Below are 57,671 nucleotides of genomic sequence, written 5' to 3'. Positions count from 1 at the left end.
GCGGCGTCTTCGCGCCTCACCCGCTCGATAAGGGCCAGGCCCGCGTCGAGCGCACGCTCACGATGATCGGGTTGATCTAGCGGTGCGTTCCAGAAGGCCAGCACCGCATCGCCCATGAACTTGTCGATGGTGCCGTCGCGCTTGAGGATCTCATCGGTCGCAATGCCGAGGAAATGGTTGACCACCTTGGCGATGTCTTGGGTGTCGAGCTGTTCGCTCATGGTCGTGAAGCCACGTATGTCGCTGATCAAAATTGTGATCTCGCGCTTCTCGCCGGACAGGATTGCCTCGGTGTCCGAGCTTGCGAGGCGCTGCACCACGGAGGGCGACAGATATTGGGAGAACTGTCGCGTCAGGGTGGACCGGCGCTGCTCGCTGCGCCTGTAGAGGACATAGCCTTCGAAGCCCGCAACCATGATGGTTGCAAGCGCCGGCTGCAGCGGGTCATAGAGTGCACCCTGCAGGCTGTACTCGAGAGCGCCGAACACGAACGGCGTGAGGGCCAGCAGCGCCAGGGAGATGGCGCCAAGCACGACACGCCCGGCGAGCACTCCAGAAAGCCCGATGAAAACGACGGCACTGAGGAGAAACCAGAGCCGCTCGAGCATACGCGCGTGCGCTGGCTCTGCCAGGAAGCGCCCGGCAAGCATCTGGCCGATCGCATCGGCGTGGATCTCCGCTCCTGGTCGCGCTGGACTCGTCGGCGTGGGCAGGTACTGCGTCAGGCCCACAGCCGACAAATCGACAATGGCGATGGCGTCCCGCAGCCGCGGATCGCCATGGCCCGAAAGGATAGTGCTGGCAGACAGGCGAGGCGTGTCCGTGGCGGTTTCCCAGAGGCGGATGCTCCCCTCCGGCTCGAGCGGCACAATGGCGCCTGCCATCCTGAGTGCGTCGAACCCGGCTGCATTCATCCGGGCTGTGTAACCGTCCTGTCCAGCGTAAAGGCGCAGGAGCTCGAGTGCGAAAGACGGCCACAGCTGCGCGCGTTGAGGGGTATTGCGAAGCCAGAGCAGCGGCACATGGCGCAGTACGCCGTCGGGATCGGGCAAGGAGCGAATCACGCCGAGGCCTGCGGCGGCGTTCGAGAATTCGGCAAGCGAGCCGGTAAGACCGGTGAAGCCGGGAAGTGTATCGGGTACTTGCCCGACGATCGACCAGCCGGCTTTGGGTTCTGCTTCTGAAACCGTCGCTTCATTGCCCAGGCTAACGGCAAGCGCCGTTCGATTTTTGGACAGCGCCGCTGCCAGGCGCTTGTCTCCGGCGATGCCCTCAGGCGAGGTGTCAGCCTCGGGGAGTACCAGCGCAAGCCCGACCACCGCCGCACCGGATTGCGTGATGCCATCGACCAGATCGGCCAAGAGGCCACGGTTCCAGGGCCATCGCCCATGTGCCTTGAGGCTGGCGTCGTCTATCGAGACGATCACGACAGGATTGCTCGTCGCCTGACGTGGGGCGAGAAACTGATAGAAGTCGTACGTCCGCTCACGCAGGCGCGACAACGGCCCGTCAAAAGCCAAATGGCAAGCGAGCAGCAGGAGCACGACCACAAGGCCGGATATTTTGCGCCTGCCGGCTTGCCGCCAATCAGCCCAGCGCCTACCGACCGAGTGGCTCATCTCGTGCAGCCAGGCCTAATCGCAGTTGTAGTAGTAGCAGCAACCCTCACCCTCACACTCGCCCCGCCGCCCCCCGCTGCCCGCAGGTGGCGTTGGGCTGTCAGGGAATTCCATGACCACTCCTGGCAGTGCGCCGTCCCTGGACCCGCAGACTTTGAGCGAGGAACCTAGAGCCGACGCACAAATTGCGCTTACGTCCAACCCAGGACCCGGTGCGCCCGGCAGGCCGGTTCCCGCTATCCGGTCGATACTGTCCAAGATTGGGAAGGCGTCGATGCCGCCGTAGCCGGCCAGAAGCTTGCCATCGTCCGACGTGCAGGCGTAGCCCGGGTTCGTGATGACCAGCCGTTTGCCATTGATCGTGCAGGTCATGCGGCCGGCGCGCAATATGCCGACGGTCTGGCCGGCTGCCACCAGCACTTCGATGATGCCGCCTCTCGCTCCGAGCACCATGTGCGGCGTCGCAACCTGCATGACGCCCCCTTTCGAAACCTGGCCGCCATAAAAACGGGCCAGGCCGCTGTTCATCTCGATGTCGATCTTTCCCGACCCGGAGCCCGGATTGTAGACGAACTCGTCGATCGTCAGGCTGGTGTTCGGACCAATCTTGGCGCTCGATTCGTCCCGGAACACCAGCATTCCGAGACCGGTGGGATTGCTTCGCAACTGGTCGCCGAGTTCGACGCCGGCGCCAACGTTCATGGTCCCGCCGTTATTGCGGACGATGATGGTCTGGTAGGCCGTCATCGACCCGACCGTCTCAGCAGCAGATGGTCCCGCGAAGGCGAGGCAGGCGATAAAAATGACGATCTGATGGTACCTCATCGCGGCCTCCTTCAATTGAGCGTCAACGTATAGCTCATGAGCATTTCGAACGATTTTCGGTCGCGGTTGGCGAGGGCGAAGTTGGTTTTGCGATAGGCGAAATCGACGCTGATCTTCTGCGCTTCCGTCAGCTGAAAATCGCTTTCCGAGGCAATGCGCCAGAAGTCGCTCTTGATATTTGTGCCGATGCCGACGGACAGATCGGGAGTGTCGCTGTGGCCGGCCGATAAGGCGATCTGGTGCGACCATGCGAAAAGATCCGGTACGTTCATCAACAGTCCGCCATAGCGGACCTCGCCCGTATAACTGCGGCTGATTTCGCCGGATCCGGAAGCGAAGTCATTCGAGCCGACAAAGCGCAAGCCGAGCGCCTGGCCATTGCGGAAGCGGTAGCTGCCGCCTGCTTCATAGAAGACCCTGCTATCGGCGAAAATGCCCTGCGAGGCGCTTAGATCGATGTAGCCGCCACCGGCGAAGAGCGTCGTCTCGACGGTCGGGCGAACGACGAAACGTCCACTGAGGCCGATGCCGGTTTCGTAAATGTCGCTGTCGAAACGATCCGTAACGGTAAACGCGGAAAGCAGCAGGCGCAGCGAATCGATCCCGCTGTTGGGCAGTCCCTTGTCCCAGGTAATCGCTGCGTTGCCGTGGATAAAAGTCTTCTCGCCACCCGGAACCGACAGGTCTTCCGTGAAAAGACGCTCAGTCGCGGTCAACGACCCCGAAAGAACGAGCGCGTCGGCACTTGGCGTGCCGAGGTCCCACCGCACAAAACCTTCCGCCTGCCCGTAAGGCGAGACGAAGCTGTCGTCGTCTTGCGCCCCGCCTGGCTCAAAATCGGTGAATGCGCTGAATACGCCGCCGGTCAGGGCGAGTTCCCAGGTGACGCCACGCAACGCGCGCTCGATGCGGGCGAGCAGGCGAACAGCTTCCTGTTGCTCACTTGCGGTCAGACCCCCGACTTCGATGCCGTACTGCACCTGCCGCCGGGCCAATTCATAGGACCCGACATGGTAATACAACCGGCTGGCCGCAAGCCGGGCGCGCGCATCGCGGGGGTACTGGATCAGATACTGCTCGATCGAGGAGATCGCCTGATCGTATTGCCCAGCGTTGACCGCAACCGTGACGAATTGGGCGAGCGTTCCATTGTCGGCCGGACTGGCGATGCGGGCCGCAAACGCATCGTCATAGGCCCCAAAAAGACCTTGTGCGCCGGCCGGCAACACGCCGGCACAAAGCAGCGCTGCGGCGAAGCCGAAGATCGTTCGAAACGAAGATTGCACGCCGAGAACCCACCCCAAACCCGACTAGTGCGAGGGATTTAGCACGACTGCAGGAAAAAGGCGACTGAACGGTCGCCGGACTTATGCGAGTCCTCAGCAGCTGTTGCAACTGCGCAACAAGATATCGGGTTTATTCCTATTTCGGCTGCGCTGATTGTCAAAAACTCTTCTCAACATTGCTGCACGTGATTGAAGTATTTGGCCCAAGGCTTAACAAAATCAAATCTCATCAGTAGTGGATCGCACAGCCGACAAGATTAATATTGGGTGGGCGATCCTGCGTATCTGGTCACCAGGCTTCAAGGTCACCCACGGCTTCTCCAAAGGCCTTCCGTCGCGTTTCGCAAGGGACGGAGAGCTGCCGGAGGTGCTTCTCACGAGGCGTGTGCGATTCGCCCGGGTCTTGCAATTTCTTTGAACGCGAGGTCAGCTCATTGCCTCAACGCCCAGGGACGCGTCACCGCACGCAGCTTGCTACAGCACGAGCATGGTGGCCAGCCCCAGCATCAGGCCCATGCCTACAATATCGGTCACGGTGGTGAGGAAGATCGCCGAGGCGACCGCCGGATCGGCGCCTACCCGGCGCAGGCCCAACGGGATCAGCACGCCGGAGATGCCGGACATGAGGCACGATCCGGACATGGCAAGCAGGATCACAAGTGCCAGCATCGGCGCCTGCGCCGCCGACGCCGGTTGCCTCGAGGCATAGAACCACATCGCCGCAGCCGCAACAACGCCGACGAGCACGCCGTTGGCGGCCGCGAGCGCGCCCTCTCTCATCACCAAGTGCAGCTTCGGTCGTTTGTCCACATCCCCCAGGGCAAGGCCACGCAGCGTCATAGCCAGTGCCTGGCAGCCGGTGTTTCCGCTCTGCCCGGCCAAGACCGGGAGAAACGCCGCCAGAGCGACGATCTTCTCGATCGTGCCTGTGAACGAACTGACCACGAATGCGGCCATGAAGGCCGTCAGGAGATTCAACTGCAGCCACGGATGACGCTTCAGGAAGGCTGAAAACAGCGGCGTAAAAGAGCGCTCCTCCTTCTGGAGGCCTACCATCTGGCCAGACTGGGCGGAAATCTCGATGATTTGCTGCTCGAACAATCGCCAGCCGCGAACCTGCCCGAGCAGCCGGTTCTCCGCATCCACCACCGGATAGACAGGATAGTGACGCCGTACCGCCGCCTTGCATGCGTTACTCAAAGAGAGACCGACATCAAGAGCGAACGGCCTGGGCAGCATGATGTGATCGACAATCGCGTCGGGTTCGCTCAGCATCAGATCGCGCAGGACCGCTAGGCCAACCAGTCTATTGCCCTCGTCCGTGACGTAGAGATAAGTGAGCTCGGTCGGCACCTGGGCGCCTCTGACAGCTTCCACCGCGGCAGCAACCGTCGTCCCGACAGGAACGCTGGCGGGGATCGGGTCCATCACGTCGACGAGCGACTCGGGGATCGCGAAACCCATCTCACCGTCATGAGAGCTGATGGGCCGCATATGCAGTGGCAAATGCTCGGCCACCTTACGGGCGTGCCCGTCAGGCAACAGCTTTAGTGTGTCGCGGATGAACTCGGGAGACTCTCTAGCGAGCAATTCAGCTGCGTCATCAGGTGCTCGAGCACGCAGCGTGCGCACCAACTTCTGAACGCCGGTCTCTTCGTTCATATGATATGGCCCCCCAATTGAAAGTGAAAAAGTTGTGAAGTATCGGATCGCACCGGGGCGGAAATACGACAGCTTCTTCCGGCCCCAGCAGTCCGCCTTGTGGTTCTCGCAAGCGCCGCCTGCACGCTCCTAGCTTGAGAAGACAAAGCAGACGTCTACATTTGGGCGTGCCCTCGTCAGGTCAGCATGCGAGTGTCCGCGCTATTTCCCTCGCTTTTCAACCTTTAGGTTTGGGAGGTCGGGTCGCTTGGATACCACACCGGCCTCCTTCAAGGCGGTGTATCCAACCTTTTTGAGGAGCTTCTCTGTTTTGGCGCGCTCCTTGTCCAGAGCGGTATCACCTTTGACCTTGGGCATCCGTCCTCCATTTGGTCGTTGAGATTGCCGGAAATGTCCCGCAGTGTCGTGCTTTGACCCCCGGCAGAGGACTGAATTGAGGCGCTTTGCCGCCCGGCAGCCTTTGGCGGGAAGCGGACGGGCGGGCTATTCCTGCTGGAATTGACAGGGCCAATTTTCTGGCCTCGTCATGCCAGAAGGCAACTCGGTCCGGGCGTCCCCGCAAGCCATGTTGAGCTGCCACTGGGACAGACCCGCCGAATTGGATAGATCGAGGCCCTCGATACGGGTCAGAAAGAAAAAAGCGCCCTCAAAGTCTATCGGTGCGGTGAACTTCGCTCCTCGGAAGTCCGCCCGCGCGAGATTGGCAAACGAAAAGTGGCTGCCGCTGATATCGGCGTCATGGAACTGCGCACGCCCCAATTCCGCCTTTGTGAAGTCAACATTGACCAGATTGGCGTCCTGGAAATTCGAGCGCTGCACTTCCGCGCCCGCAAACACGGCGCCCTGCGCGTCCATATGGCTGAAGTCGGTCCTGTAAGCCTCGATTTTGTCGAACCGGGCGCCTTTGGCGGTCGAGCCGGCCAGGGAAGCGCGCACAAGCGTTGCCTTCTCAAAATTTGCCGCAAGGAGATTGCTGTTCCTGAGGTCGGTCGAAGTGAAATCAACACCGAACAGGTTTGCCCCGCTCAGGTCCTGTCCTTCTAGGATGAGAAGCTTTTTGTCACACTCCTGCCAATTGACGCCAGGCGTCGCGGCTGCGTAGCAATCTTGAGCGGCGGTGGCGTTTTGCCAAGCCAATACAGTGCAAACCGCCAGACCCAAGCCGGATCCGCCGTAAGCTCTGGTTCGTCTCAAAGTCATTGTTGCTGGACCCCTCTGCTACTCGTCGACAATCAGCCTTACCACATCTGCTGACACTCGAGCCACGGTAACGACCGCCGTCACAGTTGCGCATCAACGATCCGCCGATAGCCAGCAGCAGCTTGCGAAATTATCGAGAGGTGGGGAAAGGCTTTGACGGTAGAGTGCTTTTTCGCGGATGCGCATGAGCGCCTCAAGTGCACGAACGAGGAGCGTGAGCAGCGCCTGGAGGAGCGTCTGACGCTCGCGAAGGAAATGACGGGGAGCGTAGATCCGTTGGATTTCATAGAAACCTGGATATCCCCCGGCCAGAGACACCATCCAAAGTTCGGTGGTGACCCTCCCAGCGCCGGCGGGGCGGAGAGCGACAGCTGAAGCGTGAGGCCGTGACAACCATAGTGACTGTCAACGAGCGCCTTCCCGTGGTTTGAGCCATCGGTCGTGTGAACCCATCCTGTTGCACGTCGTAGCCGCCGATTGCCGCACGAATCGCTGGAAGTCTTTCGAAGCTGAAATTCTTGGGTTACGTGTGACAGGTGGCATCCCAGAAGGTGAATCGACGAACGGACTGACGACTATGTCGATCCAAAGGCACATACTTTCGGGAAAGCGCTCAATTCACAAAACAAAGAGTTCGGCGTAAGCCGTGAGTTATTGGTGAGCCCGGAGGGCGAACGGAAACTGTTGATTTTGCTGAATTTTGGTGGGCCAAAATCTGAAAGGTCCCGTATCATTCCGTATGCTCCCGCGACCCCAAACTGCCGACCATAGCTGACCTCGTTTTGCAAACGTTGGGAGACAGGGTCCAGAACGGCGGAAATGGGGACGGTTGCAGATCGGCAGCTGCGGCAACAGCGCGCGACCAGCCGACGGTCTAGCGCCTCGATATGCCGATGAGACTTGGGAAGTAACAAACAAGCGGCAGCTTGCAGGCAGTTGTAATCGGTGGAATGGACTTACGAGTCGAGGCGCCGGACCAGGACGGGCTCACTTGCCTCGAAGTTCAGCCTGTTGGAATGGCGCGGAGGAACGAGTAGTGGTATCTAACGAGCCGGCGGCCCCTCGATGTTTGACCGCTCGTCCTGCAACTCTCGTATGTCGTCCCGCAAAGTGGTGGCGCTACCGACCTCTTCGTTCCGCATTGTTTAAACAGCGTATGACTCGTTACAGTCAAATTTTTTTCTGAGCTGCGAAAGGCCGACACTAGAACCGTCAAAAAAATTACGCTTTTGATTTTAACGGAAAATCGCCAGAAGAAATATTTTGAGGTTTCACCAGCTATCGGGATCAATCGAGGGATTTTTGGACCTTGCGGCATTCGATGGCCTACCGAACCGCCTCAAAAAGTACCGTCACCTCTTCGGTTGACCCAGTCGTTGATCGGCCGTCATACGAGCCCCTATTCTGGCACGCTGGCCAGTGAAGCAGTCGTCGGCGTTTATTCGCCGGCTCAGGGATTTTTGCCCACGCTTCAGGTCGAAGAAAGGCCGGGGTGTCCGTTCCAGGCTCTTGGCAAACGGGCTAAGATTATCCTGCCGATTGTAGCCGCCAACCAAGATGTTGTCGGTCACCTCGCTGAAAAAGTACACCCAGAAATAGTCAAGCCATCAGGAGAAAATAGGTCATAAGGTGGCCTTGCGGTCCTCCTTCCCGGAGCGGTTTCGCTTGCCTGTTCAAACTCGGACGGCTGTTACCCAAAAACCGCAGTGGGTATTTTATGTGCCATTTTTGCGACATTCTATAGAATTTTGCTTGAATTTAGCGTTTTAGCGGTCACTAAATCAATAAGTGCTCCCATATTTTGCAAATTTGTGAACAATCACGGTTGAGTTGTAACGCCTGGCAATAATGGCGCAGGGGAACGTTGGGGTGGGGTGAAATGAATACGACATCTATGTCGGCGATAGGCAAGCGCCTCGGCCTGCTGACGACGGTCGCCATATTGAGTTGTGGGAATGCTCACGCGCTCACTCTCCAGGAGGCGATGGCGGTTGCGGTGGAGTCCAACCCCGAAATTGGCCAAGCGATCGAAAACCGCGAAGCAATCGAATTCGAGCTACGCCAAGCGAAGGGACTTTATCTTCCCAGCGTCGATGTCGAGGCGTCGGCGGGGGTTCGTCGTCTCGACAATTCCTCCCGGCGTTCGCTGTCCATAGAGGATGACGCGCTCTATCCGGCGGAAGCCGATGTCGTTGTCACGCAGACGCTTTATGACAGCGGCGCAAGGCGGGCGGAACTGAACCGTCAGGCGTCGCGGGTCGACGGCGCATCGTTCCGGGTGCTGGAACGGTCTGAATTCATTGGACTGTCTGTCGTCCAGGACTATCTCGAATACATGCTGCAGGCTTCGATCGTTTCAGAAGCGAAGAAGAATCTGGGCTTTCACCAGGCAATCCTCGGCGACATCCGGCAAGGTATTGCAGGCGGCGCGTTGAACGAGGCTGATCGCCAGCAGGCCGAGGAGCGGCTGTTCGCTGCCAAGGCACGTATGCAGGAGGCGACCGAAGAACTGGAGGCTTCCAAGATACGGTTCTTCAAGACGGTCGGTAAGCCGCTGACCAACGCGTCAAGGCCAGGCGATGTCTCGAGCGCGCTGCCAAGGTCGCTCGACGACGCGCTAGGGCTGGCGCGACAGAACAATCCGCGCGTCCACATGGCCAACAGCGATATCGACGCCGCCGCCTCCCTGGTGGATGCGGCGCGGGCGAAATTCGGGCCCTCCGTCATCGCCGAAGGCCGCGCCCGCGGCGGCTATGACATCGACGGCGACGATGGCGACGCTAGCGACCTGCAGGCGCGGCTGGTGCTGCGCTGGAACCTCTATCGCGGCGGCATCGACAAAGCCAACGAGCAAGAGCAGGTCCGCCGCACCAGCGAGCAGCGCCTTGTGCTGCACCAGGTTCTGCGCGAGATCGAGGAAGCCGTCCGTACGTCATGGGATCGCCGCTTCCGGCAGGCCGATCTGGCAAAGACATTGAAGCTTCAGGCTGCCGCCAACGAAAGGCTGGTGGCGTCCTATCGCGAGCAGTTCAAGGTCGGACAGCGCTCGCTGCTCGACGTGCTCGACGCGCAGAACACGCGGTTCAACACAGCTACGCTTGCCGACACCGCATCCTACGCGTCGCTTTTCGCGCAGTACCGGCTGCTGGCGGCAACCGGGCAGTTGCTGAAGACCATGAATCTTCAGCCGGCAAAACAGGCCACCGCCTATGCCAAGGCCGAGTTCAATGCGCCTGAAACGGCCGACACCGAAACGTATGCGCGCACGCCGTCGGAGCAGACGAACGATCTGCCTTTCGACATCCTCGCACCGGTAAGAAAGAAGTAGGAAGGTCAAGGACGAACGATAGTCCTGCGGGCCGATCGTGAACCCACAACCCAAAATCCTCTCCCCAAAAGAGGCGTTCAAGGCCTGCTTCTCCGCTGTTGCCGGGTACCTCGGCAGGCCGAGTTCCGAGACCGTGCTGTTTGCCGGCGTGCCGCTGTCAGACACCCGCATCGATATCGACGCCATCCGGCATCTTGCCGAACGCATCGGTCTTGAAATCACGGAATTCAGCCATCGCGACTTTCTTCGCGGACGCATCGACCTTCCCGCCATTCTGTTTCGCGTCAGCCAGTTGCCGGTTGCGCTGCTTGCCCAGACCGAGGACGGTGGATTTACGACCGCTCCCCAGGAAGACGGGCGCACCACAATCAGCAAATCCGAGTTTTCCGGAAGTTATATTAGTGGCGGCGTTTCCTTCTCGATAACCTATGCCAACGCAGTAGAGGCGATGAGCGTCGGTTCGGCGGCCAAGATCGAGCGGCGACATTGGCTGACCGGCACGATGGGGCCGTTCTGGCGCACCTATTCGAAGGTCATCCTGTCGGCGGTATTCATCAATCTGCTTGCTCTTGCCTCACCGATCTTCACCATGAACGTCTACGACAGGATCTTGCCGAACAAGGCGATATCGACGCTCTGGGTGCTGTCGATCGGGATCGGCGCGGTCATTCTGTTCGACCTGCTCTTGAAGACCGCCAGAGCGTCACTGATCGACTATGCCGGGCGCAAGGCCGATCTTCGCATCTCCTATATGCTTTTCGAGAAGGTGCTGAACTCGTCCTTGTCGGCAAGGCCCGGCTCAACCGGCGAATATGCAAATCGGGTGACCCAGTACGAGTTCGTGCGCGAGTTTTTCACGTCGAACACCATCAGCGTCTTCATCGACACAGCCTTCGTCTTCGTCTTTCTTCTTGTCATCTATGCGATAGGCGGTTGGCTGGTCGTCATACCGGCCATTGCCTTTGTCGCCTCGGTGATCGTCGGGCTGATCACGCAACGGCGCATCGGCAAACGCGTTGCCGCTTCCATGAACGAGGCTTCGCAGCGCCAGGCCCTGCTGGTGGAATCCATCTCCACGCTGGAAACGATCAAATCGCTGCGGGCAGAGGCGTACCTTCTGCGAAAATGGGCGGAGCATTCCAAGAACGCATCCAACACGTCCGAGAAGATCAAACAGCTTTCGGCTGCCGCCGGCAACATAACGCAAGCCATCCAGCAGATGGTCACCGTCGCTTTGATCGTGGCCGGCGCCTATGCCTTTTCGGAAGGGCATGTCTCGACCGGCGCCATCATCGGCACCGTCATGCTGGCGGGCCGGGCGGTGGCCCCGCTTGGGCAGATTGCTATCACCTTGTCCAGACTTCGCCAGGCGATGCTGTCCCTGCGAATGGTGAATTCGATCATGGCGCAGCCTGAGGATCGGCCGGACACGGTTGGTTTCGTCAACCGCCCCATTCGCAACGGTGCAATGGCATTCAGGAATGTCGGCTTTGTCTACCCGGGTTCCGAAAACGAAGTGCTGACCGGCCTGAATTTCTCGGTGAAGCCCGGTGAGCGGATTGGCATCATCGGCCGCATAGGCTCGGGAAAGACGACCATGGGGCGGCTGATCGGCAGGCTGTTCCTGCCGACCTCCGGCGAGCTGCTGCTGGACGGGATCGACATCCGTCAATACCACCCGTCGGAGGTTCGCGCCGCGGTCGGGATCGTCGCGCAAGCCAACGATCTGTTTTCGGGCACCATCAAGGAAAATCTCCTGATGGCGTGCCCGGAGGCGACCGATGAGCAGATCGTCGACGCGGCCAAGGCTGCCGGCGTCGACGACTTCGTCTCCCGCCATCCGCGAGGCTACGACATGAATGTCGGCGAGCGCGGCACCAATCTTTCGGGCGGTCAGAGGCAGACAATGGCAATTGCCCGCCTGTTGCTGACCAAACCGAAAATCGTGTTCCTGGACGAGCCGTCCGGCTCGATGGATCTGGCTTCCGAGCGCCAGCTGATCAAGCAGCTCAAAGTGGCTTTCGATCGCAACACGACCCTGATCGTATCGACGCACCGCTTCAGCATGCTCGAGCTGGCCGACCGCCTCATTGTCATCGAGCAGGGCAAGATCGTTGCCGATGGACCGAAAGACCAGGTGATACAGGCGTTGCAGAAAACAAGCGCCTGACCGAACAGAATTATTGAGTTAATTCAACACATTGGGCGTTGGAAATGCTAGCCAGGGAAGACCGTCCGCCGCTTTTTGCGTCGGCTTCGATATTCATCATCGGAGCGCTCTTTGCGAGTTCGGTAGCCTGGGCGTCCTTTGCCGAGGTCGATGAAATCGCACGCGGCGACGGCAAGATCATACCGGCGTCGAAGACCCAGATCATCCAGGCCAGCGAGCCGGGCGTGGTTCAGGAAATCGCCGTGACGATCGGTCAGGTCGTCAAGAAGAATGACCTCATCATTCGTCTCGACAACACCTTCAACACTTCCAGCCTTGGCGAGCAGCAGGCCAAGGCGCGGGCGCTGCAGACGCGCATTGCACGGCTCCAATTCGAACAGACCGGCAGCCTCGAGGGCGCGTTTCCCTGTCCGTCCGAGATCCAGAAGGTGGCGCCGGAAATCTGCGACAACGAGCAGAAGCTGCTAATCGCGCGGCGCGACAACTTCGAAGTCAAACTGTCGGTTCTAAAGTCGCGGCTCGATCAGCGTGAGAAGGAACTCGACGAAGCCAACGCCAATGCCGATCGCCTCACCAAGAACCTGGCCGTCAGCGACCAGGAGGCGAAGCTGGTCGAAGCGATGGTCAAGAAAGGCCTGATGGCGCGAACCGAGCAGCTCCGCGTCGAGCGCGAGCAGACCGAGCTCAATGGTCAGCTGACGCTTGCCGGAGAGACCATCAAGAAAGCCAGGTCTGCCATCATGGAAGCCAAGCTTCAGGTCGACGAACTTGGCCTGCAGCTGCAACAGGAAGCGCTCAGCGATCTGACGCAGGCGCTGGCCGATCTCTCGGTGGTGGACGAGACGATACGCGGTGCCACCGACAAGGTGGCGCGTACCGATATCCGTTCGCCTGTCGATGGTATCGTCAACACGCTTGACATCAACACGGTCGGCGCCTTCGTCCAGCCCGGCGCGGTCGTCGCGGGTATAGTGCCGACGTCCGAGACCCTGCTGGTCGAAGCCCGAGTTTCACCGCGGGACGTCGCCTTCATCCGGCCGGGCCAGGATGCCCTGATCAAGGTGACCGCCTATGACTTCTCGATCTTCGGCGGCATCGAAGGCAAGGTGTCGAACATCACTGCCGACAGCCTTGTCGACCAGAAGACCGGCGAACCGTACTATCAGGTGCGTGTCGCCACCGACAAATCGACCCTGACGCGCGACGGCAAGACCTATTCGATCATCCCCGGCATGATCTGTTCGGTCGACATCAAGACCGGACGCAAAACGATCCTCACTTACCTTCTGAAGCCGATCAACAAGGCGCGGGAGGAGGCAATGAGTGAGCGATAGTGCGATCTCCCGCCCGGTCGATCGCGACCGGCTGCTGCCACCGCTGGCGAGTGAGGATTTCGGTCTCGAGTTCCGGGTTGTGGCGCGTGGCGGCACGCGCCGCGGCATTCGTCTGGAGAGGGCGTTCTGGACTTCGCTGAAGCAAATGGCGGAAAGCCGCAAATGCACGATCGGCACGCTGATCGAGGAAATTGCAGAGAGCCACGCCAACGCCGGAAACCTGACATCGGCAATCCGCGTAGCCTGCATGCGTGGACTGGCCGACCAGAACGTCACCTTGCAGAGGCTCGCGTCGATCAAGACCATCAACGCCATTCTCGTCGCCTGTCCCTCGCCGGCCTTTGCCCTGGCATCGTCGAAGAAGATCCTGACGTTCAATGCGCCGTTCCAGCAGTTGGTGCGGCGGCAATTGCCGGTGGCGCCGAACGAGGACGCGCGCCATGATCTCAAGCTGGCGCTGGACCTCAATGTCGCCGACATATTCGGCAGGCTCGACGCCAATGGCGAGACGCCGGTTGCCACCGGTTTCGTCATCGGCGCCGGCGAGCGCCGCTACCGCGGTCAACTGAGCGCGGTGCGGGCGCCGGTGGTCGAGCCGGAACTGCTCATGGCGTTCGTCTTCGGCGGCTAGAGCAATTCCATGCAAAATTTGAGCAGTTTTCCGGGGAAAGCGCGTAGCGCTTTCCCTTGGAAATTGCGTCAAACAAGTAGATAGACCGCTCAAGACTCTCTGACGGGAGCTTACGGCTGCACACCTTCACCAGGCGCGACCGTCGAAAGGCCGCCCTTGATATCGGCTATTTGAGCAGAACCGGTCTTCGCGCCATGGATCCACGCGCGATCGGTGCTGAACGAATACAGCGGCACGTAGGTCGGCAGGTCTGTGTCGCGGGAAACTACATTGCTCAAACTGTCGAGAATGAAGACGCCGCTGCCGGTGCTGACCGACAGCACGGCATGAAAGAAACCGCGCTTGCGATCCTGCAAGACGACCAGCGACATGCTCTGCGCCGGGATGCCTGCATGTAGCAGCGCGGCCATCTTGAGGATGGCGAAATCCTCGCAGTCCCCTGCCCGCCGCTCAAGGATTTCCCGGGGCTTGGCCCAGTAGTCGAGCTTGCCGTAAACCACGCTGTCCTTCTTGTAGGCGATGGCGCGATTTATACTTGAGTTGACGAAGGACAACTTATCGATGAAGCGCTTGTTCCCGGCTGCCTTGACGATCTCGGCAAAGGCGCTGTTCTTGCGTTCGCACGCGCTGCTCGCGGTACAGTCGACAATTGCCTTGTAGACCGGCGCCCAGCGCGCCGAAACGGGGAAATTGCGCATCGACAGGGCAACAGAACCGAACACGCCGGGAATGATCGCCGCCGTCTGGATCGGGTCGATCCCGGCGGCGGGCGGCGCGATCGAAGAACCACGCTTTTCATCAACGGCAACAGAGCTGCTGAAAATCATGCCGATCCGGTAGGCTGAAACCGGCTGCCATGGCTGCGGCCGAGCCAGCGAAACGCCGCCGAGACTGGACGGGGTTTCGACCGCCGCCAGAACTCCAGCGGCAGCGCCGGCATTCACGGCAATTGCTTTCGCGGATGATGGCTGCGGCAGGCTTGCGATCGCCATTGCCAGCAGGAGGAGCCTGAGCCCGGTTATTCCCAGGGCAGATTTTTCTTTTTTCATGACGCCCACCTCTTGACTGTGGACGGTACCAATCTTGTCTCAAATTACTGGAAAGGAAGGTGGATAAGTTTCCTTCAATCGGGAATACCTATTTTGTGTAAAACTTTATTCAAATTTATACTTCTGTTTACCAATCCAGCTCAGCCGGCGGATATCAAACGAAGCGCGGCGCGGCCAATGTATATCAGATTATATCTTCCGGGTTTACCACACGTAAAAAATGCCGAGACTTGCATACCGGGATATATGAAATTGATTGCGGGACAGTTGCAAAGCAGAAGTCGTCACTGTCTCTATCCGGGAAATGCCGGAGGGGTTTGGCGATGACGACCAGTAACGATTTAGATACCGTCTCGAATTCTTGGGACGAGCACTCTTCACATGAACATGGCGGCTCGCCATCGCAGGCAGGCATCCAGGTAGCGCAGGCCGCTCAGGCGGCGCCTGCCGAGCCGGTACCGGTCGATGTCGGCAGTGGCGCACCCGTTCAGCCGGCAGCACCCGCGGAGGCGAAAGCGCCGGCGGCAGCCGCGCCGCATGAATACGTGGCCGACGCCAGCAACATCGTGAAACTTCCGGCGGACGTCTCCATCGACAACATCAAGGTCGACGGCCACAATCTGTTGCTGGAACAGGCCGACGGTTCAGTCATCCTCATCAAGGATGGCGCGCTCAACGTGCCGACCTTCATCATCGGTGATGTCGAAGTTCCGCGCGTTGCCTTGCTGGCGGCACTTGAAGCAAGCCATGTCGATGTCGCCTTCGGTGCCGATGGTTCCATATCGGCCGGCCCGGGCGGTTCGAACCCAAGCGCGGGCGCAGACTTCTCGGTTCCACCTGGCGGCATTGGCGACGGGTTCGGCCTTTCGGCACTGTTGCCGCCCACGGCTCTGCAATTTGGGCTTCTGGATCGGCGCGAACTCTTCCCGTCTGTCGTCGACAGGCCGGTTTCAGTTGTGGCAACATCCTTGCTTGCCCCGGACGAGGCAGCCAGCGAAACCGGCCTTAACGGCGGCCCGTCACAATCGCCGGGTAGCGACGCGCCGAGCGACGCGGAAACCTCCGGCAAAGGAACGATCACCATCGACGCGCCGGATGGTATCGGGTCGATCGTCATCAACGGCGTCACTGTTATCGGCGTCGGCCAGCAGATTCCGGGCGATTTCGGCTACCTGACGATCGTGTCATACAATCCGAGCACGGGTGCCATCGAATACAATTACACGGTGACCGAATCGGTCACTCATCCCCTTCAGGGGGACGGGTTCAATCCCAACGACACGGTTCCCGACAATTTCAGCATTACAGTTACGGATGTCGACGGCGATTCGGCCAGCACAACCTTTGCCGTCGCCATCACCGACGACGTGCCGACGGCGGTTGCCGACACGGACAGCGTCACGGAAGGCGGCACGGCGAGCGGCAACGTGATCACGGATGCCGCGCCGGGCGATGCCGGAGATACCGACACGGGCGCCGACACCAAGGGCGCCGACGGCGCTTCGGTAACAGGCGTGACGGGTTTTGGGGCAACGACGCCTGCGGGCAGCGACTTCCATGTCGTTGGCCAGTACGGCACGCTGACGCTGAGCCCGGACGGGACCTACAGCTACGTTGCCAATTCCAACATCAGCAACGCTTCGGCGGTGACGGACACCTTCACCTACACGCTCAAGGACGGCGACGGCGATACCTCGCAGACGACGCTGACGATCACCATCAATGACGGGGCCAACCCGTCAGTGGTGACGAACGCGATCATCGCGGTGGACGAGGAAGGGCTCGGCACCGCCAATGCGACCGGCAGCGCCGCCGCGACCAATGTCGAGAACGGCAGCGGGACGGTGTCGTTCCATGCCGGTTCGGACAACATCACCGGGGTGGCGTTCACATCGGTTGCCGGGATCACGGCGGACGTCAACGGGGTTGCCGGCGCCGACATCGTCTGGACGCTGGCGGGCCCGACGCAGATCACAGGTTCGATCGGCGGCATCGACGCCATCCATATCGACCTGGTCGCACCGTCGCTGCCGATTGTGGCGGGCACGGACGGATCCGCGACCGTCAATGTGACGCTGCTCGACAACTTCCCCCATCCCGACGCAAGCGGGCAGAACATCATCAACCTGACGGGCATCAACGTGGTCGCCACCGATACGGACGGTGACCAGGCGAGTGCAACGGTTCAGGTCAACGTCACCGACGACGTGCCGACGGCGGTTGCCGACACGGACAGCGTCACGGAAGGCGGCACGGCGAGCGGCAACGTGATCACGGATGCCGCGCCGGGCGATGCCGGAGATACCGACACGGGCGCCGACACCAAGGGCGCCGACGGCGCTTCGGTAACAGGCGTGACGGGTTTTGGGGCAACGACGCCTGCGGGCAGCGACTTCCATGTCGTTGGCCAGTACGGCACGCTGACGCTGAGCCCGGACGGGACCTACAGCTACGTTGCCAATTCCAACATCAGCAACGCTTCGGCGGTGACGGACACCTTCACCTACACGCTCAAGGACGGCGACGGCGATACCTCGCAGACGACGCTGACGATCACCATCAATGACGGGGCCAACCCGTCAGTGGTGACGAACGCGATCATCGCGGTGGACGAGGAAGGGCTCGGCACCGCCAATGCGACCGGCAGCGCCGCCGCGACCAATGTCGAGAACGGCAGCGGGACGGTGTCGTTCCATGCCGGTTCGGACAACATCACCGGGGTGGCGTTCACATCGGTTGCCGGGATCACGGCGGACGTCAACGGGGTTGCCGGCGCCGACATCGTCTGGACGCTGGCGGGCCCGACGCAGATCACAGGTTCGATCGGCGGCATCGACGCCATCCATATCGACCTGGTCGCACCGTCGCTGCCGATTGTGGCGGGCACGGACGGATCCGCGACCGTCAATGTGACGCTGCTCGACAACTTCCCCCATCCCGACGCAAGCGGGCAGAACATCATCAACCTGACCGGCATCAACGTGGTCGCCACCGATACGGACGGTGACCAGGCGAGTGCAACGGTTCAGGTCAACGTCACCGACGACGTGCCGACGGCGGTTGCCGACACGGACAGCGTCACGGAAGGCGGCACGGCGAGCGGCAACGTGATCACGGATGCCGCGCCGGGCGATGCCGGAGATACCGACACGGGCGCCGACACCAAGGGCGCCGACGGCGCTTCGGTAACAGGCGTGACGGGTTTTGGGGCAACGACGCCTGCGGGCAGCGACTTCCATGTCGTTGGCCAGTACGGCACGCTGACGCTGAGCCCGGACGGGACCTACAGCTACGTTGCCAATTCCAACATCAGCAACGCTTCGGCGGTGACGGACACCTTCACCTACACGCTCAAGGACGGCGACGGCGATACCTCGCAGACGACGCTGACGATCACCATCAATGACGGGGCCAACCCGTCAGTGGTGACGAACGCGATCATCGCGGTGGACGAGGAAGGGCTCGGCACCGCCAATGCGACCGGCAGCGCCGCCGCGACCAATGTCGAGAACGGCAGCGGGACGGTGTCGTTCCATGCCGGTTCGGACAACATCACCGGGGTGGCGTTCACATCGGTTGCCGGGATCACGGCGGACGTCAACGGGGTTGCCGGCGCCGACATCGTCTGGACGCTGGCCGGCCCGACGCAGATCACAGGTTCGATCGGCGGCATCGACGCCATCCATATCGACCTGGTCGCACCGTCGCTGCCGATTGTGGCGGGCACGGACGGATCCGCGACCGTCAATGTGACGCTGCTCGACAACTTCCCCCATCCCGACGCAAGCGGGCAGAACATCATCAACCTGACCGGCATCAACGTGGTCGCCACCGATACGGACGGTGACCAGGCGAGTGCAACGGTTCAGGTCAACGTCACCGACGACGTGCCGACGCTGAATTCGATCCAGAATGCAATCGTAGCCAATACGACTGGCACTGTTACCGGCCACATCGATGTTCAGTATGGGGCGGACGGTCCGAATGCCGGTTCCGCACTGGTCATCACCAGCTACAATGACCTGGCTGGAATCGTCGAAGTTCTGTCAAACGGCGGTCAGACGCTGACGGGCTTCATCGATACCAACAATGACGGCATCCATGACGCGGGCGAAACCCAGGAGTTTTTCAAACTCAGCCTGAACGATACCGACAACACATACACCCTGACCCACACTGAGCGCCCTGTCGTCTCCATTCCACTTGACTTCAGCTCGGCAAGTGGGGGCGCAGGCGCAGAGACTTTGACGGTGCCCGCGGGTGATTACGAACTAACGTTCAATGGCGGTATCTTCAACGGAACGACTTTGGTCGACCTTGGCGAAGGACAGCCAGGTGACGACAATGACGACGTCAAGCCGACAGGTAACGGTTTTGGCATAGGGGACTCGACAGCCCAAACGACGATCGAGAACAACGAAGGTTTCTTTGTCAACGTCACATCAAACGGAAACCCCACAGTTGCGGACGCGTTGACGTTCGAAATAGATCGAAATGGTGGTGGTGGCACCACCACCATGGTGGTCAATTGGCGCGCGTTCGATGCGGATGGAAATCTGATCAGCGGGGGCACCGGCTTCAACGCCGGATCGGGTTCTCAAACCTTTACCGTCGTGAAATCGCCAGGCACCGGGTTTGTCACTATAAACCCTCCTGGAGATTTCGCGACGATGGAGGTATGGTTTACCAACCAGAACGGAGGTGGCAACACCAGAATTGACGGCGTACAACTCGTTACGACGGTCATTCCTGAAGATCAGCCGCTCACCTTCGGTATTGCGGCGCAGGATGGGGATGGTGACGTAAGTGCGCCAGCTACGCTGAGCGTCCTCCTGCAGGGCGGCGAAGGTCCTGGTTATACGCTGCAAGGCACGGCAAGCGATGAAATAATTACCGGAGGTTCCGCCAACGACACGATCTGCGGCGGTGGTGGTAACGATACCGTTATTGGTGGCACCGGTGTCGATCAATTCCGGCTGGCGACCAACACTGGAACCGACATAATCAAAGACTACACGGACAACACGGACAAGATCGGCCTGTTAGACACAGGCTCGACCGGCGGCGGCAGCGTCAACTTCGCCAACACGGTCGGCACCTCGGCCGGCACCGCTCTCAATGCAACCGACTTCGCGATCCGGGCATCGATCTCCGCTCTTACCACCGGCGACTCGGCACATGTCGTTCAAATCAGTGCGGCACAGACGTCGATCGAAATCGCGGCGGCAACAGTCGCAGTGGCAGCCAACACCTATGTCCTTGTCTTCAACTCGACCACCGGACACGGCGAGCTCTGGTTCGACACGGATTGGCACGACACCACGGGCCGCACGCAGGTCGCGACCTTCGACAACATCACCGCGCTCGCGGGGATTGCCGCTATCACAGCTTCGGACATCTTTGTCTACAACAGCGCCACCGATCCGATCATCCTCGACCTCAACCACGATGGCTTCGCGTTCTCCGATCTCAACCACGGTGTCCAGTTCGACATCAACGGTGACGGAACGAAGGACCAGGTGGCCTGGAACACGTCGAACGACGGCATGCTGGCGGTGGATCTCAACCATGACGGCAAGGTCGACGACGGCACGGAACTGTTCACGCCGAGCTTCGGCGGTGGCCACTTCGCCAGCGGCGCGGCGGCACTTGCCTCGCTCGACAGCAACCATGACGGCGTCATCGACCATAATGACGCGGTATTCGACAGCCTGCTGATCTGGAAAGACGCCAACGCCAACGGCATAAGCGACGCCGGGGAGTTGTCGAACCTCGCCCATAACGGTATTACTTCGATCAGCACGACAACGACCTCCGCTGTCGGCGAAATCGATGGGCAGACCGTGACCGGCAATGGAACCTTCCAGATGGCCGACGGGACGACCGGCAACTACGTCGAGGTCGAGCTCGACACTTCGCTCGCCGCCCCGGCGCAGCCGCCCATCGCCTCCGATGGCAGCAAGACCTTTGCCATCGGCTCGCTGGAGGTCGCCGACCTGATTGCGGACTTCCACGATGGCGACAAGATCGACCTTTCCGCGTTGCTCAAGGGCCTTGCCGGCGTCACCGATCTCGTAGGCGGCGGTTTCGTGGAGATAGCGCAGTCTTCGGCCAATGCGGCCAATGCCGAGGTCAAGCTCGATACCAACGGCGGCGGCGATAACTATCATACGGTCGCCGTGCTGGAGAACTACACATTCCACAGCGCCGCCGATGCGGTCAAAATACTCTACGATGATAGCCATGGTACCAAGACGGACGTGGCCTAGCATTTTGCAGCCAAATGGAAACATTTGGCGTTCGCATAAATGGGGCAGAACAAACGAGGCGAAAGGGACGGGGTGAAGAGCATGAACAGAATTTTGCGGGTGGCTTTCGGGGCTGGGCTGCTGTCGATGTGCGCGACAGGACTTCAGGCCGCCGACATCATCGACGGGCCGGTGGCCGACCATTGCCGGACCGTCGGCACATCGAACCTGGTGTTGAACGACAACATCGTCGATCTCAAGGTCCAGGTGGTCAAGCTGATGGACGAGTCGGTGGCCGTCGCCAACAGCTCGGAATGGATCAATTCGTCCCGCCCCGCCTTCGTCTGGGCGTCGGAAGCCAAGGTCGCCTGCGGCATGGCCTATGGCTACCTCAAGACGAACTACAAGGACGAGGACACGCTCAACAAGTGCGAGTGCTTCCACGACCGCATGGTCGAGTACATGAACTGACCGAAAGGGATCAAGTCGCGCCGACAGGCTGACGATGATCGCCCGTGGAAGATTGTCGAGAGCGATTGCCGGAGCGATCGCACTGGCCGTTTTTGCCCCTGAAGCCCGTGCCAACTGGCTGGAACGACCTGCCCTCGAGCAGCAAGCTCCGTCCGGCTTGACGCGGCCGGTTCGCTGCGATTTCGCTCCGGAATGGACGCGCGAGACATTCAAGGCGTTCGCGACGTGCCAGGCATCGCTCTACGGCCTGGAGCCGGTGCTGGCGCACGCGGTGATGGAGATCGAAAGCGGATTCGATCCCGATGTGCACGGCGCCGATGGTGAAGTCGGGTTGATGCAAGTGATGCCGGCGACGGCGCGAATGCTTGGCTTTCGCGGTTCGCTCGACGAACTCGCGGTCCCTGCGACCAACATCGCGCTCGGCGTCAGATATCTGGCGCAGGCAAACAGCCTTGCCGAAGGCGATCTTTGCACGACCGTCATGAAATATCGCGCCGGGCACGGTGAAACCCGGTTCTCCGAACTTTCGGTCCGCTACTGCCGGCATGCGCGCGCAATCCTGGCGAGAGAAGGTTTTGCGGTGGCCGGCCCGCTACCGGTGGCGACGTTCGGATTCTCCGCATTCCCGACAGCAGGAGACGATGGTGCCCCTGCCCCGGCGAGGCGGATTTGTGTGCGCCGACTGTTCGTGCCGGGCCCGCGATACATGAAATGCACGGACTATCGAAGCGCCGGGCAAGCCAGAATGATCAAGGCGCTCCGGGCAAAACTTTTCGACGGCTGAGCCATAATCCAGCAATTGCAAAGACGGCGAGGCAAGTCTGCCGTAAGATGAACGGATGAGACCGGGACAAATACCCGGCGGGATATGAGGGAGGCATCATGGATTCTGGCCGGCAGCGACACGGTTCGTGGACGTGGGCGATCGTCTTTGCGTTAGCGGGCATAGTGTCGGGCTGCCAGTCGAAAGGCAGCGTCTCGGACGCGCTCGACCAGGCGGCGATCGCCGCACCCGGAGCGCCGGCCGCCGGCACCGCTGCCAGCCCGGCCCAAGCCACGCGATCGCTCGGCACCGGGTCGACGAAGGTCACGATGCTGCTGCCTTTGTCGGCCCCGGGAGTCGCCGGCGAAAACGGCCGGAAGATGCTCGATGCGACCAAGCTGGCGATGGCCGACCTTGGAAATGTCCTGCTCACGGTCACGGTCGAGGACACCAAGGGCGACAGCGCGCACGCCAGCGAATTGGCTGTGAAGGCGATCACCACTGGAACCAAGATCGTCATCGGCCCGGTCGAACTCGCGGCCGCGCAGCACATAGCCAAGCTCTCGGGATCGAAGCGACCGCCGGTGCTGGCGCTGGCCGACAATTTCGCCGGCGGCCCGGGCGTCTATGCGGTGCGCCTCAACGAGGCCGACAGCGCGGCCGCGGGCGCAGCCGGCCTGGCGGCCAAAGGCAGCAAGAAGTTCGTGTTGCTCGTCGCGGCAGGAGCGAATGCCGGCGCGGTTGAAACGCGGGTCGCCAACAGCCTCAGCATCTATGGCGCGACGCTCGCCGTCACCATTCCGTATCCGGCCGGCGATGGCGGCACCAAAGTGGTCAATGATATGGGCTCGCTGGTCGAGGCTCCCGATGCCATCATCATCGCCAGCGGCGACGACAATCCGGCGCAGATCCTTGCGGCGCTCAAAACGAAAGGCATTCCTGGAAAAGCAGTCGCCGTCATTGGAACCAACCGCTGGCTGGAACATCCGATGGAGCCGCTGTTTGAGAGCTCCTACATCGCCACGCTCGACCCAACCGAAACCGGCCCGATCGCCGACCGCTTCAAGACGACCTACAATTATCCAGCCGACGCCAATGTCGCCTACGCCTATGATATGGTCGCCCTGACAGCAGGAATTGCAAGTTCGGCCGGGCCTGACGGCTTCAGCAAGCAGGTGCTCGAAAATCGGAGCGGATTTCGCGGATCGACCGGCCTGTTCCGGTTTCGGGCGGATGGCTCCAGTGAGCGATCCATGCCCTTCTACCAGGTTCGAAAAGGCGTACTCAAGCTGGTCGCCAAATCGACATCGGGGTATTGAGGGGCAAGGAACCTTGCTTGAGTTGATGGGCTGGCTGAGGCACAATCGCTTGATATTGCTCGGAAGCCTGCTCCTCCTGTCCGGGGTCTTGTTGATCATCCGGGCCGCCGATCTGCTTCCCGTCGATCGGCCGATACCAGCGCCGCGTCAATCCATCGACGATAGCCAGCCAATGCGACCAGTTGCGACCGTCGCCAATACGCCATGGCGAGGACGGGCACGCAAGATTGCTCAGGACCTTATCGCGCCGCCACAGCTTGATTCGGCGCAAATCGAACGGGTCGAGCCGCGCCCGCCGCTCAGCGACCTTGGTCTGGCCGCGCCTGCAGGGATGCGAATGCCAAAGGATTGGAAAGAGGTCCTGCTGTACCAACCGGTTGCCACCTCGTCGGCAACCTTCGAATCCGTAGGGCGCAAGGTAGCCATCAGCGGGATCCAAGGCATTGACCTGGATGAGACCTGTTCCTTTCGTGGCATCGCCTGGCCTTGCGGCCAGCGTGCGCGCGCGACGTTCAATTCCTGGCTGCGCGGCCGGGCGCTGAAATGCGTCGTGCCGCCGGAAATCGATCGTTTTGCCATTGCGGCACCGTGCAGCTTGGGCAAGCAGGATGTCGGCGCGTGGCTTGTTTCCAATGGCTGGGCGACGGCCTTGGCGAGTGGCATCTATGGCAAGGCGGAGGCAGTGGCCAGAGACGCGCAGATGGGGATATTCGGCCCGCCGCAATAGCCGATAATTCGGTGTCGTTGCTTTTGCCGCCGTAGCCTTGCTTTTGAAGGGCTGATTTCGGGCCGATGGTAGGTGATTGCGCCATTACTAAAATTGTATGTTTCCTCGAAACTGAAAGTGCAGCACCTTGGCCTTATGACAGCCGATCAGGCGGGAGATTGGCTAATGATGACACCAATGGCGAATAGCTCGCCCCGGCAATGGAAAGATATCGCATGGCTGACTGCCCTGGGATCGGCGGGAATTCTGCTCCTCTCGGTTGGCCTAAATTATCTGCTTCTGTTCTCGGAAGCCTTGACGCCCTTCGGCCGCAGCATGGTCACAGCGATCCTGTTGCCGGTCATCGTCGGTGGCCCGCTTTTCCTGTTCATTGGACTGCAGCGGACCGAGCTCGTCCGTTATCGAAGAGAACTCAACAAGTCGGCGACCTTTGACAGCCTGACAGGCTGCCTCAACCGGACAGTCTTCACGTCGATGGTCGAAAGGAGAGCAACCAGGCCGGAATCGTCTGGTCCAAGATCTGGCGCCTTCCTGGTCATTCATCCCGAACACATCAGGTCCATCAATCTGCGCTTCGGCCTTGGCTGGGGTGACGAAGCCTTGCGGCTCATAGCCTCGACCATCCAGTCATCGGTACGCAAGGAAGATCTGGTGGGCCGGATCGGAACCTCCATGTTCGGGGTCTTTCTGCCCGGTGCGACAGAAGACGACGCCAGGGAGATCGGCGACCGTATCCGGGCGCGCGTGGCCCAAGCCTATTTCGCGCCAAAAGGAACCGCGGACACGCTGACCATCAGCGTCGGCGGCGTGGTGTTTGAAAACGAGTTGGAATTCGAGGACATGTTCCGATCGGCGGAATCGCTGTTATCCGGCATGGAGCACCAGCCTGGACTTCAACTGTCGCACCTCCACAACTAGCTGAGACGACTCGTTGCCGGAGGAACACCGCCGCAAATATGTCTTGCCGCACGGCTGCGACAGCGATCATCTTGCCCTTGTTGCCAAACCGGACGATTGACCCATGGGGCGGTTTCAACCCGTGGGAGGTCTGGCTCCTGACGGTGCTGATGGCATCGGCCGCGCATCGCTGGCAGTATTGCCGGACCGATCAAGTTCTGGTTGCCGCTGGTTGCAGCAACCTTGATCGCCTTGATGGCCGGCTATGGGACCATGCTCCTGCCGCCGAACTCCTGACAGGCTGAGACACCCGCCGCGCGAGTAGCATCAGGTTCGGCGCTCAGGGTACGAGCTTGCCGGCCGAGCACCCGCCGCGTGAACGTGCTGCTCAGGGAGAACAATAGCGAACGCGCTCATTGCCTCTCCCTTCGCTGCCCCAGCCAGGCCACGCGCCTTTCTCGTTCGCCGGGCTTTGGGCTTACAATTCCAATCTCGACATAACCAGCTGCACCATCATCACAGAGCCTGCCGCAGAACCGATGAAGCAGTTGCATGATCAACAGCCTCTCATTCTCTACCAGGCATACTATGACGTCTGGCTGGACCCGGGGACCAAAGGACCAGCCTCAAGGACATTCTCAGCCACGACATCGACGGTCAGCTGCAGTTGAACCGCGTTGGACGTGAGGTGAACACGAGCGCCGTCAACAAATTTCCCAACGACCATCCCGGCCTGGTCGGGCGGAGCCGGCGACTTTTTCTGTTCGCCGAAATCGTCAAGCACGCCCCTGCTGGGGCGAAGCTTTCTAAAGCACGCTCCGACCACATATTTTAGGAGGGCGGGATGACAGAGCGTGAGCAAGAGATCGTCGCGAATGCATGGGCACTGGCTACGGGCGCACAACAAATCCTAGAGGCGCTTCTCATCATGCTGAAAAAGTCGGGAACGTCGCGCGAGCTTCGATTGCCGGGTAGCCGGGAAGTGGACCATCAGTTAGGGGTCCGTAGCTAGAGCGTGATAAAGCAGCAAACACACTATCATAGAAACGGCGCTGCCTAGCAGCTGGTCTGCCGTCAGGCCGGAAAAATAGACAAGATGAAACGCCACCAACGCTCTACCAATCACGGTTCGGAACACTGCCGAAATAACCGTTAGTCGGCGCTAATGTTCCGGTCGGGACTCGCTACCGCTTTGGAAGCATTCTGCACTCGGGGGAGAGGGCGTGGGCAAAGTCCAGCGTCATCAAGGTGCGGATCAGGCCGACCGCTGGCGCAAGAACGCAAAGCGGCGGTGGATGTGGCGACGGCAATATCTGCCGGCGCTGGTGATGGTTCCCTGACCGGCTCATCCCAGCTGGCTGGCTGAGTGGCACCCGCACGGCCGGGGCGGGGAGCCTGCGATATCAAGGGCAACATTTCCACCAGTACCGATGAGCGATTTATCACGTTCCAGGGCAGGAGCATTACTGGAAGACGACGATCAGTTTCAGTACAGCGAGCGCTGGCTGTGCAGCGAGGCAGAGGCATGGGCCGCCGGCTGGCGCAAAGCAAGGCGGTAGCGCGGTAGCCACCACCATGTGCAGGCCCACCAGCCCGTCATCATGGTCCGAACCTGATCGCACCCGCCGACCTTGGTCTCAACGTCGTTGATTGGCACTGCCACGCGGCTTTCCTTCATTCGCATGGTTCGCAGAGATTAGCACGATCGCATACTCTCATCATCCGGCGTCGTCTCCCTCACAAAGCAGCGCCGGTAAGGCTCGGCGCCCTTCTTGTTTGTCCCGTGTGCCAAAGGAGGTCGCCGGGCCTGCCGTTGCTCATCTTTGCGGTTGCTCCTGATGGCTCCGCTTGGCGCCGTGGCCCTGCGTCTTCCTTCGGGTAAGGCCGGCGAGGCGCTTGTCAGACGGCCTGGCATGTAGAATTATGGTCCTCGTTGCGGCGACGCCCTCAATGGAGAGCGCCAATGGCCAGAACAAACCTTCCGAACAGCTTTCCCGGGCTGAAATCGAGCGCTTCCTGGCGGCAGCCGAAGCGCTGCACAAGAGCATCGCCGGGCCGCTCCTGGCGTACCACAGGGAGCACTGCCAAGCTCTACCTGAGGCCCATGGACCCCTGTTGAAGTCGATTGAGACGGTCACCGGTCAGAAGGCGCAGTTCATCCGCTGGAACGGGACAGGACCGGCACAGCCCCGGAGAAGCCTCCGGGCTGGTTCTCCTCGCGCAACTCTCGCGCCGCATCACCTCTAAGAGCAGTTCGAAGACGCTTTCGATTTCGCCGTTGATTTGGTCGGCAGGGATGCCAGGCTTCTCGGCCGCTGTCGTCAATTGGTCTGCTAAGTCGCTGGCGGCGATCGGATCGCCCTGCGTCACAATCGCGGCGCGGAGGGGTTTTATTAGCTCCCCCTCATCTTGACGCCGGCGCCGGCTGCTCCAAAGTCTTGGGCATGGCTCGGGGAAGTATCAAAGTTGGCGACGAGGTCGCAGTCACGGCGATTGTGCGCGGCCGGGTGACGCCCGATCGCATAAGCGTGACGATCCCTCCTACGACTTCCCGCATTCTGTTGTCGATTCGACTTGGAAGGCTGTGATTGGCCAGCATATGGAATTGATCGGCCTGTCACACGCATCGACGGGGACAAGGTAACCGTCAGCCTCCGGCCATTGGTGACTGTCGACGCCGAGCACGTGCGCCTGGTCGAAAGCAACGTGGCGCTTCCGCGAGCGCGAAAAAGGCCGCTCGTTGACAAAGTTTAACTTGCCTGCCCACCCAAGGAACGGCCAGTGAAACTTTCCCCATCACATCGGCTCTGGTCGCCACCCGCTAGCTGCCGGCGCGTTGCGATATCGGCGCAGTAGACGGGTCGGCATTTTCCGAACTTTCCGACATCTCGTCGCGATGACGTTGGCGAAGGCGCTTCAGCAGTTCGCGTGAGGCTTGGATCGCCCTGCGCGATTGATCCATGTTCTGGCGAAACGTGGCGCGTTCCTCCATGGACTTCTGCCACTTCAGCAAGGTAGCCGTAGTCGCAGTGGCCGCTTGAGCGATATCTATGGGCGTTGCAACCATCGCATCCTCCCAAAAAAGGCAATGGTAAACGCAATCTTTATAGGCCCGCCGAAACCCTTTCTTCAATCAAAAACGACCGTACAGATTCATACACCAAATGGTATTCGTCGGGGCGCTCGACGGCGGCTTCGTCGACCTCGGCCTCCATCTCGTCGTTGACGGTTTTGGTCTTGCCAAAACCGTCCATCGCCACACCGTCAAGCCCTGCAGCCAGCTGGCACCTCACGCTCCTTGCCATCCTTGCGCGCTTGGGCGCCGTACATCCAAGCGTAGGTGGCGCGTTCCTGATCTTTCTTAGGCATGGCCATTTGCATCATCCTCCCGGAAATCCAGCAGCCTTGCGTGCCCCAGCTTCTCTTCGCCTTTGAGGGTCTTGACCCAGCCAACCAGTCCGGGCTTCAGCCACTCGGCCTTGTCCTTTTTATGCCCCTTCGGGACCGGGCCGCCAACCTTGCCCTGGACGCGATCCCAAAGCGCTTGCCGCTCATCGGCACTGAAGTTGACGAGTGCGCCGCCTTTATAGAGGCCCTTTTCAGCGATGATCACCTGGGTAGCTTTGCCGCGCTCGCGCTGTGCACCGATGATTTGCATTTCCTTTTCCTCAAAGCACTGATCTTGCGCCAAGCGCTCGTTTGCCGCTGCGATATGGGCTGCCCTTGAGCTTCGAGACCATGTCTTCTAGCCCGTCTCGTCGACCAGGTGGTAGACGGCGTCACCAGTGCGGCATCGCTCCGCTGAATTGAATGCGCCCGCCGGCAGGGATCATTTCGTGCAGGATCTCGCCGCGATCTTCGGTCGGCATCCCGCGCAGGTCATGATGCGTGGAACCCTGCCGGTTGCTGACCGTTCTCCGTCAATGGAAGCCCCGAACCAACAGAGCCAAACGATCCTCGTGGTTGACGGCGACGTCATCGCCCGATGCGTCATCGCGGACTATCTCCGCCACTGTGGCTACAGGGTGATTGAGGCCCATTTCGCACGTGAGGCGCAACAAGCGTTGAACTATGCGGAGTTCGGTGTCGACACCGTCTTGTGTGACGTTGACCTGCCGGGCAACATGAACGGGTTCCAACTGTCGAAGTGGGTTCGCGAGAACAAGCCCGAGGTCAAAATAGTGCTTTCTGCCGCAGTAGAACGAACTGCGATCGCGGCGGGCGACCTTTGTCAGGAAGGCCCGCACCTTGCGAAGCCGTATGAGCCGGCCAACGTAGTGGACCATATCAGGCGACTGCAGCGTGTTTGGAGCTTACGATCCAGGAACCCTGGTGCAAAGCGCAATTGATCTCTGTCCAGACGCCGAGAGGCTCGTCTGCATACCAATGGTGATTTAGCCCTGCGAACTGGACGCCGCTCAAAGGAAGAACGGCGTATAAGCCGCAGTCCTGCGTGCGGCCGCAACAGTGGACGGTTGTCGCGCGCAGGACGGAGGAAATTCGCCCTCCTGCGCGGGCGGTGAACGGGATACCGTAGGAGCGTCAGCATAGCGCCGGCCACAGGATGGGACGCGGCACCGACTGTCCCCGTCCGGTAGTCCGCATGTTTTGGTCGAAGCCGACCGGCTGAGATCGTGCGCATTTTGGTTCTCGACGGTACGGCCGCTGATCGGCGATGATGCGAGGACCGAGTTGCCTGGAAGAAATCGATCTGGTCTTGCACCTTTTTTGCTTCCTCATTCGCGGGGCAGCTTGTGATTTTCCAGCCCTGACAGACCCTCCCCTGTCTATAAGAAATTTCCCGACGCATGAGCGCACGTCCAACACAGTGCGGGCTCCAATGCTCACCGGCTGCGCGAGAATGGTAACCACCTACCTTGAGGGGAGCGCCACGTGCGTAGTCAACGATGCAGGCGCTGCCAACCTCGGCATCCCCGGGAATAGCAGGCTTATAAATGAATATATCGTTGATCAACGCTATCGGCGCAGCCGCCGGGAGATGGACAGACCGCGTTCCAGCTAGGGGTATCGATGTTCCAGGCTAAAGGCATTGGCATGCCCGAATTAGAAAAAAGACCTGAATCCCGTAAAGCAGCAACAAAATGCCGAAAGCTATCCAGAAGCCGGGTCGCGTAAGCAATGCCAGATCTTTTCTTAGCTGCTCCATTCACATCAACTAACATGGCCAAGCGTCGTTCCCGTCCGCTGGGGACAAATTTCAACTAAGCTGATCGTCGCATAATGGCCGCGCCACTGCGGATCGAGACACCTCAGCGCCCCGCATGAGCACGCGCAACTCGATCGGAGGCGCAAGGAGAAAGTTCGGAACGGTTCCAAGAACCCCAAGCAAATTGAGCGCCGCAGCGGACGATAAGGTTCACGCATATCCCCGGCGAACATCCGCACAGCATTGGTCAACATCAACGGCAGAAGGGCGTCCGAAAAGAAACGCATCTCTGCGTCACCGCCTCATCGAGAGTCACCGCTGCGGCATCCTGAATACGGTCGGCGATCCGAAGAGCATGCATTGCGCAAGATTTTCCAGATGAACTGATGCCGAGACCGGCCCAAGCGTCCACCCTAGCCTCCAGCCGGTCATTGCATGAGACTTCGACAGGCTGTTCACAATTATCGTCCGCTCTCTCATTCCGGGGATGGATGCTATTGAGAGGAACTCGCCGTCGAACACTGTGCTGCGGTAAACCTCATCGCTGATGATCCATAGATTGTGCCGCTCGGCAATGTCGCAATGGTTTCCAGATCCTCCTTGCCGAACACATATACGCCGGGATTGTTTGGGAGTTCAGCAAGATCGCCCGCCTTCGATCTCATACCGCTGATTGGACAATATTCTCGGATATCTCTGCCGCGCATTTTGCAGCGCTAGTTTGACGGGTCGGGCCACTGCTCCGCCGGCGCGTATTGCCGCTTCGTATGTAGATACCAAGGCTCAAGGCAAAGCACCTCGTCGCCAGCTCCGGCAACGGAAGCTTAGTGCGATTGGGCGGCCAGGCGGCCGGTCCCCAATTCGTTCGAATGATGCGCTTGCCTCGCCAAGGTCGCATGGTGAGTCAGCCGGCAAACCAAAACACTCAACCGCCGGTTAGGCCCGGCCGCCTGATGCGCCCCACAAGAGGCTGTGCCGGGCCGTTCGTCGGGGCTTCTGCACCTGAGCGTTAATGTGCCCAGGCAACACACCACCGACGCCAAGACGATGGCAAGAAGGGGAGTCGCGCAGTCCTCAAGAATAAGTCAGCAGGCACCTAGACCGATGTAGGGCCTTCCAATCGCAGCTCTCGGCTCCTCGCGGCGCCGGCGCCCTGGCATCGTTTGATTGAACGAAGACGCTGAGTTGAGCTCTCGATACAAAAGCATCTCAGTCCTCGTGCCTCAATGGTTCCGGGCATGCGGCTGCAGGGGATGAAGTCATGAAGTTCAGGGATTTGATCAGACGCGCCGAGGACAATGTGGAGAGGTCGTTCGACGATCTCGAAGCTGACTTGGCTAACGCTGTCGACCAGTGCCTCGATTTGGAGGATGTCGCCGACGTGCCAAACATGGCAGGCGACAACAACGAACAGGATGACAGCGTACGGAGTGAGGGCGGTGCCGGCGACGACGATGATAGCTCGCCGATACCAGCGCATCGGCTGACCTCACACACGCAGAGCCGAATTGCTGCCGTGAGCTCGTTTAACGGCTTGTTCCACGATGCCAAGCTCCATTTCGAGGACATCAACGCAAAAATCTCCGAAATTACAGGCACATGTCAACTGACGTTCGAGTTTTTTCACATCCTTCACGCGGACATTCTCCGTGCGAACGAACTGGAGCTGGCGAATCAAAATCTGATCGCAGATCAAAGGAACTTGTCGGAAACACTCAATGACCTGAACAGACGGTACTGTGAGCGTCAAGGCACCGTCGAGACATTGCAGCAGCGCCAGGCAAGCCTTGTTCAGGAGTGTGAAGTGCTCCGTGGCGCGTTGGCCGCGGCAAGGCTGGAGCTGGTCGAAGCGGCGAACACCACCACAAAGAACGAAGCGGAATTTGGCGACCTCACGAACATGCTTGCCGCCGCAAATGTCGAGGCCGACAGGCGCTCCCGAGAGAACAAACAGCTGCGTGAAAAGAATGTGAGCCTGTCTATTGACCTGGAAAAGGCCATGAAGCGGGAGGAAGAGGCACGGCATAGGCTGGATGCCTTCTCCACGATCCATGCCAACGAAGCTGCGCGAAATTCCGAAATGCTGAGTGCGCTCGGCAAGAGCGAAAAAGAGGCAATCAAATTGCACACCTCACTCGAGGTTGCGCAGGCGAAGCTATGGGAGGTGACCGAAGCAGCCAGGATTATGCAGGCGGACATGGATGGCGAGCTTAAACGCTGCCAGGCTGAGAACCGAGGATTGCGCTCAGAAATTCAAAGTCTCCAATCGCGCTTCGAACTCGCCTCAAACGCAAACAACGAGGCCGCGGCCGAGATCGCCAGGCTCCAGCTACAATGGAGCGACGCCCTGGCCGAAAAACAGGTGACCGACGAAAGGTTGGCCGCACTCACCGAGGAGGCCGAAACCAACAAGGTGAACCTTTCCAAGATCGCCGCAGATTTTGCACAGCTGTCCATGCAGCAGGCGTCCGATCAGATTGAACTCGATGTGAGACGGCAGGAATGCGAGGACTTGCGGGTCGAGATTGCCTCGGTCAATGCTCGGGTCAGGGAATTGCTGCCCTACAAGAGGTCGCATGGAAGCGCGAACGCCTTGCCGCATACATCTGACGTGGCAAATGTAGCGGTGACTGCAGACCGAACGGTGCATGCCGCACGCCGTGTCCGCCGCAGGGCCCTCGCCGCGTCGTAGGAGCAAAGAACCTCTCCTCGTGAGGCAATTGCCCATGTCGATGATCGTGGAACGGTATGCGCTGTTTGTTGCGCAAAAGATGACAGGACACTAACGCTGTTGTCGGGGCAGGACTTGGTGAGGCGGCCAGGAAAATCCTGTTGGGGCATCCTTGTAGCCGGGACAATGTCCCAGACGAGCCTCGCGCGTCGGCCGCAGGCGTCACCCCTGTGGCATCACGTCGCCTACCCTAATATGTCAGCAAGCACGCCTGCCGTGTTCCCGCGGTCGACCGCTCACAGCCGCCATGTCATTCCCGGAAAGCCCTCGACATCTGGTCGGTAAGCGGCTTCAGCAGATAAGACCAGACGCTGTGTTCGTCCGTACTTATGTGAACCTCCGCTGGCATACCGGGTTTGAGCACTTTGGCATCGGTCAGACAGGTGGACTTGTCTTCGACATTGATGCGCGCCGAGAAATAAGAAAGCTGGCGCTGTTGATCTTTTATCAGGTCCGCCGAGATGCGCTTGACAGACCCTTGGCAGGCAGGCGTAGTGCCGGCGTCGAAAGCCGGAAACCGGATCGAGACCCGCTGACCTGGACGAACGTCATCTATGCGCGACGGCGCAATCAGCGCGTCGACGACAAGGTTGCCGGTGTCAGGGACAATCATCATGAGAACCTCGCCCGCGGCAATCACGCCGCCGATCGTGTGAATGGAAGATTCCTGTACGGTTCCCGATTGCGGCGCGCGGATGGTGGTTTTGGCCAGTTCGTCCTGTGCCACAACCTTGCGCTCGCTGAGTTCGGTTTGCTTGGCTTCCGTTTCACGAAGTTCGCTCGTTACGTCACTACGCCTTTGTTCATCGAGCTGAAGAATCTGCAATTCGGTCTCGCTGATCCGGGCCTGCGCCTCGGCAACTGCCGCCGCGAGGCGCCCTGATTCTCCGTGCGCCCGGGTGGCATCCAGTCTGATGTTGCTAAGTCGCTCTTTGGACACCAGTTTCTTTGTAAAAAGCGCCTGTACATCGACAAGATCGCCATCCAGCAGGACCACGGATTGTTCTTCCGCGGTCTGTTGCGCCTTGAGGCCCTCAACTTGGCGTTCGAGTTGCTTTGAGCGGCTTTGCAATTGTGCCTTCTGCCCGTTGAGGGCCGTAGCGCGGCTGTCGAACAGCGTGCGCTCGCCGTTCACCAGCGCAGCCAGCTCCGGCTCGCCCATTCGCGCTTGAAGGCTGAACGGAAGCTGCATCTCCGACAGGCCTTGCCGCTCTGCCTCCAGCCGCACAAGCCGAACCGTTGCCCGATCAAGATCCTTGCTAATTATCTGCAGATTGGCTCGTGTCAGTGTGTCGTCCAACCGTGCCATCACATCGCCGGCCCGTACATGATCCCCGTCTTGCGCGAAGATGCCACCTATCGTGCCGCCCGTCAGATGCTGCACCTTCTTTATGTTGCTCTCGACCACCACGGTCGCCGGCGCAATTACCGCGCCAGCAATCTTGGTCAGACCGAGCCAGAGCCCGCCGCCGGCAAGCAACATAACCGTGACCGCCGCACCCAGGATCAGGTTGGCCCCGATTCCATCGCGCGTGCCCGAAATCGCGTTGCGCCGGCTCCCATTGCCGATCGGGGCCGATGGAGCCATCGTCGCCTCAGACAAAAAAATATTCCTCATGCGTGACCGCTCACCCCTTTGTGCATCGCGACGGCCGCTGCCGGGCGTTCAACCGGCGCAGCAAAGGGGCGGATGACGTTGGCCAGGACCTCCTCGCGTGAGCCGAAGGCGTGAAGCATCCCATTGGACATTACGAGTACCCTGTCGATGTTGGTAAGGGCAGAAGGACGGTGCGCAACTACGATGACGATGCCTCCACGTCTGCGCACTGCCAGGATCGCGCCGGCCAAGGCGGTATCGCCATCGACGTCCAGATTTGAATTCGGCTCGTCCAGAACGACAAGAAACGGATCGCCGTAAAGTGCCCTTGCAAGCCCTACGAGTTGCCGCTGTCCAGCCGACAAGGCTGTTCCTCCCTCGCCCATGCGTGTTTGAAAACCGTTCGGCAATCGCAGGATCATTTTGTCGACGCCCGCTGCCTTGGCAGCTGCAAGCACGCCCTTGGCGTCGCCCTTCCCGCCAAATCGCGAAATGTTGTCGGCAACCGTTCCATCAAACAGTTCGACGTCCTGGGGCAGGTAGCCAATATGTGCGCCAAGACGTTCTTGGTCCCATTGGTCAAGCGAGGCGTCGTCCAGCCTCACCGTGCCGCGAAGTGGCTGCCAGACGCCCACCAGCGCGCGCACAAGCGTGCTTTTGCCAGAACCGCTCGGGCCGACAACGGCCATTCCCGTCCCTGCAGCCAGGCGGAAGCTGACATTGGCTACCGTCGGTTTTTGCTGGCCCGGTGGCGCTATAGTCAGGTCCTCGACCGCAAGCTCCGCTTGGGGGCGCGGAAGTTCCATATGTTCGTCCCGGTCAGGAAAAGCGGCCAGGGCCGTTGCCAGTTGCGAATAGCTTTGCCGGAACGCGGCGAAGCCTCGCCAGTTCGCGATAGCGGCGTCAACAGGAGCCAATGAGCGGCCCAGCAAGATGGAGGATGCGATGATCACGCCTGGCGAGGCTTCGCCTCCTATCACCAGGTAGGCACCCAGTCCAAGAACGCAGGACTGCAAGGCCAAACGCAGTGCCCTAGAGAGTGCCCCGGTGGCGCCGACGACGTCGGAAAGCTTCTCTTGGTGCCTCAGATATGCGTTATTGATCTCGCCCCAGCGGTGGGCAAGCCGTGCGGAAAGGCCCATCGCACGTACGACCTCCGCGTTGCGGCGTCCGGATTCGGCGAGATTGCGTTGCGACACCAGCGTCTCGGACGCGCGTGTCACCGATGTGCGGCCAAGAACTTCCGCCATGACCGTGAGCAGCACGACAATGATCGCACCGCTTGTGGACAACAGACCGAGCGCAGGATGCAGGAAATAGATGATCAGCAGGTAAAATGGAATCCACGGAGCGTCGAATATAACAGTCGGCCCCATTCCGGAAAGGAAGCCGCGTAGCTGATCGAGATCACGGAGGGGCTGTATCCGGTTCGCATCCTGCCCGCCGATGAGCGGCAAGGACAGCGAGAGGCCGAACACCCTCTGCTTCAAATTCCTATGGACACGATTGCCCACTCGAACCAGCAGGCGCAGCCGCACGAAATCCAGCAGCCCGTAGACAGCGTAAAGACCCAGCATTCCGATGGTGAACCCGACAAGCGTCGGAACGCTCTGCGAAGGTAAAACGCGATCGTAAATTTGCAGCATATAGACCGAGCCGGTCAGGGCGAGAAGGTTTATGACTGCCGAGAAGATGCCGACGCCTACCAGGCCAGGCACGGTCCCAAGCATTGCGCCTCGCAAATCCGACGAACTCCTTCCACCAGGGTTCATAGGTTTCGACCTCCCGTGAGAGATCGTTGCGCAAGCTCACTGGCCCCACTGGGCACCGACAATCTCTTGCTGTTCAGGAGCGTATCCCCTTAGCCTTCTAATATTACGCCCCACTAACATGCTTGGACTTTAGTCAAAATGTAGCAAAATCGTGGCGCTGCCCTCAGAAACCCGGAACCCACATGTCAAATCGGGGGAAAACTGCCGTTCCATGGTATTTGGGCGGGGCTTCATGCCGGGCGGAGCGGCCCAAGAAAACCACCCCCTGCCCTTTTTCGGGGCATTTTCGCGCTTTAGCGCTTCCTCGCAACAACCAGGAAGTGTTGCGCCAGCTGGCCAGGAACGCAAAGCCTTCTGCAGGCCTTCTCGACAGGCTGCATCATCATTTCACAGAACCCTGGCAACAGGTTTCCCGGCCGAGGCAGGTAACCGTACGGTATCGTCTGCTCGACGGTGAATCCCGAGGCAGTCAGGAGGGCCTTGAACCTCGCTGCGCTCAGCGTGTGGCGAATTGTGCGTCCAGACACTCGATTGAGCAGCCGGCACGCCAGGCCGACGGGCGACGTCGCATTCATGTGAACGTTGCACACAAGCCGCCCGCCATCTTTCAGGTGCTCATTGATCGCTTTCAGTGCATGCCATTTCAGTTCATCCTCTGCGTTCAGGAAAAAACGAAATGCGGTTACCACATCGAACGTCATACCCAACTGCTCCCTTGTCACGTCGACGTGACGCAAACTCACATTGGGCGGTACTTGAGCGCTGTCGAGCATAGTTCTGGAAACGTCGGCGCCAACCACCTCGCTGAAGAGGCCGGCGGCTACCTCGGCGATGCGACCTGTTCCGCATGCGAAATCGAGGCAGTTTCGGCTCGCTCCGCTCAAGGGGCGAAGAACGTCGAGGATCAGGGGCTTTTCGATGTTCTCCCAAAGCGCGCCATAATAGCCGGAACTGTGCGTTTTGTTGTAATGTAGGCCGTAGCCGGGCGCGCAATGGCTGGTCCTGTAGCCGTCCGACACCCAGCCGCCCTGCGCATTGCTCTCCTTGCTGGACGTAAATTCATGCCGATTTCCGGACTCACCGGCGCGCGACCTGGACCGCACAATTCGCGCTGACGGCATATGGGAAGCATAACTTGCAGACTGCGTCTTCTGATCCGCGTTCGTTGAGGGTGTCAGGGTCGCTCCCTGGTTGAAAATGCGCCTCACCTTGGATCTCCGTCAGTTGGGTTGCCCCCCGATAGAACAGTAAGCTCCGCACGGACTGCGCTGACGCCCTATTGGACTGCCACACTTTGCAGTTCACTGCTGAATCTGGCTTCGAGAGTATCCCCCGGCAGCACAATGGCATCTTCGTCAACCAACAGCTTGCGCCATTCATTGCCGATCTTGCGCACGATGGTCACCTGGGCCCGTACCGTTTCGCCGGCAATCGGCAATGGCTGTGTGGATGCTCCGGTCGGCTGCAGCTTCTCGCTGGCGGCATGGAGCCTGGCGGTGACATCCGCCAGCCGGGCGTTGGTGTCCTTCAGATCCGTCAGCAGGCCAATCCTCCTTTGATTGTCGTTGCGTTCGTGCTGTCTGACAAAGTCCTCCTGCTGGCGCCGCGCCCTCATCAGTTCGACCGAGGTTTGAAGCGCGCCGCTTGAAGACAGAAGCAACGCGCGCCTGACATCCGCGAGCCGGGTGTTGGTCAGATTGCCTGCATCGAATGCCTTCGTCACTCGCGCCAAATCTTGCTCATCCGCCTTCACGCTCTCGCCCTCGACTCGTTCGCGTTTCTGCAAAACGCCAATTTGCTCGGCAGCGTCCGTCCGGCCCTTCTCCAGAAAATCCTGCTCTTGCCGGAAATCACTCAGCGCAACCTTTAGCGCCTCTGCTTCAGCCTGAGCCATCGCGGCTACAACGCTCGGCGAAAGAGGTGATCCCTGTGGTGTCTTCTTGTCGAAATCCGCCTGGCCCTGAAGCTCGGCGCGAATGCGGGCAGCGTGAAGGTATTCTTTCGTGTAATCTCCCCAGAGCATTTCGTAATCGCGCTTGAGATCGACCGGATCAGGCCCGGCCTGGCCCGCCCGTGATCGCAAAAAACTGAAGCCGCCGGAAACGGCCAGCGCCTGCCGTACAGTCATGAGCGGACGGTAGGCCTGTTGTCCTGGGGTGAGCACATCGCCCGTTACATAGATCGGGCGATAGTCCGCTATGATTGCTGTGACATCGTCGGGCTCGACAGTAACTGTCTGCTCCCGCCCGTCAGTCAGACGCACGTGAAAAATCTTGCTTGGCAAGAGCTCTTGCATTCGCCTTTGCAATTGAGACGCCGTCAGGCCTGCGACCATGATCATCCCCGCCTCCGGAAGGGCGATATTGCCATCCATCTGGACTACGGCGCGCTGCGTCCGATCAGGGATCGGCGCTATTCCTATCTCGACCGTATCGCCAGGTGACAGTTGATAGGGCTCGACCTCGCCTGCGCAAGCCATCGAGGTTAGCGACATCATCACGACTGCGCCAAGAACGTATCGTCTACTGAAGGTCATTTGCGACAATCTCCTTCCGGTCGAACACCGGCTTCAAAGGCCATTCAACACGACTAACGAAATCGTATACCGGGCCACCGGGCACGCCCCAGTTGCTGGACCAGACCACCTGGGAGCCGTCCGGAGAGGGAGAGGCATGCGTCTCGCTCCAGTAGTCGAAGGGCGCGTTGTGCGTGTCTGCGACACGGCGGACCTCTCCACTGCCGTCTAGACGCAGAGCAATGACTTGCTGAGCGTAAGGCGCCCAATCCGGGTGCTGCGATAGTTCGGCTGGCGTGCCGCCATAACTCAGAAACACCCAGCCGGGCCTGCCGAGCGACCTGAGTGACGCATGCATGGCCTCGCCATATTTCATCAGCGAGGTAGCCTTGCCATCAGCCAAGCGGCGCTTGATCACCTGATATTTGTCAGGATCCGATTTGCTGATCCCGACATAGATTTCGCTTCCGTCGGAATCGACCGTCATGTCGCCATGGCCCGGTCGATGGTGCTCCATCCACTTCTGGCGCAATATGCCGTCGATGGAGAAGACGAAACTCGCTTCGATTCCGTCCGGTAATTGCTGGGAACACACTATGTTGATTCCGAGTGGTGAGATCGAGCAGGAGCCGGTCGTTCCCGGGAATTCGGCAAGATCGATATCCGGGAATTTCCGCCGTTGCTTGAGATCGTAGCCAAAAACCACCGCTCTGCCGTCATTGTTCGTTGCACGCACCGCAATCCGGCTGCCGTCGCGGCTCGGATTGCCTTTGTTGGGTCCAAATTTGAGGTTGGAGTACGCTGCGGAGGCAAACACGACGTCCTCATGATCGGTACGTGGCGCCCATGTCGCAATCTGCCGGCCCCCGACGCAGATCATCAACTCGGGATCAGTGGGATGCCATTCGCATTCGGTAGCGCGGTTGCGGTGGAACAAAGGCAAGTAGGTTTGTCCGTCGAGAAAGCACAGGCCACCGCAACCATTGGCGATCAGGAGCAGGCTCTGGTCGGCATTCCAAGCCTGTGCGCTTGAGTAACGGTGGGTGCAGTACTTCTTCCCGCATACACCTGCCCGGCCGAGAACGCCCGGTCTGGTGATCCGTGCGAAAACCATGCCAGACCAAGGATCCCTTGTTTCGTGCACATAGCCCGGCAGGTTGTCCACAACCGCTGTGGCCGCCGCCTCCGCTGCCTTGCTTTGACGGCCGCCGGCAACGTAGATGTTGGGAGATATGGCACCGGCAGCCAGCAACAGCGCCAACGCATGACGGCCGCCCAGGGTCATGTCATGTAACCCACTTCGCGCCGTACCCGGCCTTCACTAAGGCGCTCGCGCCACCACGTGATTGTTCGCTCCAGCCCATCGCGCAGGCTGGTCTGTGTCCGCCATCCAGTCTCACGTTCAAAGCGCGAGGAATCGGCGAGCAAGGCGCGAACTTCGGAATTTTGCGGCCTCAGGCGGCTTTCATCACGACGGACCGGCTTTTTGCAATCGGTCAACTCAAGAACAATGGCCAATACGTCCGAGACGGTCGCAGCGCGTTGGCTGCCAGCGTTGTACGCGTGGCCGAACTCGAGCTGGGCGAGACCTGCGGTCAGGAACGCTGTCGCGGTGTCTTCGACATAGGTCAGGTCGCGGATCGGGCTGGTATCCCCGACCATGATCGCAGGACATTTCGGGTCGAGGACTTGCCGGATAATGGTCGGCACGATGGCGCGCTCACTCTGGCGCGGGCCATACGTGTTGAAGGGTCGCATGATGACCACAGGGACATCGAACGACCTGGCGTAGGACTCCGCCATCATGTCGGCGCCGATTTTGGATGCCGAATATGGTGACTGTCCCTGCAGGGGGTGTGTTTCGCCGATCGGCATGGTTTGGGCAGTTCCATAGACCTCGCTCGTCGAGGTATGGATCACCCGCTCCGTCTCCCATAGGCGCGCCGCTTCGAGGACATTCACCGTGCCTAAGATGTTGGTTTCCACATAGGACTGGGCAGCGGCGTAGGAGTATGGAATCGCAATAAGCGCCGCCAGATGAAAAACCGCGGCTTGGCCGCGCATGATCCGGTTAAGGAACGCACTGTCGCGGACGTCACCACGGACGAGCCTCAACTGGCTGCGGATGGTGTCCGGCAGATCGTCTAGCCATCCATGGCTGTCAAAGGAATTGTAAAGGGCAAGGGCTGTGACATCTGCCCCGTTGCGAACAAGCGCCTCCGTGACATGCGAACCGATGAATCCGTCCGCGCCGGTCACCAGGACTTTCTTTCCATTGTAGCTCATCACTGCGCATTCTCTTGGCTGTTTGGAACGCTTCCCTTGGATATTCAAACGTCGATCGGCGGTACCGGAACCCAACCGACCACTGCCAGCACTCCCCGCACCATCCACGCGAGGTCGGAGACGATGGTGCGTCGCGGATAATATGAGAGGTCCAGTGTTGCCTTGGCGGGGAACATGACCTCCCGGTAGAACACGATCGGATCCACGGATTGGGGGAAGTAATGTGCTTCGTGCCGAAAAACGACCTGGGCTGGACCCAGCAGGCCTGGCTTGTATTGCAGCACGGCCCTAAGCTCGCCCCGGAAACAATCGGCGAAAGCTAGGCTCTCGGGTCGTGGACCGACGATCGCCATTTCGCCTTTGAGGACATTCCACAGCTGCGGTAATTCGTCCAGCTTCGTCGCTGCGAGAAAGCGGCCAACGGTGGTCATGCGTGTATCGCCCACGACCGTCAGCGCAAGGCCTTGAGAGCCGCAGTTCACACCGAATTTGCGAAATTTGTACATGCGGAAGGTTCGGCCGCCGGCCCCGATGCGGGTCTGAGCGAACAAGATCGAGCCACCGCCCTCGAGCAGAAGCGCTCCGGCGATCAGCAGCATCAATGGCGCCAATGCGACGGTAGCGATGCCCGCCACCGCAAGATCGATTGCGCGTCTCGCAAAGCCGTGATCAGGATTTGGAACGAACATCCGGTGAAAGGCAGGGTCTAACGCATTCATGCAGCAGTTCCTCTTTGGGCGCCTGCTTTGAGCGCGCCTGTTTTGAGCGCGGCTGCCAGGGCAGCCACGACTGATTCGGCGGCGGCGGAAGTGACCTGGGGGTGCAGCGGAATTGTGAGCTCTCGCTGAGCGAAATCCTCTGTGTGGGGCAAACTCACGCCGGGAAGGCGCTCGCGGTAGAACGTCATTTGGTGCACCGGCGGGTAGTGGATGGTGGTTTGTATGCCCTGTGTCCGCAACTCGTCGATGACATCCTGCCGGCTCACGTAGCGCGGCAGGACGATCGGCATGATGTGGTAAGCCGACGTCCGGGGTTCGCTGAATGGAATGACAATAGCTGGGCAACGGTCCGCGATCAGGCGTCGGTACAAGACAGCTATGATACGCCTGATTTCGTTCCACTCTTGCAGGTTCTGCAGCTGAACCAGGCCTATTGCCGCTCGCATCTCGTCCATTCGGTAGTTGAACCCAAGCATCGTGACATCATATTGCGGCGTACGACTGTTCAGCCGCTGATGCGTCCCCGTGGTCATTCCGTGCCCGCGGGCCAGGCGAACCCTGTCGAGCAGATCGGGGTCACGTGCAATCACGGCGCCCCCTTCGGCCGTTGTCATGTTCTTGTTGCCATAGAAGCTGAACGCGGCCGCGGCGCCGAAGGTCCCGACTTCCCTAAGCCCGGGCGCGTGCGCAGCGTCCTCGATGATATGCAGCCCGCGAAGCCGGGCGAACCGCTGCCATTGTTCCCGATCGGCGAGATACCCGGCGAAGTGAACGAGAATGACCGCTTTCGTGCGCGTCGTGCACCGCGCTTCGGCTTCCGCAACCGAGATCAACGGCACGTCGACGGACTCGATGTCGACGAAGACCGGCGTCGCCCCTACATACAGCACCGCATTCGCCGTCGCCACGAACGTCAGCGAAGGAACCAGTACTTCGTCGCCAGGGCCGATGCCCAAAGCATGGAGGAGAAGATGGAGCGCTGCGGTGCAGGAACCAACCGCGACGCAATCTCGCGCGCCATGCATGCTGGCAAAGGCCTGTTCGAACTCTCGTACCCTGTCCCCCATCGTAAGCCAGCCGCTATCAATCACCTGCGACAGGGCTGCCTTCTCTGGCACGCCTAGGATCGGGGCGCTCACCAAGAGCATCTTGACCTCCTGAAAGCCTTGTTAGTGGCTAGACCTCTGCATCAGACTTTCATGCGGCTGCAGCGGCAGCCGCGACCTCGATTGAGGACGACTGATCTTCCCAGGCAATTGCCTGTGCATTCTGGAAGTCATCGACACGACCGATGTCGAGCCAAAGACCGTCATGCTTGTAAACATGCACGGTCGTGCCGCCCTGCATCATCTGCAGCATCAGGTCATCGAACCCAAATGGGATCCCGGACGGAATGAACCGCAGGACATCTGGGTTCATGCAGTAAATCCCCATGCTGACGAGATGGGAAAGCGTCGGCTTTTCCCGGAAGAGCTGGACGGTATTGTCGATCTCGTCGATGACCCCGAAGTCCATCTTGATATGACGGCACGCCGTGGCGATCGTAACGGGATCCCTATGCAAGCGGTGCGCGGCTACAAACCGGCTCAGGCTTAGATCTGTGAGGACATCGCCGTTCAGAACGACAAATGTTTCGTTCAGTTCATCCCTAATCAGAGAGAGAGGTCCGACGGTGCCGAGTGGCTCCATTTCCTGGGTATATTTGATCTTCAAGTTCCATTGCGATCCGTCGCCGCAGACGCTCCGGATCAAATGTCCTAGATACCCTGTCGTAATATATACCTCTTCAATGCCGTTGCGCCGCAGCCACTTCAAAAGCAACTCAAGAACAGGCCTGGCCCCTATCGGCATTAATGGTTTCGGCAGGACCGATGTAAACGGTCGAAGGCGCGTACCCATCCCACCACATTGAATCACCGCTTTCATTCGATCCTCCTGATCTGCAGTTGGCTTTGTTCGGGATCGGTGTTCCATTGTCCGGCCAGGGCACACCCTCAAATCCGGCCAAACCTCGGCGGCAATCCGAACATCATATGCGAAAAGGTATGTGACAGCCGGGGCGGCTGTCGTCGTGCATTCGAATGGTAGGGATTCAAAACGTTCAAGGTATTAGATGGCCACGAGATCAACAGCCTACAGAAGCGCGATTGGGCACTGATCATGACGCCGATAAAACGAAAACAGTTGCTTTCAAGAAAGCTGCGATCCGCCAGGGCCGGACCGGCCTACAGGTCCGGCGACAGCGGGTGGCGACATAACAGATGCCACATGATTACGATGGTCCTGAACAGCTGGCTTGGACCCAGAGATGGGAAACCGGCATCGTTTTGCGGACAGGCACCGCACGCCAGGGTTAAAAATCTATGGATGAGCTTCGCAATTTAGTATTATATTAGACGTTCTGGATGTGCGTGGATGGGACGCTGCGGACATCACTGTGATGCGTTGACCAGTGGATGGCCGCCATTTAGGACCACCACGGATTGTCGATCATAGGCGAATGGGAGGTTCCAGCGGGTTTTCTCGTCGGGAACCGAGTAACGCGTTGGGGTAGTTGCATGGCTCGGATCGTCATTGCCGACGATCACGGCTTATATCGGCGTGGTCTCCGGCTGGCACTCATGGCTGGAATTCCAAGCGCCGAAATATTCGAAGCTTCGTGTTTCGATGCCGCGGTCAATCTTCTAGAGGAGCAGGCGTCCATCGATCTTGCGATCCTCGATCTGAACATGCCTGGGCTGTTCCATCAGGAAGTGCTCAGCGACTTTATGGCTGCCTATCCTGACACTCGCTTTGCGATCGTTTCCGGGGATGATTCCCGCTCGGAGATACTGACCGCGCTTTCGATCGGACTTCACGGGTATATCGTCAAATCGCAGAGCGACGAAGAAGTCGTGCTGGCTGTAAACGAAATCCTCGCTGGCCGGATCTATGTGCCATCTCTCCTATCTCGAACGTCTGCCGACCAGAGATCGCATGCCCCCCCACCTCCGGTTCAAAATGCCAGCCGCCGGCACGAGGGCTCGGGCGACGTCGCTAGGCTGACGTCTAGACAGAAGGACGTCCTCAAGCTGATGGCAGAGGGGTACTCGAATAAGGAGATTGCCCGCAATCTGGACATTGCCGAGGCGACAACGAAAATCCATGCCGCAGCCGTGCTGCGTGAGCTTGGGGTTAGAAACCGTACCGAAGCAGCTGTGTTGCTCCAAAGCTGGCTGACGAGACAGGCGAGTTGACGTATGCCCCTCGAACCGGCCCGAGTTTGCTTGCAGGAAATCGCAGCAAAGGGCCCACACCATCGGTTAATTGGCCAATTCGGCTTCGACTTGGAGGGGCTCTATTGCAATCCAAATTCCTCAATTTCTTTGCGCGATACACGCAGCGAATATCGAAGGCCATCTTCGGTTATTTCCATATTCGGGGAATGCCCGACAAGCGGCGTGCTGTCCACACCGATTATCAGTGACCCGAACCCGCGGCGTACGACTTTTGAACTCTTCCGTCGGCCCGATTCCACCCAATCGAACACGAGGTCGTCACCTTCGTCCTCGGATGCAAATCGCCACTTAACTTCGACCTTGCCATTCGGGTCACCCAGCGCACCATGTTTCACCGAGTTTGTCGTCAACTCGTGAAGGATCATCGCCAAGCCCTCGGCGGCGCCGCTTGGCACAGTGAGGGAAGGTCCACTGATCGTAATGTCGCGTGTCTCCTTGAAGGGCTGCAATTCCCGGTCCACGAGTTCATGGAGCATCCCTGACAGGTTGGCATGACGAGAAAGGATGCGATGGGTCGCCTCCAGTGTTCGAATCCAATCGATCAACATCTCCTTGTATTTGGCAACATCATTGTCGGGAATATCGATCATGTTGACCAGAGCTCTAATCACTGGAAACACATTGCTGAACCGATGGCGCTCTTCGCGCATTATGCGCTCGCGTCTCTTTACGGCGGCGCGCAGCAAAGTTGTTTGTCGACGTTCGGTCAGATCCGCCGCCACCCCGATGCGCATTTTGCGGTCGCCGTGCTCTTCCTGCCGTCCACGCAATGCAATCCAGCGTGTGTGACCATCCACTTGCCGGACGCGAATCTCGACGTCAAAGTTCAATGCCGATGAAGGCTTTGCCGAGGCGGACAACTTCGGCCAGTCGACGGGATGGATTACGGCCGAGAGTTCTTCCAAGCGGCGGACTGGGGCCGGAGGCAGACCAAGGATGTCCCAGAACTTGCCGGAGCCGGCGACTGTCCCATCCTCAATGTCTATTTGCCATGTGCCCAGGCGCCCGGCAGATACGGCGAGATCGAGCCATTCCTTCTGAGCCCGAAGGGCCTCGCGTGCCGCTTGTCGCTCGGAAATATCGTCAACCACCACGAATACGCTCTCATTTGGCGCCTCTTCCGGCCGCGACGAAGACAGGGCCAGGTGAGCCCAGAATGCCGTGCCATCCTTGCGCAAAACGCGGATATCCGTAGCAGACGCGGTCCCATTGCCCAAATCTTCCAAAAGTTTCCGCACAGTACCTCGATCGTCGGGGACAATGAGTTCCTCCAGCTTGAGTTGGGCAAGTTCCTTGTGCGCGTAGCCGGTCATCTCCAAAAGCCGTCTGTTCGACTGCAGCAGTTCGCCATGGCGATTGGTATTAGCAAAGCCCAAGGCGGCAGCGTCGATGGCACCGAGCCTCGCTTCTGCCACCCTGAGCGCACCATGCAGATCTTGTCGCAGGCGGTGGAACACAGCTGCGATCAGGCTACCCGAACCCAGAAGGAAGACGGCCCCGGTCCAGTCTCCACCAGTGAGGTGACCGTCCAACAGGTGTCGCATCCACAAGCCGGCGACCGCCATCAGAAGCGTTGCTGCGATGGCAACAAAACGGCCCTCAAGATACACGATGACAACGGTTATGGGGATAAACGCAACAAGCGGCAACGGCTGGCCGCCATATACCGTACTTATCGCCTCGAATGCTATCGATGCTGCAAACACCAAAAGCGAAGCTAGATGAGCCCACGTAGTGCTCGACACATTCGATTTGAGCCAGCGCAGGTCCGAACCCATGCGCAAAGACTACAACTTTCGGTCTAGTCCGTCGAGACTAGGCCGAAGGGGTGGCACCTAATCCCAATGCCCGATTGCCATGACTTTGCCGGCGAATAAAATCATGGTGTCAGGAGCGCTCTTCAGAAAGATATATCCAAGAGACGCTGCGGAAAAACCATTCGCAGATTTCTCGCAGTATGTGGAAATTCAAGTTGAAGCAGCAACTTCATCAGATTTGATTTGCGTCAGTAGCAATGGGTTGGGTGGAAGCGATGACACTGATTGAAACGCGAAACGATGCGCTTGCAGGCAGGCAATACATTGTATTGAACGATACCCGCCACGAAAGGCCGATAAGCCTTGTGGACCGGCCGGACGCAAGGGTCGGCGGATCTCGACGACGCAGCCTGGAATCCATCACCGGCATGCTTGATCGTATGGGTTGCGGCTATCTCGTCCTGGACCGAGACAAGAAAGTAATAGAATGGAACGCTGCCGCTCGGGACACCCTCGCACGCCAGGGCGAAGCAACTGATACAGCCGTCGAGCTTGCTGCCGGGTTGAGGCGGCTGGTCGCGAATGTTCCGGTCCACCTCCAGCCGGGCTCACTCTCATGGGTAGTGATCCACAGCAGAGGCGACAGGCCGGTGACCATGAACGAGACGGGCGTCGTTACACCGGACGGGACAACCGTCGTCGCATTGCTGGACCGGGATAACAAATCGGCGGCCAACCCTCGCACGTTGCAAAGGATGTTCGGTTTGACCAGCGCGGAAACGCAGTTGGCGCTACGCCTCGCCCATGGCGACGCGCCCTTGGAGATCGCCCGTAGCTGGCATCTCAGTCGCACGACTATTCGCTCTCAGCTCGCCTCGCTGTTCGCCAAGACCGACACGAGGCGTCAGGCGGAACTAGTGGCTCTTTTGGGGCGCATTTCGGTTTTGCCATGAGAAATCGACTGCTGTCTGCATCCGCTTTGATTCAGACAGCGGCGGCCCGCATTGAGCGCGCTGTCGCGTAGATCACAAGGCCGGCGGCGCCATTTCCGATCGTTCAAGCGCTGCCGAGATGGCGCGGAACGCGGAACCTGGAAACGGGAGTGACTTGCCATGGCCGAAGCAGATTCGAAGGTCAACAAGCTGGCGGATATCGTTCACGGGCTGCAGGATGGTGCTGCGTCGACCCTTACGCACACGGGGCCGATCATCGTCACGGGCGCCGCTGGGTTCATCGGATTTCATGTTGCGTTACGCCTTTTGCGGCTCGGCGCCGAGGTCATCGGCGTCGACAACTTCACGCCTTACTACGACCTGAAGCTGAAGGAGGCGCGATCTACACGGCTCTGCGCCGAGCCGAGGTTCACGCCGATGCGCTTCGACCTGGCGGACCGGTCGCTGGTGAAAGCGCTGTTCTGCGAATTCCAGCCATCGCACTTCGTGCATCTGGCCGCCCAGGCCGGGGTACGTCATTCGCTCGTGGACCCGCATGCCTATGTGGAGTCAAACATAGTCGCGTTTCTCAACGTTCTGGAGGGCTGCCGACACGCCGGCGTCAGCCATCTCGTTTATGCCTCGTCGAGCTCCGTATATGGTGCCAATCGACGCATACCCTTTTCCGAGCATCATGGTGCCAATCATCCGGTGAGCTTCTACGCCGCCACCAAGGCCGCCAACGAGTGCATGGCGCATTCCTACAGCCATCTGTTCGGCTTGCCCGCAACCGGACTGCGCTTCTTCACCGTCTATGGTCCCTGGGGCAGGCCCGACATGGCTGTCTATACTTTCACCCATGCCATCGCCGAGGGCCGAACGATCGAAATCGCCAATGCCGGGCGCGTATGGCGGGATTTCACCTATATCGACGACATCGTAGAGGGGGTTGTTCGCGTGCTCGCCAAACCACCGTGTCAGGATCCCGATTGGGACGGTCGCGCTGCCGATCCTGCCACCAGCTCGGCCCCGTATCGGCTCTACAATATCGGCAATGATCGGCCTGAAGAAATCAACCATCTGATCGCGCTCATCGAGACGGCCCTTGGCCGCCGCGCCCTTCGCGTCAACGTACCTTTACCACAAGGTGACGTCCTGGAAACCCGCGCCGATGTCAGGGACCTCCGCCGCGCCGTTGGCTTCGCACCGGCGACAACACTGGAGGACGGCGTGCAACGTTTCGTGGAATGGTATCGGGAATTCCATGCATGCCCCGTCGGACAGGTGCGACCAACCGGCCTTACGGCAACGGCATAGTGAGCACAACAGCGGCATTTCCTTGGTGTGGCAGGGTCGCGGCTCGCCTTCAATCTGTCTTGGGATACGCCGGCAATGGAAGGGACCCAAGCTGCCGTCCTGTGCCGTGCCCGACCCCCAAAAGGCGCCGCGCATAGCGGGTGAGCGGCTTCTCGAACAGACGGTGGATGATAAATGCCACGCCCAGGGTGATCGCCAAGGCGGAACCGATGAAGGCCCACGGGCCGAGCACAAAGATCAAGCCTGTACGCCAGAACAATATGCGCATGGCGCGGATCACGAATGGATGCATGAGGTAAAGAGCGTATGACGCATCGCCAACGCCAGCGGCCCACCTCGCCGCCAGGCTGTCATGCCTCAGTTTACCCGGGGGTGCCAAGGCAGCACTCCAAACAATTAGAGACGCCGGAATGCCATACACAACAGAGCGACCAAAGCCGGCCGAGATATCAGGAAACGCCGCCGCAAGCATCAGGGCACCCAGTCCCGTTGCGGCGACACAGGCCCTGATTGGGCCGGAAGGCCGCAGGCCCGAGGCGCACATGACCCCGATCATCGCGCCGAAAGCGAATTCGAGGATGATCGGATTGGTCCAGAAACCCCAAGGCTCTGGCAAAGGAGCCGCAAGAGCGCCCAAGAGCACCATCCCAACCAGGATCGTGAGCAGGACCGTAACTGCCCACCGCATGGGCAGCACGATCGTCGCCGTGAACAGCACGTAAAACAGCATCTCATAATTGAGCGTCCAACCCAACTCGTAGACCGGCTGAACGACGCCGTCAGGGCGACTGGCCGGAACGAATAAGTAGGATTCGACTACAAACCTGAAATCGACGTAGCTCTGGTTGAGAAGATTTGGGGCGGCCACCGCTACCGCAATGTAGAGCGAGGTGAGCGCCCAATATAGCGGGACAATTCGCGCGATCCGGCGGGAAATGAAGAGACGCGCGCCCCCGGGCTTTGCGAACAGCTGTCGCGACGTATGCACCATGATAAGGCCGGAAATCACGAAGAAAATATCGACTCCAGCGCTCCATGGTATCGGATTCCAGCTCTGAAAGGTGCGGCCGGCCTGTAATTCCAGGGTGGCCGCATCATGCTGGGCGTGTCGCAGCGCGACCGAACTAGCCGCGAGGGCGCGCAGGACCTGAACTTGGGTGAGGGTTTCGCGTTGGCTGCGCTCGACAGGCGTCGATCTCTCCGAGCGACGGCGCTCTGCAGGCGCCGAGGCGCTCGCCATTCGGGCTTGTTCCATGGATGCTCCGCAGATTGTGAGCACACCCTGGGGCGCCTCCGAAACTGATGCATCCTTCAAATGACGGACACAGCCCGCGAAGTATCGGCTGCCCGCGCGGGTGTCCGGAACAGAGATACGCCGAAGTCTGTGCAGCCCTATGGCCTTTGTGCGATCCGGGCTTCGTGACTTCCTGCCCGAACGACGGCAATCACCGTAGCGAAAACAGTGCTCTCATTTGCTCGCCCTCAAGAACCAATGCCATTGACGGGCATCGACCGCGCTCGGCCTGATCGACAGCAAGGCAAAAACCAAGCCTGGCATGATTTTCAGTCGCTTGCGGATATAGACGGCCATGACAATGCTCCAGATGCTCAGTGCAAGTGCCACACCCACCGCAGCGCCAAGCAGGCCGTACACCGCAACTCCGGCTGCACAGGCAATTATATTGGCCACAGCACCCGCTACCATCGTCGTTGCCGCAGCCCATTCATTTCCAGTCATGGTCAGGAGATTCTGTTGGGGCCCGCACAGCGCGACAAAGACATATCCCAAAATCAGAACCCGTGCGATCGGCGCTCCCGCGCTATAACCCTCACCGAAATAGCTCAAGAACGGCTCGACTATCACCATCATTGGGACGGCCACCAGGATGGCACCGCCAGCAGAAAGCAGGGTTGCGCGCGCGAACAGCTGTTGTAGGCCTCTGCGATCGCCTCTGACGTAGAGATCGGCTGCTGTTGGCGAAAACATGGTTGCCACGGCGATACGGGACAGGCCCACGAGCATCGCGACATTCAAGGCCAGCGCGAAAATACCCGCTTCAGCAATATGGCTTGTCCAGCCCAAAACCAGGACTCCTGCCCGACTGACGAAAACATCGAGCCCAGTGATGAGCATGAGCGGGGGGACGGCAAGCCACCATTCCCTCGAGGCATAACTTGGCTTGGCGTGTCCCAGGCCGGGTGGTTCAAACCTCCTCGCGATGATGAACACCAGCGCCGCTGTGAAAGCGGAACTCACAAGCACCGCCATCGTCACCGAGGGCGCATCCACTGTTCGAAATCCCGACAATGCCAGGAGCGCTACCAACACGAGCAGGAGTCCGTCTCGCATGATGCGCTCCGGCAACAACGCCGAGACAACGCCGCCGAAAGCACGCACAAGCGTGGCTCCGAGAGCATAGGCCGTAACCAAGGGCACAGCCATCATGCCGAGCACGATGCTTGTCTCAAGCCCTCTTTCCGTTGGATCTGAAAGGAACAGGACGGACGCAGCGCCGATCATCCCGAACAAGGTTGCCGCTATCAGCGATCTCTGCAGCGCAAATCTTATCACCCCGCGGGCTAGATCAAGCCTGCCACTGGCCCTATAGGCCGGGAGGAAACGCAACAATGATACATTAAAGCCAAGCGTTGCCAGATAGGCGAGCACTGACGTCCAAGCCTGAACGTAGGAATAGATACCGTAGTTGTGAGGTCCGATAAGGCGTGCAATTGCCAACTGTGCAAGACTGGTCAAACCAGCGCCACCAATATAGATCAACAAGGCGAATATGCTTGCCCAAGCCAGCCGCGAGCCCATGTCCTTGTTGCGCGGCGGTGCGGTTGCTGAACCAGTTACATCTGCGCGATGAGCCGGCAACTCAATTTGCTTTTCGCCGACCGACCTATCGAAGCGCGACAATGCAGAAAGTATTTGTCTCTCAATCCGACAAATACTTTTAAAGGTCGATGGACCATCGGTGTTTTCGACGGAGATGATTTCCCGGCCAGATGTTGTCAGGAGGTCATGCATCGCTTCAAAAACGGCGAATGAGCGCATGTTAACGCTCAAGTCGGCCTCGAAAATCCGTTCCGCCGGCGGCTCAAGCTCCATCCGCCGACGAAGGCGACTTTCCACGACCGCAGCTGGCACCAAGAGCCTGACGGTGAGATCGGCCGCCGGTGCGAGGCTGAGCGCCTTTTCCAGCGCTCTGGGGTTGGTGCTCCCATTAAACATCGCAAGCGAACCAATCGCTTGAACATATCCTTGATCGAAGATTATAATTTCGGGCGATTGCTCCGCAGACTTCCAGCAACGCGAAAGGTGCAGGATGTATCGCCAGATTCGCGCGCGCCATATTCGGTTTTTTGGCGGTATCATCCTCACTATTGCAAAGGAATTGGAAATATCATCGGCTCGCCCTGCCGAAAAAAGCAGTATTCTGGCTGTTGAAAACATCGCCGATACGATCCGTGATATGAACAGAAAGATTCCGAGATCATATTTGGCGGCCCTGGTGCTTGGCTTGTAGCTGAGAGCGACCTTGGCGTGATAGCCTTTCCCGCGCAGCTGCTGCGCAAGCGCATGTGCGAAGGTTGTTTTGCCGGATCCTGGAGGTCCGAAAAATTCAATGATCATCGTGTAGCTGGCTCGATTTAGGGGCTCGATCGCTCCCTGGAGCTTCTGTTGAAGATCGCACACGCATCTTCAAACCCTCTCCAACAGAAGATCGGCGTTGTCTCCGAGCCTGGAGCCGGCTAGCCTCTTCAGGTTCACCCGGGTGAGCACACTCCCTACTGGAACGGTGGCGGATCCGCCGGCTCCTATTGCATCCAGAGCACCACGGGCAATGCTGCGCCTCGTCCTTGCCCAGCGAACGGCAAAAAGCACCGAATCGGCCCAGCGCTTAAGCAGCCTGGTTTCAGGCCCCCCGAGGCCCAGGGGACCGTTCATGATGACCACGTCGTAGGCCGAACGCAGCTCCTCGGTGAACTGGCATTTGTCGACGGTGGACAGAAGCGTCAGGAGATCATCGGAAGGTGCTGGAGCGGCCATGACGTCGATACCGATTTCCGGCATCCTCGTAATTGCATCCTTCAGCACGCAACGTTCATTCACATAGTCGCCGAAGGAGTTCCGGGCCTTGTCGGTGCTGAATTCACCACGAAACCCGTTCGTGAGCCGTACATCCTTGCGATCGAGATCGAGGAAAAGCACTCTTCCTCCCAGCCGCGTTGCCGCCAGCGCCAGGCTCCATGCCAACTCGGTCTTGGCATCGTCCTGGATGCTGGATGTCACGAGAATGATATGCGGCGGCTGTCCCTTTCCCTGAGTTGGCGCCGCAGTGACGAGCAGCGAAGTCACGGCGCGGCTGAACGGCAAGTTCTGCTGGCTCAGAACCAGATGCCGCAGCTTTCTGGCGTTAAGTCCCGCAACCCTGGGAAGCAGTCCTACGCACGGGACCCCAAGCTCGGCCTCGGCTTCGGCTTCACTGCGCAAGGTTTGGTTGAAACCGTTGCGGACCAGGACAATGACCGCCCCCATGAGACCAAAGACGACCATGCCGGGGGGAATCAGGAAAATTGGCGACAATGTCATGGGGGTCGACGGCGGCCAGGCGGTCGAAAGGACCGCTACGCCTGGGGAAGGAGCGGCGATGCGACGTGTCAAGTCCTGCTGCCGGCCCAGGAGTTCGTTGTAATGCTGCGTCACGATGGCTACCCGAGGCTCAAGGGAACGCAGCCCCGAAAGTTGGCTCGCCGTGTCGGCCACGGCCGCGTCGAGCATCGCTTTGCGACTTTCAAGAGCCGTAGCCTGGGACCGGTAGACATTTGCCTCGGCAGCGATTCGGGCAACGCTTTGCTCCATTTCGCGGGCGATCGCGTTGCGCAGATCGCCGTCGGCGGCGGCACCCGACTGGCGTGTCACCAGGTCCGTCAACACGGGCGACCCGATTTCTTCAGCGATGGCCGTGACCGGGGCGCCCGCCTTGCGCAGGTCCTCAATACGGCGAAGGCGCGCTTCCGACGCGGAAAGACTGGCTTTCGATAGGAATATCTGCCGGCCGAGTTCCGCTGTCTCACTGGCTGCGTTGTTGGCCGCAGTCTGATCGACGGCGCCATGCGTGAGCCGGTATGTCTCCAGCCGATCTGTCGCTTCGACAAGATCCCTTTGTACTTGCGGAAGGCTGGCGACTATCGAATCCAGATGAACCTGATCCGATGCCCGGCTTTTTTGTACCAGATCTTGAATGTAGACCTGGGCAAACGTGTTCGCGACAAGTGCCGCACGCGCCGGAGTTGGATCGGTGAAGCCGATGGTGATGACGCGCGATCGCAGCTCTTGTCCGACCCTCATTCCGTTGCGTAGCGCCTTCAACTCGGGCGCGTCCGCTGCGTCCGGATTTTCCGCCACTGTTTTATCCTGTCTCCAGGCCCTGTTCAGGAGGTCGATGAGGAACGAGCCAGCCGCGGGCGGGACGGCATTGACGACGCTCTTTCCGGTACCGTCGACTGGTTGGGCTTTGCGCAGTGCTGCCAGGACCCGACGCAGGTGGCCCTGCGAGGAGAGCATCGTCAGATGATCATCGATGTTCGATTCCAGCGAGTCCTGGGCGGATGCCACGCCGCCCGAAGCACTGCTGCTCGGGGCATCGATAATGACCTGGGTCGTTGCCTCGAACAGCACCGGGCGGGTGAAGCCTGCCAGTCCGGCCAGGATGCCGCCCAGAAGGGCCATGGCAAGCAAGAACCATTTTCGCGTCGTCAGGATGATGACGAGCTGGTGTAAGGGTGACGATTGCGTTGGCTCGCGTGGCGGCCGCATCAAGCGCAGATTGGTTTCAAGTGTCCCAACTTCCATCTGCTTGGCGCGCGGACGCCGGGCGCGGTTGGCTATGGAACCTTCCATCTCAATCCCCTGTCAGTTCGATATGGTAAGAAGGGTGCGTGGCGACCGTCGATGGCCGCATGGCTTCGTTGCGCCACGCCTGAAACATGAGCACCGGCCACAGGTCGCGGAAATTATCTTGGCTTCCATGCAGATGATTGCGCCAGCATGCGTCGACCTTCTCACGGTCGATGATCCCGTCCCCGGAGCGGCCGATCGTGGCAATGATATCGGTTGCCCAGCCGCGCAAGGGCCCTTTCAACCAAGTCCCGACCGGAACGTCGAAACCTTGCTTGGGCCGGTCGACCAGTCGGCGTGGTACATAACGATCAAGCAGTCGGCGAAGCAACCATTTGCCCTTCCCGTTTCGGACTTTGGCACGGGCTGGCAAGCGCCAGGCGAATTCAACGACGCGATGGTCCAGGATCGGGCATCGCCCCTCGAGGCTGTTGGCCATGGTGGCTCGATCGAGCTTCACCAAAATGTCGCCCGGTAGATAGCCTGTCATGTCGGCGAATAGGAGACGCGAGAGCAGGCCGTCGAGCTTTGTCGTGTCGGTAGCTGCTGTCGACGGCTTGCGATGAACAAGGTCGTTGGCTGAAGATTTTGTCAGTTGCAGAAGGAGTTCGTCCTCATCTCGCGCCGCGAGCAGGCGGGCAAGGCGAGCCAGGCGGTCACCGCGCAAGCCATGCCGCATATTCGCCGAAAGCGGCAGATTGCCGAAGATATCTTTCTGAGAGGCCTGGGCCAGCAACCCAGCCCCCGATGCCAACAGCCGGCGAAATGACAATGGCAGCTCATGCTGCTTTGTGAGGCGGGTTGCCAGGAAGTGTCGAGAATAGCCTGCGAAGCACTCGTCGCCGCCATCGCCTGAAAGCGCCACGGTTACGTGTTGCCGCGCGAGGCGCGACACCAGCAGCGTCGGTATCTGCGATTCATCGGCAAACGGCTCGTCCCAAATCCGGGGCAGCTCCGGAACGACCTCAAGCGCGGCGGCCGGCGAGAGATGAAGTTCCGTATGATCGGTGCCCAGATGCCGAGCAACCGCGGCCGCATGGGGAGCTTCATCAAACCCACCTTCGCCGAACGCTATGGTGAACGTCCGAACGGGGTTTCGGGACTGTGCCTGCATCAGGGCGACGACAGTCGAGCTGTCGATCCCGCCCGACAGAAAGGCGCCCAGCGGCACATCTGCAACCATTCGTTCCTTGACGGCCAGTCGGAGCAGGCTGTCGAGCTCGGTCGCGAGGTCCTCGTCGCTGGCGGCTATCGGATCGCGCTGTCCCTTGCCGGCGACATCGGCCAGCGACCACCAAGGGTGAATGCGATGCGCAAGCGAACCGGTGCCTCGGGCGTTGGCGAATTGCGCCGCAGTGACCGACAGGACTGAACCAGGCGGCAACTTGAACACGCCCTGCCAAATGCAACGGTCATCCGGCACCCAGCCGTTGGAAACCATCGTCGTCGCCGCATCGACATCGAGTTCCGGGGTGAAGCCTGGGAAGCAAGTGATCGCCTTCAGCTCCGAGGCGAAGACAAGCGCGTCACGTGTCAAGGCGACATAGAGTGGCTTCTTGCCCATTCGGTCGCGGGCAAGCTGAAGCGTTCGGTTCTCCAGGTCCCACAGCCCGAAAGCAAACATGCCAGCGAAGCGCGCGAGGGCTGCATCAAGGCCCCAGCTTTCGATCGCGCACAGCATGACCTCCGTGTCGCTGGCGCCGCGGAAATGATGGCCCGCCCCTTCCAGTTCACGGCGCAGATCGCGAAAATTGTATATCTCGCCATTGAACGTGATGACATACCGACCGCTCGCGGAGAGCATTGGCTGGCGACCCGCTCCGGACAGGTCGACGATGGCCAGTCGCCGGTGGCCGAAGGCTACCCCCCTTCACGGCTCACCCAGAAGGCCTCACCGTCAGGTCCGCGATGACGAAGCGCCGTCGCCATCGGTCCGATGGCCCTGAGCGCACTTGCATTGGGTGCATCGGGCGCCAACAAAATTCCGGCGATCCCGCACATTCTAGCATCTCCTCTGGCGAACAATCGCGGGGATCGCTTCCGGCGTCCCAGCGACAAGGCAGAGGGTCAGACAGAACCACACGATCGGATGGCGGATGACCAAATGCGGAGCACTGAAGACGGCGATCGATGCCACGAGCGCCACCAGAGCATCCAGCTTCGCCC

At 59.8% G+C, this 57,671-nt stretch carries 42 protein-coding genes and 1 pseudogene (1 of these 43 cut by a window edge); 17 read left to right on the top strand and 26 right to left on the bottom strand.

Annotation, left to right across the window (positions count from 1 at the left end; translation table 11 throughout):
• The 6 genes from NKL04_RS02195 to NKL04_RS02170 all read right to left on the bottom strand — a co-directional run.
• Positions 1-1,619, bottom strand: partial view of a CHASE2 domain-containing protein gene (locus NKL04_RS02195; RefSeq protein WP_031194956.1) — the 5' portion only. It extends 427 nt beyond the left edge of the window; 1,619 of the gene's 2,046 nt are visible here — the first part of the coding sequence; the start codon lies at positions 1,617-1,619; the stop codon falls past the left edge of the window.
• 15 nt (positions 1,620-1,634) lie between these two features.
• Positions 1,635-2,459 (bottom strand): FecR family protein, encoded by an 825-nt coding sequence (locus NKL04_RS02190; RefSeq protein WP_023699973.1) that lies wholly within the window; start codon positions 2,457-2,459, stop codon positions 1,635-1,637.
• A complete protein-coding gene (locus tag NKL04_RS02185) occupies positions 2,456-3,730 on the bottom strand; it encodes a tetratricopeptide repeat protein (protein ID WP_023699972.1) in 1,275 nt (424 codons plus the stop codon). Before NKL04_RS02185 ends, NKL04_RS02190 begins: the two co-directional genes overlap by 4 nt.
• Before the next feature lie 474 nt (positions 3,731-4,204).
• Positions 4,205-5,392, bottom strand: a complete 1,188-nt coding sequence (locus NKL04_RS02180) for a magnesium transporter (protein WP_023736095.1) — start codon at positions 5,390-5,392, stop codon at positions 4,205-4,207.
• 201 nt (positions 5,393-5,593) lie between these two features.
• Positions 5,594-5,749 carry a hypothetical protein gene (locus NKL04_RS02175; RefSeq protein ID WP_023681074.1) on the bottom strand — a complete coding sequence of 52 codons (156 nt, stop codon included), beginning with the start codon at positions 5,747-5,749 and terminating at the stop codon, positions 5,594-5,596.
• A 126-nt stretch (positions 5,750-5,875) separates the two neighbouring features.
• On the bottom strand, positions 5,876-6,592 hold the full coding sequence (locus NKL04_RS02170) for a pentapeptide repeat-containing protein (protein ID WP_031209085.1): 717 nt from the start codon (positions 6,590-6,592) through the stop codon (positions 5,876-5,878).
• Between the two features lie 1,229 nt (positions 6,593-7,821).
• Between NKL04_RS02170 and NKL04_RS02165 the strand changes: the two genes are divergently transcribed.
• From NKL04_RS02165 to NKL04_RS02145, 5 genes are all read left to right on the top strand, one after another.
• Positions 7,822-8,220: a hypothetical protein gene (locus NKL04_RS02165; protein ID WP_156951422.1), complete on the top strand. Its 399-nt coding sequence runs from the start codon at positions 7,822-7,824 to the stop codon at positions 8,218-8,220.
• 251 nt (positions 8,221-8,471) lie between these two features.
• Positions 8,472-9,920, top strand: a complete 1,449-nt coding sequence (locus NKL04_RS02160) for a TolC family protein (RefSeq protein WP_023681072.1) — start codon at positions 8,472-8,474, stop codon at positions 9,918-9,920.
• Positions 9,921-9,957: 37 nt separating this feature from the next.
• On the top strand, positions 9,958-12,090 hold the full coding sequence (locus tag NKL04_RS02155) for a type I secretion system permease/ATPase (protein ID WP_023687775.1): 2,133 nt from the start codon (positions 9,958-9,960) through the stop codon (positions 12,088-12,090).
• Between the two features lie 44 nt (positions 12,091-12,134).
• Positions 12,135-13,424 carry an HlyD family type I secretion periplasmic adaptor subunit gene (locus tag NKL04_RS02150; protein ID WP_023699965.1) on the top strand — a complete coding sequence of 430 codons (1,290 nt, stop codon included), beginning with the start codon at positions 12,135-12,137 and terminating at the stop codon, positions 13,422-13,424.
• On the top strand, positions 13,414-14,055 hold the full coding sequence (locus NKL04_RS02145; protein ID WP_023699964.1) for a ribbon-helix-helix domain-containing protein: 642 nt from the start codon (positions 13,414-13,416) through the stop codon (positions 14,053-14,055). The genes NKL04_RS02150 and NKL04_RS02145 overlap by 11 nt, the downstream gene beginning before the upstream one ends.
• Positions 14,056-14,165: 110 nt before the next feature.
• Here the strand turns inward: NKL04_RS02145 and NKL04_RS02140 are convergent, their stop codons facing one another.
• Entirely contained in the window at positions 14,166-15,104 is a 939-nt protein-coding gene (locus NKL04_RS02140) for a transglutaminase-like cysteine peptidase (protein WP_031209083.1), read from the bottom strand.
• Between the two features lie 323 nt (positions 15,105-15,427).
• Here NKL04_RS02140 and NKL04_RS02135 point away from each other — a divergent pair, with 323 nt between their 5' ends.
• The 7 genes from NKL04_RS02135 to NKL04_RS02105 all read left to right on the top strand — a co-directional run bounded on the left by NKL04_RS02135 (position 15,428) and on the right by NKL04_RS02105 (position 26,200).
• Complete coding sequence (locus tag NKL04_RS02135; RefSeq protein ID WP_352723206.1) at positions 15,428-21,373, top strand: beta strand repeat-containing protein; 5,946 nt, start codon at positions 15,428-15,430, stop codon at positions 21,371-21,373.
• 126 nt (positions 21,374-21,499) lie between these two features.
• Positions 21,500-21,823 carry a hypothetical protein gene (locus NKL04_RS02130; protein WP_198029281.1) on the top strand — a complete coding sequence of 108 codons (324 nt, stop codon included), beginning with the start codon at positions 21,500-21,502 and terminating at the stop codon, positions 21,821-21,823.
• Positions 21,824-21,857: 34 nt separating this feature from the next.
• On the top strand, positions 21,858-22,607 hold the full coding sequence (locus NKL04_RS02125; RefSeq protein ID WP_023699960.1) for a lytic transglycosylase domain-containing protein: 750 nt from the start codon (positions 21,858-21,860) through the stop codon (positions 22,605-22,607).
• 98 nt (positions 22,608-22,705) lie between these two features.
• Complete coding sequence (locus NKL04_RS02120) at positions 22,706-23,905, top strand: ABC transporter substrate-binding protein (protein WP_352723203.1); 1,200 nt, start codon at positions 22,706-22,708, stop codon at positions 23,903-23,905.
• Between the two features lie 13 nt (positions 23,906-23,918).
• Complete coding sequence (locus tag NKL04_RS02115) at positions 23,919-24,632, top strand: thermonuclease family protein (RefSeq protein ID WP_245271354.1); 714 nt, start codon at positions 23,919-23,921, stop codon at positions 24,630-24,632.
• A gap of 165 nt (positions 24,633-24,797) precedes the next feature.
• The gene (locus NKL04_RS02110) at positions 24,798-25,550 is read left to right on the top strand and encodes a GGDEF domain-containing protein (protein WP_031209080.1); all 753 of its coding nucleotides are present in this window, start codon (positions 24,798-24,800) and stop codon (positions 25,548-25,550) included.
• Between the two features lie 395 nt (positions 25,551-25,945).
• Positions 25,946-26,200 carry an SOS response-associated peptidase family protein gene (locus tag NKL04_RS02105; protein WP_352723200.1) on the top strand — a complete coding sequence of 85 codons (255 nt, stop codon included), beginning with the start codon at positions 25,946-25,948 and terminating at the stop codon, positions 26,198-26,200.
• Positions 26,201-27,015: 815 nt separating this feature from the next.
• Here NKL04_RS02105 and NKL04_RS02100 read toward each other — a convergent pair.
• The 4 genes from NKL04_RS02100 to NKL04_RS02085 all read right to left on the bottom strand — a co-directional run bounded on the left by NKL04_RS02100 (position 27,016) and on the right by NKL04_RS02085 (position 29,187).
• On the bottom strand, positions 27,016-27,192 hold the full coding sequence (locus NKL04_RS02100; protein ID WP_155929682.1) for a hypothetical protein: 177 nt from the start codon (positions 27,190-27,192) through the stop codon (positions 27,016-27,018).
• 1,158 nt (positions 27,193-28,350) lie between these two features.
• A complete protein-coding gene (locus tag NKL04_RS02095) occupies positions 28,351-28,596 on the bottom strand; it encodes a hypothetical protein (RefSeq protein WP_023714697.1) in 246 nt (81 codons plus the stop codon).
• Between the two features lie 37 nt (positions 28,597-28,633).
• Positions 28,634-28,822, bottom strand: a complete 189-nt coding sequence (locus NKL04_RS02090) for a hypothetical protein (protein ID WP_245271399.1) — start codon at positions 28,820-28,822, stop codon at positions 28,634-28,636.
• 68 nt (positions 28,823-28,890) lie between these two features.
• Complete coding sequence (locus tag NKL04_RS02085) at positions 28,891-29,187, bottom strand: ATP-dependent DNA ligase (protein ID WP_023701099.1); 297 nt, start codon at positions 29,185-29,187, stop codon at positions 28,891-28,893.
• Between the two features lie 178 nt (positions 29,188-29,365).
• Here NKL04_RS02085 and NKL04_RS02080 point away from each other — a divergent pair, with 178 nt between their 5' ends.
• Entirely contained in the window at positions 29,366-29,878 is a 513-nt protein-coding gene (locus NKL04_RS02080) for a response regulator (protein ID WP_023753040.1), read from the top strand.
• A 1,130-nt stretch (positions 29,879-31,008) separates the two neighbouring features.
• Here NKL04_RS02080 and NKL04_RS02075 read toward each other — a convergent pair.
• Positions 31,009-31,272 carry an aminotransferase class I/II-fold pyridoxal phosphate-dependent enzyme gene (locus NKL04_RS02075; RefSeq protein WP_352724019.1) on the bottom strand — a complete coding sequence of 88 codons (264 nt, stop codon included), beginning with the start codon at positions 31,270-31,272 and terminating at the stop codon, positions 31,009-31,011.
• Positions 31,273-31,957: 685 nt separating this feature from the next.
• On the opposite strand from NKL04_RS02075, the gene NKL04_RS02070 reads away from it, so the two are divergent.
• Complete coding sequence (locus NKL04_RS02070) at positions 31,958-33,388, top strand: coiled-coil domain-containing protein (RefSeq protein WP_023701100.1); 1,431 nt, start codon at positions 31,958-31,960, stop codon at positions 33,386-33,388.
• Positions 33,389-33,677: 289 nt separating this feature from the next.
• Here NKL04_RS02070 and NKL04_RS02065 read toward each other — a convergent pair whose 3' ends face one another.
• From NKL04_RS02065 to NKL04_RS02025, 9 genes are all read right to left on the bottom strand, one after another.
• The gene (locus NKL04_RS02065; RefSeq protein WP_023701101.1) at positions 33,678-35,015 is read right to left on the bottom strand and encodes an HlyD family type I secretion periplasmic adaptor subunit; all 1,338 of its coding nucleotides are present in this window, start codon (positions 35,013-35,015) and stop codon (positions 33,678-33,680) included.
• A gap of 26 nt (positions 35,016-35,041) precedes the next feature.
• Positions 35,042-36,754: a type I secretion system permease/ATPase gene (locus NKL04_RS02060; RefSeq protein WP_023701102.1), complete on the bottom strand. Its 1,713-nt coding sequence runs from the start codon at positions 36,752-36,754 to the stop codon at positions 35,042-35,044.
• 335 nt (positions 36,755-37,089) lie between these two features.
• Positions 37,090-38,004, bottom strand: a complete 915-nt coding sequence (locus NKL04_RS02055; RefSeq protein ID WP_245271400.1) for a class I SAM-dependent methyltransferase — start codon at positions 38,002-38,004, stop codon at positions 37,090-37,092.
• Between the two features lie 68 nt (positions 38,005-38,072).
• A complete protein-coding gene (locus NKL04_RS02050; protein ID WP_023701104.1) occupies positions 38,073-39,332 on the bottom strand; it encodes a polysaccharide biosynthesis/export family protein in 1,260 nt (419 codons plus the stop codon).
• Entirely contained in the window at positions 39,319-40,596 is a 1,278-nt protein-coding gene (locus NKL04_RS02045) for a hypothetical protein (RefSeq protein WP_023701105.1), read from the bottom strand. Before NKL04_RS02045 ends, NKL04_RS02050 begins: the two co-directional genes overlap by 14 nt.
• Positions 40,593-41,597 (bottom strand): SDR family NAD(P)-dependent oxidoreductase, encoded by a 1,005-nt coding sequence (locus NKL04_RS02040; RefSeq protein WP_023681044.1) that lies wholly within the window; start codon positions 41,595-41,597, stop codon positions 40,593-40,595. Before NKL04_RS02040 ends, NKL04_RS02045 begins: the two co-directional genes overlap by 4 nt.
• A 44-nt stretch (positions 41,598-41,641) precedes the next feature.
• Positions 41,642-42,316, bottom strand: a complete 675-nt coding sequence (locus NKL04_RS02035; RefSeq protein WP_023681043.1) for a sugar transferase — start codon at positions 42,314-42,316, stop codon at positions 41,642-41,644.
• Positions 42,313-43,464: a DegT/DnrJ/EryC1/StrS family aminotransferase gene (locus tag NKL04_RS02030; protein WP_023689783.1), complete on the bottom strand. Its 1,152-nt coding sequence runs from the start codon at positions 43,462-43,464 to the stop codon at positions 42,313-42,315. The genes NKL04_RS02035 and NKL04_RS02030 overlap by 4 nt, the downstream gene beginning before the upstream one ends.
• Positions 43,465-43,513: 49 nt before the next feature.
• A complete protein-coding gene (locus NKL04_RS02025; RefSeq protein WP_023681041.1) occupies positions 43,514-44,242 on the bottom strand; it encodes a nucleotidyltransferase family protein in 729 nt (242 codons plus the stop codon).
• A gap of 632 nt (positions 44,243-44,874) precedes the next feature.
• Here NKL04_RS02025 and NKL04_RS02020 point away from each other — a divergent pair.
• A complete protein-coding gene (locus NKL04_RS02020; RefSeq protein WP_023681040.1) occupies positions 44,875-45,552 on the top strand; it encodes a LuxR C-terminal-related transcriptional regulator in 678 nt (225 codons plus the stop codon).
• A 101-nt stretch (positions 45,553-45,653) separates the two neighbouring features.
• Here NKL04_RS02020 and NKL04_RS02015 read toward each other — a convergent pair whose 3' ends face one another.
• Positions 45,654-47,372, bottom strand: a complete 1,719-nt coding sequence (locus NKL04_RS02015; protein WP_352723195.1) for a PAS domain S-box protein — start codon at positions 47,370-47,372, stop codon at positions 45,654-45,656.
• A gap of 254 nt (positions 47,373-47,626) precedes the next feature.
• Between NKL04_RS02015 and NKL04_RS02010 the strand changes: the two genes are divergently transcribed.
• Positions 47,627-48,304, top strand: a complete 678-nt coding sequence (locus NKL04_RS02010; protein ID WP_023689781.1) for a helix-turn-helix transcriptional regulator — start codon at positions 47,627-47,629, stop codon at positions 48,302-48,304.
• Positions 48,305-48,463: 159 nt separating this feature from the next.
• Positions 48,464-49,600: an NAD-dependent epimerase/dehydratase family protein gene (locus tag NKL04_RS02005; RefSeq protein ID WP_084568533.1), complete on the top strand. Its 1,137-nt coding sequence runs from the start codon at positions 48,464-48,466 to the stop codon at positions 49,598-49,600.
• 49 nt (positions 49,601-49,649) lie between these two features.
• On the opposite strand, the gene NKL04_RS02000 is transcribed toward NKL04_RS02005, so the two are convergent.
• The 4 genes and pseudogenes from NKL04_RS02000 to asnB form a co-directional block, all read right to left on the bottom strand.
• Positions 49,650-50,855 (bottom strand): acyltransferase family protein, encoded by a 1,206-nt coding sequence (locus NKL04_RS02000; protein WP_023701108.1) that lies wholly within the window; start codon positions 50,853-50,855, stop codon positions 49,650-49,652.
• Positions 50,856-51,068: 213 nt separating this feature from the next.
• A complete protein-coding gene (locus tag NKL04_RS01995; RefSeq protein WP_031209392.1) occupies positions 51,069-53,237 on the bottom strand; it encodes a polysaccharide biosynthesis C-terminal domain-containing protein in 2,169 nt (722 codons plus the stop codon).
• 69 nt (positions 53,238-53,306) lie between these two features.
• The gene (locus NKL04_RS01990; protein ID WP_023701110.1) at positions 53,307-55,508 is read right to left on the bottom strand and encodes a GumC family protein; all 2,202 of its coding nucleotides are present in this window, start codon (positions 55,506-55,508) and stop codon (positions 53,307-53,309) included.
• A gap of 1 nt (position 55,509) precedes the next feature.
• A pseudogene (asnB, locus tag NKL04_RS01985) lies at positions 55,510-57,506 on the bottom strand (asparagine synthase (glutamine-hydrolyzing)).
• Positions 57,507-57,671 lie beyond the last annotated feature (165 nt).

It is taken from the genome of Mesorhizobium sp. C264A (assembly GCF_040324515.1).
Classification (GTDB): Bacteria; Pseudomonadota; Alphaproteobacteria; order Rhizobiales; family Rhizobiaceae; genus Mesorhizobium.
This window is presented reverse-complemented; position numbering and strand designations above follow the sequence as displayed.

What these genes read in the sequence shown, in the direction of transcription:
- NKL04_RS02150 (WP_023699965.1), top strand. Translation starts at nt 12,135, where the DNA reads ATGCTAGCCAGGGAAGACCGTCCGCCGCTTTTTGCGTCGGCTTCGATA.
- NKL04_RS02180 (WP_023736095.1), bottom strand. Translation starts at nt 5,392, where the DNA reads ATGAACGAAGAGACCGGCGTTCAGAAGTTGGTGCGCACGCTGCGTGCT.
- NKL04_RS02095 (WP_023714697.1), bottom strand. Translation starts at nt 28,596, where the DNA reads ATGGTTGCAACGCCCATAGATATCGCTCAAGCGGCCACTGCGACTACG.
- NKL04_RS02050 (WP_023701104.1), bottom strand. Translation starts at nt 39,332, where the DNA reads ATGACCTTCAGTAGACGATACGTTCTTGGCGCAGTCGTGATGATGTCG.
- NKL04_RS02125 (WP_023699960.1), top strand. Translation starts at nt 21,858, where the DNA reads ATGATCGCCCGTGGAAGATTGTCGAGAGCGATTGCCGGAGCGATCGCA.
- NKL04_RS02000 (WP_023701108.1), bottom strand. Translation starts at nt 50,855, where the DNA reads ATGGAACAAGCCCGAATGGCGAGCGCCTCGGCGCCTGCAGAGCGCCGT.
- NKL04_RS02040 (WP_023681044.1), bottom strand. Translation starts at nt 41,597, where the DNA reads ATGAGCTACAATGGAAAGAAAGTCCTGGTGACCGGCGCGGACGGATTC.
- NKL04_RS02160 (WP_023681072.1), top strand. Translation starts at nt 8,472, where the DNA reads ATGAATACGACATCTATGTCGGCGATAGGCAAGCGCCTCGGCCTGCTG.
- NKL04_RS02120 (WP_352723203.1), top strand. Translation starts at nt 22,706, where the DNA reads ATGGATTCTGGCCGGCAGCGACACGGTTCGTGGACGTGGGCGATCGTC.
- NKL04_RS02070 (WP_023701100.1), top strand. Translation starts at nt 31,958, where the DNA reads ATGAAGTTCAGGGATTTGATCAGACGCGCCGAGGACAATGTGGAGAGG.
- NKL04_RS02135 (WP_352723206.1), top strand. Translation starts at nt 15,428, where the DNA reads ATGACGACCAGTAACGATTTAGATACCGTCTCGAATTCTTGGGACGAG.
- NKL04_RS02025 (WP_023681041.1), bottom strand. Translation starts at nt 44,242, where the DNA reads ATGAAAGCGGTGATTCAATGTGGTGGGATGGGTACGCGCCTTCGACCG.
- NKL04_RS02085 (WP_023701099.1), bottom strand. Translation starts at nt 29,187, where the DNA reads ATGCAAATCATCGGTGCACAGCGCGAGCGCGGCAAAGCTACCCAGGTG.
- NKL04_RS02005 (WP_084568533.1), top strand. Translation starts at nt 48,464, where the DNA reads ATGGCCGAAGCAGATTCGAAGGTCAACAAGCTGGCGGATATCGTTCAC.
- NKL04_RS02175 (WP_023681074.1), bottom strand. Translation starts at nt 5,749, where the DNA reads ATGCCCAAGGTCAAAGGTGATACCGCTCTGGACAAGGAGCGCGCCAAA.
- NKL04_RS02140 (WP_031209083.1), bottom strand. Translation starts at nt 15,104, where the DNA reads ATGAAAAAAGAAAAATCTGCCCTGGGAATAACCGGGCTCAGGCTCCTC.
- NKL04_RS01990 (WP_023701110.1), bottom strand. Translation starts at nt 55,508, where the DNA reads ATGGAAGGTTCCATAGCCAACCGCGCCCGGCGTCCGCGCGCCAAGCAG.
- NKL04_RS02065 (WP_023701101.1), bottom strand. Translation starts at nt 35,015, where the DNA reads ATGGCTCCATCGGCCCCGATCGGCAATGGGAGCCGGCGCAACGCGATT.
- NKL04_RS02110 (WP_031209080.1), top strand. Translation starts at nt 24,798, where the DNA reads ATGATGACACCAATGGCGAATAGCTCGCCCCGGCAATGGAAAGATATC.
- NKL04_RS02015 (WP_352723195.1), bottom strand. Translation starts at nt 47,372, where the DNA reads ATGGGTTCGGACCTGCGCTGGCTCAAATCGAATGTGTCGAGCACTACG.
- NKL04_RS02010 (WP_023689781.1), top strand. Translation starts at nt 47,627, where the DNA reads ATGACACTGATTGAAACGCGAAACGATGCGCTTGCAGGCAGGCAATAC.
- NKL04_RS02130 (WP_198029281.1), top strand. Translation starts at nt 21,500, where the DNA reads ATGTGCGCGACAGGACTTCAGGCCGCCGACATCATCGACGGGCCGGTG.
- NKL04_RS02170 (WP_031209085.1), bottom strand. Translation starts at nt 6,592, where the DNA reads ATGACTTTGAGACGAACCAGAGCTTACGGCGGATCCGGCTTGGGTCTG.
- NKL04_RS02035 (WP_023681043.1), bottom strand. Translation starts at nt 42,316, where the DNA reads ATGAATGCGTTAGACCCTGCCTTTCACCGGATGTTCGTTCCAAATCCT.
- NKL04_RS02020 (WP_023681040.1), top strand. Translation starts at nt 44,875, where the DNA reads ATGGCTCGGATCGTCATTGCCGACGATCACGGCTTATATCGGCGTGGT.
- NKL04_RS01995 (WP_031209392.1), bottom strand. Translation starts at nt 53,237, where the DNA reads ATGATCATTGAATTTTTCGGACCTCCAGGATCCGGCAAAACAACCTTC.
- NKL04_RS02060 (WP_023701102.1), bottom strand. Translation starts at nt 36,754, where the DNA reads ATGCTTGGGACCGTGCCTGGCCTGGTAGGCGTCGGCATCTTCTCGGCA.
- NKL04_RS02030 (WP_023689783.1), bottom strand. Translation starts at nt 43,464, where the DNA reads ATGCTCTTGGTGAGCGCCCCGATCCTAGGCGTGCCAGAGAAGGCAGCC.
- NKL04_RS02045 (WP_023701105.1), bottom strand. Translation starts at nt 40,596, where the DNA reads ATGACCCTGGGCGGCCGTCATGCGTTGGCGCTGTTGCTGGCTGCCGGT.